The sequence below is a fragment of the Parvibaculum sp. genome (assembly GCF_039680535.1).
Taxonomy (GTDB): domain Bacteria; phylum Pseudomonadota; class Alphaproteobacteria; order Parvibaculales; family Parvibaculaceae; genus Parvibaculum.
Map to the genome: position 1 here is coordinate 54,574 of NZ_JBDKSS010000019.1, position 55,577 is coordinate 110,150.

General features: G+C 62.7%; 56 protein-coding genes (2 of these 56 only partly in view). 25 read left to right on the top strand and 31 right to left on the bottom strand.

Translation table 11 applies throughout. From position 1 onward, the window contains the following. The 3 genes from ABFC66_RS13525 to folE all read right to left on the bottom strand — a co-directional run. A protein-coding gene (locus ABFC66_RS13525) for a patatin-like phospholipase family protein (RefSeq protein WP_346741494.1) crosses the window boundary here: on the bottom strand, positions 1-1,032 show its 5' portion. Its footprint begins 18 nt before the window's first position; only the first 1,032 of its 1,050 coding nucleotides appear in the window; it begins with the start codon at positions 1,030-1,032; its stop codon lies beyond the left edge, outside the window. A gap of 110 nt (positions 1,033-1,142) precedes the next feature. Next, positions 1,143-1,583 (bottom strand): phosphoribosyl-AMP cyclohydrolase, encoded by a 441-nt coding sequence (gene hisI, locus ABFC66_RS13530; RefSeq protein WP_346741495.1) that lies wholly within the window; start codon positions 1,581-1,583, stop codon positions 1,143-1,145. A 129-nt stretch (positions 1,584-1,712) separates the two neighbouring features. Then, entirely contained in the window at positions 1,713-2,339 is a 627-nt protein-coding gene (folE, locus tag ABFC66_RS13535) for a GTP cyclohydrolase I FolE (protein WP_346741554.1), read from the bottom strand. Positions 2,340-2,734: 395 nt separating this feature from the next. Here folE and cysS point away from each other — a divergent pair, with 395 nt between their 5' ends. The 5 genes from cysS (at position 2,735) to ABFC66_RS13560 (ending at position 9,066) form a co-directional block, all read left to right on the top strand. Next, positions 2,735-4,129 carry a cysteine--tRNA ligase gene (cysS, locus tag ABFC66_RS13540; RefSeq protein WP_346741496.1) on the top strand — a complete coding sequence of 465 codons (1,395 nt, stop codon included), beginning with the start codon at positions 2,735-2,737 and terminating at the stop codon, positions 4,127-4,129. An 8-nt stretch (positions 4,130-4,137) separates the two neighbouring features. After that, a complete protein-coding gene (locus tag ABFC66_RS13545; RefSeq protein WP_346741497.1) occupies positions 4,138-4,602 on the top strand; it encodes an iron-sulfur cluster assembly scaffold protein in 465 nt (154 codons plus the stop codon). A 307-nt stretch (positions 4,603-4,909) separates the two neighbouring features. Beyond that, the gene (yidD, locus tag ABFC66_RS13550) at positions 4,910-5,215 is read left to right on the top strand and encodes a membrane protein insertion efficiency factor YidD (protein ID WP_346741498.1); all 306 of its coding nucleotides are present in this window, start codon (positions 4,910-4,912) and stop codon (positions 5,213-5,215) included. Beyond that, the gene (gene thrS / locus ABFC66_RS13555) at positions 5,212-7,197 is read left to right on the top strand and encodes a threonine--tRNA ligase (protein WP_346741499.1); all 1,986 of its coding nucleotides are present in this window, start codon (positions 5,212-5,214) and stop codon (positions 7,195-7,197) included. Before yidD ends, thrS begins: the two co-directional genes overlap by 4 nt. A 138-nt stretch (positions 7,198-7,335) precedes the next feature. Then, a complete protein-coding gene (locus ABFC66_RS13560) occupies positions 7,336-9,066 on the top strand; it encodes a hypothetical protein (protein WP_346741500.1) in 1,731 nt (576 codons plus the stop codon). Positions 9,067-9,070: 4 nt separating this feature from the next. Here ABFC66_RS13560 and ABFC66_RS13565 read toward each other — a convergent pair whose 3' ends face one another. After that, on the bottom strand, positions 9,071-9,904 hold the full coding sequence (locus tag ABFC66_RS13565) for a hypothetical protein (protein ID WP_346741501.1): 834 nt from the start codon (positions 9,902-9,904) through the stop codon (positions 9,071-9,073). Positions 9,905-10,006: 102 nt separating this feature from the next. On the opposite strand from ABFC66_RS13565, the gene ABFC66_RS13570 reads away from it, so the two are divergent. Further along, a complete protein-coding gene (locus tag ABFC66_RS13570) occupies positions 10,007-10,588 on the top strand; it encodes a nitroreductase (RefSeq protein ID WP_346741502.1) in 582 nt (193 codons plus the stop codon). A gap of 9 nt (positions 10,589-10,597) precedes the next feature. On the opposite strand, the gene ABFC66_RS13575 is transcribed toward ABFC66_RS13570, so the two are convergent. Continuing rightward, on the bottom strand, positions 10,598-10,858 hold the full coding sequence (locus ABFC66_RS13575) for a hypothetical protein (RefSeq protein WP_346741503.1): 261 nt from the start codon (positions 10,856-10,858) through the stop codon (positions 10,598-10,600). Between the two features lie 80 nt (positions 10,859-10,938). On the opposite strand from ABFC66_RS13575, the gene ABFC66_RS13580 reads away from it, so the two are divergent. After that, positions 10,939-11,694, top strand: a complete 756-nt coding sequence (locus tag ABFC66_RS13580) for an HAD family hydrolase (RefSeq protein WP_346741504.1) — start codon at positions 10,939-10,941, stop codon at positions 11,692-11,694. A gap of 2 nt (positions 11,695-11,696) precedes the next feature. Here ABFC66_RS13580 and ABFC66_RS13585 read toward each other — a convergent pair whose 3' ends face one another. The 5 genes from ABFC66_RS13585 to ABFC66_RS13605 all read right to left on the bottom strand — a co-directional run bounded on the left by ABFC66_RS13585 (position 11,697) and on the right by ABFC66_RS13605 (position 16,502). Then, on the bottom strand, positions 11,697-12,506 hold the full coding sequence (locus ABFC66_RS13585; RefSeq protein ID WP_346741505.1) for a phytanoyl-CoA dioxygenase family protein: 810 nt from the start codon (positions 12,504-12,506) through the stop codon (positions 11,697-11,699). 210 nt (positions 12,507-12,716) lie between these two features. After that, positions 12,717-14,150, bottom strand: a complete 1,434-nt coding sequence (locus tag ABFC66_RS13590; RefSeq protein WP_346741506.1) for a tetratricopeptide repeat protein — start codon at positions 14,148-14,150, stop codon at positions 12,717-12,719. A gap of 63 nt (positions 14,151-14,213) precedes the next feature. Continuing rightward, entirely contained in the window at positions 14,214-15,137 is a 924-nt protein-coding gene (locus tag ABFC66_RS13595) for an NAD(P)-dependent oxidoreductase (protein WP_346741507.1), read from the bottom strand. A 16-nt stretch (positions 15,138-15,153) separates the two neighbouring features. Beyond that, on the bottom strand, positions 15,154-16,029 hold the full coding sequence (locus ABFC66_RS13600) for a CoA ester lyase (protein WP_346741508.1): 876 nt from the start codon (positions 16,027-16,029) through the stop codon (positions 15,154-15,156). 2 nt (positions 16,030-16,031) lie between these two features. Next, on the bottom strand, positions 16,032-16,502 hold the full coding sequence (locus ABFC66_RS13605; RefSeq protein ID WP_346741509.1) for a MaoC family dehydratase: 471 nt from the start codon (positions 16,500-16,502) through the stop codon (positions 16,032-16,034). A 113-nt stretch (positions 16,503-16,615) separates the two neighbouring features. Here ABFC66_RS13605 and ABFC66_RS13610 point away from each other — a divergent pair, with 113 nt between their 5' ends. The 3 genes from ABFC66_RS13610 (at position 16,616) to ABFC66_RS13620 (ending at position 18,775) form a co-directional block, all read left to right on the top strand. Further along, positions 16,616-17,023, top strand: a complete 408-nt coding sequence (locus ABFC66_RS13610) for an HIT family protein (protein WP_346741510.1) — start codon at positions 16,616-16,618, stop codon at positions 17,021-17,023. A gap of 70 nt (positions 17,024-17,093) precedes the next feature. Further along, the gene (locus ABFC66_RS13615; RefSeq protein WP_346741511.1) at positions 17,094-17,543 is read left to right on the top strand and encodes a response regulator; all 450 of its coding nucleotides are present in this window, start codon (positions 17,094-17,096) and stop codon (positions 17,541-17,543) included. Between the two features lie 218 nt (positions 17,544-17,761). Continuing rightward, the gene (locus ABFC66_RS13620) at positions 17,762-18,775 is read left to right on the top strand and encodes a lytic transglycosylase domain-containing protein (RefSeq protein WP_346741512.1); all 1,014 of its coding nucleotides are present in this window, start codon (positions 17,762-17,764) and stop codon (positions 18,773-18,775) included. Here the strand turns inward: ABFC66_RS13620 and ABFC66_RS13625 are convergent, their stop codons facing one another. Next, the gene (locus ABFC66_RS13625; protein ID WP_346741513.1) at positions 18,776-19,975 is read right to left on the bottom strand and encodes a CaiB/BaiF CoA-transferase family protein; all 1,200 of its coding nucleotides are present in this window, start codon (positions 19,973-19,975) and stop codon (positions 18,776-18,778) included. A 161-nt stretch (positions 19,976-20,136) separates the two neighbouring features. On the opposite strand from ABFC66_RS13625, the gene ABFC66_RS13630 reads away from it, so the two are divergent. Then, the gene (locus ABFC66_RS13630) at positions 20,137-21,270 is read left to right on the top strand and encodes a DUF2336 domain-containing protein (protein WP_346741514.1); all 1,134 of its coding nucleotides are present in this window, start codon (positions 20,137-20,139) and stop codon (positions 21,268-21,270) included. A gap of 78 nt (positions 21,271-21,348) precedes the next feature. After that, complete coding sequence (gene pcaF / locus ABFC66_RS13635; RefSeq protein ID WP_346741515.1) at positions 21,349-22,563, top strand: 3-oxoadipyl-CoA thiolase; 1,215 nt, start codon at positions 21,349-21,351, stop codon at positions 22,561-22,563. 115 nt (positions 22,564-22,678) lie between these two features. Here pcaF and ABFC66_RS13640 read toward each other — a convergent pair whose 3' ends face one another. Then, the gene (locus tag ABFC66_RS13640) at positions 22,679-23,824 is read right to left on the bottom strand and encodes an EAL domain-containing protein (RefSeq protein ID WP_346741516.1); all 1,146 of its coding nucleotides are present in this window, start codon (positions 23,822-23,824) and stop codon (positions 22,679-22,681) included. A 176-nt stretch (positions 23,825-24,000) separates the two neighbouring features. On the opposite strand from ABFC66_RS13640, the gene ABFC66_RS13645 reads away from it, so the two are divergent. Next, positions 24,001-24,801 carry an NUDIX hydrolase gene (locus ABFC66_RS13645; RefSeq protein ID WP_346741517.1) on the top strand — a complete coding sequence of 267 codons (801 nt, stop codon included), beginning with the start codon at positions 24,001-24,003 and terminating at the stop codon, positions 24,799-24,801. 55 nt (positions 24,802-24,856) lie between these two features. Here the strand turns inward: ABFC66_RS13645 and ABFC66_RS13650 are convergent, their stop codons facing one another. Together ABFC66_RS13650 and ABFC66_RS13655 are read right to left on the bottom strand one after the other, a co-directional pair. Beyond that, a complete protein-coding gene (locus ABFC66_RS13650) occupies positions 24,857-25,501 on the bottom strand; it encodes a hypothetical protein (protein WP_346741518.1) in 645 nt (214 codons plus the stop codon). A 114-nt stretch (positions 25,502-25,615) separates the two neighbouring features. Next, positions 25,616-26,392: an NAD kinase gene (locus ABFC66_RS13655; protein WP_346741519.1), complete on the bottom strand. Its 777-nt coding sequence runs from the start codon at positions 26,390-26,392 to the stop codon at positions 25,616-25,618. Between the two features lie 53 nt (positions 26,393-26,445). Here ABFC66_RS13655 and cutA point away from each other — a divergent pair, with 53 nt between their 5' ends. Further along, complete coding sequence (gene cutA, locus ABFC66_RS13660; RefSeq protein WP_346741520.1) at positions 26,446-26,787, top strand: divalent-cation tolerance protein CutA; 342 nt, start codon at positions 26,446-26,448, stop codon at positions 26,785-26,787. Here cutA and moaA read toward each other — a convergent pair. Further along, positions 26,784-27,773 carry a GTP 3',8-cyclase MoaA gene (gene moaA, locus ABFC66_RS13665; RefSeq protein ID WP_346741521.1) on the bottom strand — a complete coding sequence of 330 codons (990 nt, stop codon included), beginning with the start codon at positions 27,771-27,773 and terminating at the stop codon, positions 26,784-26,786. The two genes, cutA and moaA, sit on opposite strands and share 4 nt — an antisense overlap. Positions 27,774-27,977: 204 nt before the next feature. Between moaA and glpK the strand changes: the two genes are divergently transcribed. Beyond that, positions 27,978-29,480, top strand: a complete 1,503-nt coding sequence (glpK, locus tag ABFC66_RS13670; RefSeq protein WP_346741522.1) for a glycerol kinase GlpK — start codon at positions 27,978-27,980, stop codon at positions 29,478-29,480. Positions 29,481-29,522: 42 nt separating this feature from the next. Then, positions 29,523-30,941, top strand: coding sequence for an FAD-binding oxidoreductase (locus ABFC66_RS13675; RefSeq protein WP_346741523.1), 1,419 nt, complete (start codon positions 29,523-29,525; stop codon positions 30,939-30,941). A gap of 45 nt (positions 30,942-30,986) precedes the next feature. On the opposite strand, the gene ABFC66_RS13680 is transcribed toward ABFC66_RS13675, so the two are convergent. Then, on the bottom strand, positions 30,987-31,574 hold the full coding sequence (locus tag ABFC66_RS13680; protein WP_346741524.1) for a Spy/CpxP family protein refolding chaperone: 588 nt from the start codon (positions 31,572-31,574) through the stop codon (positions 30,987-30,989). Between the two features lie 221 nt (positions 31,575-31,795). Here ABFC66_RS13680 and ABFC66_RS13685 point away from each other — a divergent pair, with 221 nt between their 5' ends. From ABFC66_RS13685 to ABFC66_RS13705, 5 genes are all read left to right on the top strand, one after another. After that, on the top strand, positions 31,796-34,180 hold the full coding sequence (locus ABFC66_RS13685) for a xanthine dehydrogenase family protein molybdopterin-binding subunit (RefSeq protein ID WP_346741525.1): 2,385 nt from the start codon (positions 31,796-31,798) through the stop codon (positions 34,178-34,180). A 134-nt stretch (positions 34,181-34,314) separates the two neighbouring features. Continuing rightward, complete coding sequence (locus ABFC66_RS13690) at positions 34,315-34,959, top strand: TetR/AcrR family transcriptional regulator (RefSeq protein ID WP_346741526.1); 645 nt, start codon at positions 34,315-34,317, stop codon at positions 34,957-34,959. A 34-nt stretch (positions 34,960-34,993) separates the two neighbouring features. Continuing rightward, positions 34,994-36,019, top strand: coding sequence for a hypothetical protein (locus tag ABFC66_RS13695; RefSeq protein WP_346741527.1), 1,026 nt, complete (start codon positions 34,994-34,996; stop codon positions 36,017-36,019). A 38-nt stretch (positions 36,020-36,057) separates the two neighbouring features. After that, positions 36,058-37,281: an LLM class flavin-dependent oxidoreductase gene (locus ABFC66_RS13700; protein WP_346741528.1), complete on the top strand. Its 1,224-nt coding sequence runs from the start codon at positions 36,058-36,060 to the stop codon at positions 37,279-37,281. A 107-nt stretch (positions 37,282-37,388) separates the two neighbouring features. Continuing rightward, a complete protein-coding gene (locus tag ABFC66_RS13705) occupies positions 37,389-37,817 on the top strand; it encodes a Rap1a/Tai family immunity protein (RefSeq protein WP_346741529.1) in 429 nt (142 codons plus the stop codon). Positions 37,818-37,886: 69 nt separating this feature from the next. Here ABFC66_RS13705 and ABFC66_RS13710 read toward each other — a convergent pair whose 3' ends face one another. From ABFC66_RS13710 to ABFC66_RS13730, 5 genes are read right to left on the bottom strand one after another with little or no spacing between them, the layout of a single operon-like run. Continuing rightward, positions 37,887-39,341 carry a nucleotidyltransferase family protein gene (locus ABFC66_RS13710; RefSeq protein ID WP_346741530.1) on the bottom strand — a complete coding sequence of 485 codons (1,455 nt, stop codon included), beginning with the start codon at positions 39,339-39,341 and terminating at the stop codon, positions 37,887-37,889. Continuing rightward, on the bottom strand, positions 39,334-40,035 hold the full coding sequence (locus tag ABFC66_RS13715; protein ID WP_346741531.1) for a glycosyltransferase family A protein: 702 nt from the start codon (positions 40,033-40,035) through the stop codon (positions 39,334-39,336). The genes ABFC66_RS13710 and ABFC66_RS13715 overlap by 8 nt, the downstream gene beginning before the upstream one ends. Then, a complete protein-coding gene (locus tag ABFC66_RS13720; protein WP_346741532.1) occupies positions 40,032-40,790 on the bottom strand; it encodes a glycosyltransferase in 759 nt (252 codons plus the stop codon). Before ABFC66_RS13720 ends, ABFC66_RS13715 begins: the two co-directional genes overlap by 4 nt. After that, entirely contained in the window at positions 40,787-41,839 is a 1,053-nt protein-coding gene (locus ABFC66_RS13725; RefSeq protein ID WP_346741533.1) for a serine kinase, read from the bottom strand. Before ABFC66_RS13725 ends, ABFC66_RS13720 begins: the two co-directional genes overlap by 4 nt. A 6-nt stretch (positions 41,840-41,845) precedes the next feature. Then, entirely contained in the window at positions 41,846-42,295 is a 450-nt protein-coding gene (locus ABFC66_RS13730; protein WP_346741534.1) for a PqqD family protein, read from the bottom strand. 255 nt (positions 42,296-42,550) lie between these two features. On the opposite strand from ABFC66_RS13730, the gene ABFC66_RS13735 reads away from it, so the two are divergent. Next, the gene (locus ABFC66_RS13735) at positions 42,551-42,955 is read left to right on the top strand and encodes a globin (protein ID WP_346741535.1); all 405 of its coding nucleotides are present in this window, start codon (positions 42,551-42,553) and stop codon (positions 42,953-42,955) included. Between the two features lie 3 nt (positions 42,956-42,958). Here ABFC66_RS13735 and ABFC66_RS13740 read toward each other — a convergent pair whose 3' ends face one another. Together ABFC66_RS13740 and ABFC66_RS13745 are read right to left on the bottom strand one after the other, a co-directional pair. Beyond that, on the bottom strand, positions 42,959-44,077 hold the full coding sequence (locus ABFC66_RS13740; protein WP_346741536.1) for a glycosyltransferase family 61 protein: 1,119 nt from the start codon (positions 44,075-44,077) through the stop codon (positions 42,959-42,961). Positions 44,078-44,126: 49 nt separating this feature from the next. Then, positions 44,127-45,092: a UDP-glucuronic acid decarboxylase family protein gene (locus ABFC66_RS13745; RefSeq protein WP_346741537.1), complete on the bottom strand. Its 966-nt coding sequence runs from the start codon at positions 45,090-45,092 to the stop codon at positions 44,127-44,129. 297 nt (positions 45,093-45,389) lie between these two features. Between ABFC66_RS13745 and ABFC66_RS13750 the strand changes: the two genes are divergently transcribed. The 3 genes from ABFC66_RS13750 to ABFC66_RS13760 all read left to right on the top strand — a co-directional run bounded on the left by ABFC66_RS13750 (position 45,390) and on the right by ABFC66_RS13760 (position 49,418). Further along, positions 45,390-46,352, top strand: coding sequence for an ABC transporter substrate-binding protein (locus ABFC66_RS13750; RefSeq protein ID WP_346741538.1), 963 nt, complete (start codon positions 45,390-45,392; stop codon positions 46,350-46,352). A 94-nt stretch (positions 46,353-46,446) separates the two neighbouring features. Then, positions 46,447-47,412, top strand: coding sequence for a 2OG-Fe(II) oxygenase family protein (locus ABFC66_RS13755; protein ID WP_346741539.1), 966 nt, complete (start codon positions 46,447-46,449; stop codon positions 47,410-47,412). A gap of 590 nt (positions 47,413-48,002) precedes the next feature. Further along, positions 48,003-49,418 (top strand): hypothetical protein, encoded by a 1,416-nt coding sequence (locus ABFC66_RS13760; protein WP_346741540.1) that lies wholly within the window; start codon positions 48,003-48,005, stop codon positions 49,416-49,418. 436 nt (positions 49,419-49,854) lie between these two features. On the opposite strand, the gene ABFC66_RS13765 is transcribed toward ABFC66_RS13760, so the two are convergent. From ABFC66_RS13765 to ABFC66_RS13800, 8 genes are all read right to left on the bottom strand, one after another. Next, positions 49,855-50,286, bottom strand: coding sequence for a holo-ACP synthase (locus ABFC66_RS13765; RefSeq protein WP_346741541.1), 432 nt, complete (start codon positions 50,284-50,286; stop codon positions 49,855-49,857). Positions 50,287-50,292: 6 nt separating this feature from the next. Continuing rightward, positions 50,293-50,652 (bottom strand): hypothetical protein, encoded by a 360-nt coding sequence (locus tag ABFC66_RS13770; protein WP_346741542.1) that lies wholly within the window; start codon positions 50,650-50,652, stop codon positions 50,293-50,295. Beyond that, positions 50,649-51,656 (bottom strand): nucleotide kinase domain-containing protein, encoded by a 1,008-nt coding sequence (locus tag ABFC66_RS13775; RefSeq protein WP_346741543.1) that lies wholly within the window; start codon positions 51,654-51,656, stop codon positions 50,649-50,651. Before ABFC66_RS13775 ends, ABFC66_RS13770 begins: the two co-directional genes overlap by 4 nt. Positions 51,657-51,797: 141 nt before the next feature. Continuing rightward, positions 51,798-52,538: a deoxycytidine triphosphate deaminase gene (locus tag ABFC66_RS13780; protein WP_346741544.1), complete on the bottom strand. Its 741-nt coding sequence runs from the start codon at positions 52,536-52,538 to the stop codon at positions 51,798-51,800. Then, positions 52,538-53,128 carry a hypothetical protein gene (locus tag ABFC66_RS13785; RefSeq protein ID WP_346741545.1) on the bottom strand — a complete coding sequence of 197 codons (591 nt, stop codon included), beginning with the start codon at positions 53,126-53,128 and terminating at the stop codon, positions 52,538-52,540. The genes ABFC66_RS13780 and ABFC66_RS13785 overlap by 1 nt, the downstream gene beginning before the upstream one ends. Before the next feature lie 24 nt (positions 53,129-53,152). After that, complete coding sequence (locus tag ABFC66_RS13790) at positions 53,153-53,956, bottom strand: hypothetical protein (RefSeq protein WP_346741546.1); 804 nt, start codon at positions 53,954-53,956, stop codon at positions 53,153-53,155. Positions 53,957-53,965: 9 nt separating this feature from the next. Continuing rightward, positions 53,966-54,601: a C1 family peptidase gene (locus tag ABFC66_RS13795; RefSeq protein WP_346741547.1), complete on the bottom strand. Its 636-nt coding sequence runs from the start codon at positions 54,599-54,601 to the stop codon at positions 53,966-53,968. Further along, positions 54,598-55,577, bottom strand: the 3' portion of a protein-coding gene (locus ABFC66_RS13800) for a protease inhibitor I42 family protein (RefSeq protein ID WP_346741548.1). 40 nt of this gene lie beyond the right edge of the window; the window shows 980 of its 1,020 coding nt (coding positions 41-1,020); the start codon falls outside the window, past its right edge — the gene reads right to left on this strand; it ends in the stop codon at positions 54,598-54,600. Before ABFC66_RS13800 ends, ABFC66_RS13795 begins: the two co-directional genes overlap by 4 nt.

The window sequence follows — 55,577 nt, forward strand, 5'->3', positions numbered from 1 at the left end:
CATCTCGCGAATGAGCGGCAGAGCTTCCTCTGCCGCTTCTTCGCCGAGGCGTATCAATTCATCCGCCTTGTCGAATTCAAGCAGCGTCAGATGGCCGATCTTCGGCGCGATGACGATGTCCGGCGGATCGGAGGCGAGCCGCGCGCGGGCGAGCCGGTCCTGAATGATGTTGAGCGAGGCGAGCATCACGCTGGCAAATCCGGGCCCTCGCTGCTTGCCGCCCATGGCGCGTTTCATCAGTTCGCGTTCGGGCGTCGGCATCTTGCCGCGCAGCCGGGCCAGCGTGCCGCGAATGCCCGCGACGAGCTTCGAGTCCGCGTCGCCCACTTCTGCGGCGGCTTCCGCCTCGGCCGCTTCCACGATCTCGTCTATCTCTTCGGCAAGGCCATAGGGCTCGGGCGTCGGCGTATGCACATAGAAGGGATTGTGGCCCTGTTCCCAATGCCGCCGCGTCGCCGGATCGAAAGGGTCGGTGTTGAGGTTGACCGCGATGACGAGCCGTGCGCCGAGTGCCCGCGTTACCGATACAGGCACCGGATTGACGATGGCGCCGTCGATCAGCCAGCGATTGTCGACGGGCACCGGCGCGAAGACGCCGGGCAGGGCATAGGAAGCGCGGATCGCCTGCACCAGATTGCCCTCGCGCAGCCAAAGCTCATGGCCGGTCGCAAGCTCCGTCGCGACGGCAACGAAGGTGCGGTCGAGCTGGTCGATGCGGGTGTCGCCGAGATGCTCGCGCATCACGGCTTCGAGTTTTGAATCGCCGATGAGGCCGGATGAGCGAAAACGGAAATCGACGAGGCCGAGCAGGCGCCTGCGCGTCAGCGAGCGGGCGAATTCTTCCAGCGGGTCGAGCTTGCCTGCGAGGTAGCAGCCGCCCACCAGCGAACCGATCGATGTACCGGACACGATGTCCGGTTCGATGCCCGCGCGGGCAAGCGCGCGCAGCACGCCGATATGCGCCCAGCCGCGCGCGACGCCGCTACCCAGTGCTATGCCGATCTTCGGGCGGATCATTTTCTGCTGCTTCATATCGTCGACGACAAATGCATCATGCGCCCCTTGCGGCGCAGGTTCAAAGGCGAGTGCAACGCGCGAGCGGGGCACCAGTCAGGCGGAAATGTGACCGAATGGAGCCGGTTTCAACCGTGCTTATGGTCGTGGAGCTTCTCGTCCTCGAAGCGCAGTTCGACCTGATCGGAAGCGCCGACCGGTATCGAGCGATAGAAGCAGGAGCGATAGCCGACATGGCATGCGCCACCGTCTCCGCCGACCTCGACCTTGAGCAGGATCGCGTCCTGATCGCAGTCGATGCGGATTTCCTTCACGGTCTGCGTCTGGCCGCTGGTCTCGCCCTTGCGCCAGAAGGCCTTGCGCGAACGGCTCCAGTACCAGGCCTCGCCGGTTCGGATCGTGCGCTCCAGCGCTTCGGCATTCATCCAGGCGAACATCAGCACGTCGCCCGTCTTCGCATCGGTGGCGATGGCGGGAATGAGTCCATGCTCGTCGAATTTCGGCGCGAGGGTGGTGCCGGTTTCGATTTCGTGTTCGCTGCCGCGCGGGGCAAATAGGGAAGTGCTCATGACGCTCTGCTCCCAAAACGTCATGCCCCGCTTCATGCGGGGCATCAGCGTTTTGCTTTGCGCTATCCTAGAGACGTTGATGGCCCGGACAAGCCGGGCCATGACGTTTTTCGGATGAAGAAATGGGGCTCAATAGCCGCGGATCATCTGCATGAACCGGGCTTCCATGCGCGGATCGTCGCGGAAGACGCCGGTGAACTGGCTGGTGATGGTCGCCACGTCCGGCTTCTTGATGCCGCGCGTCGTCATGCACTGGTGCTTCGCCTCGATGAGAATGGCGACGCCGGCGGGCTCAAGCGCGCGGTTGATCGTATCGGCGATCTGGGCCGTCATCGTTTCTTGCGTCTGGAGGCGCTTGGCGAAAATCTCGATGACGCGGGCGAGCTTCGAAATGCCGACGACCTTGGAAGTCGGCACATAGGCGACATGCGCCTTGCCGAGGATCGCGACCATGTGGTGCTCGCAATGGCTCTCGATGGCGATGTCGCGGAGCATGACCATGTCGCTATAGCCTTCGACTTCTTCGAAGGTGCGGGTCAGTTCCTTGTAGGGGTCTTCGTTGTAGCCCTCGAAGAATTCTTCATAGGCGCGCACGACGCGGCCGGGCGTGTCGATGAGCCCTTCGCGCGCCGGATTGTCGCCTGCCCAGGCGATGAGCGTGCGCACGGCGGCTTCCGCTTCCTCGCGCGAGGGCTTCTTCAGGGGGGCGGAGCGGGGATCCGTCATGGTCGAGCGCAACCCATCAACAGCATTCATGTCCATATGACCATCTCTTTAGGGGTTTCCCGACGGCACCCCCGAAACACGCGGAGGATGCTCGCCGTCAGTTCAAGTCATGACCGTCCGAAGCGGGCCGGTCATTTTGCCCATCAAGCACGAGGTCTATATGCCACGCGCCAACCCATGTTCCATCGTCTCAAGGATGCATATAGCTTTGCGGAAACGCTCTATCAAGACACGCCGACCAGCTAAAAGCGCAAATAGTGTGCGGGTAAACCCTTGGTATTCTGCGGAATGTTAAGCCTTGCCGGGCAGGATCAAGGCGATTAACAAGTGCCTATCCCTGACATGGACAGGGTTGCTTCGGAGCGGGCCGGGCGGCGAGCGCCATGCCGCATCCGAGATCAGGCATCCCGCCCAAGGCATCCGCGATGACGACTTCCCTTCGACTTACGCTTCAGAATTCACTGACCCGCCGCAAGGAGGTCTTCGAGCCCGCCGATCCGGCCCGTGTGACCATGTATGTCTGCGGACCCACGGTCTACAACTTCGCCCATATCGGCAACGCGCGCCCCGCCGTCGTCTTCGACGTGCTCGCCCGGGTGCTGCGGCGGCTCTATCCGCATGTCGTCTATGCGCGGAACATCACCGACATCGAGGACAAGATCATCGCCGCCGCCAAAGAGCAGGGCGTCGAGATCTCCGCGATCACGGACAAATACGCCAATATCTATCGCGACGACATGGGCACGCTGGGCGTGCTTCCGCCCGACATTGAGCCCAAGGCGACCGAAACCGTCCCCGGCATGATCGCCATGCTGGAAACGCTGATCGCCAATGGCCACGCCTACGCGGCGGATGGCCATGTGCTCTTCAACGTGCCGAGCTATGCAGAATACGGCCAGCTTTCCGGCCGCGACCGCGACGACATGATCGCTGGCGCGCGCGTCGAGGTGGCCCCCTACAAGAAAGACCCCGCCGACTTCGTGCTCTGGAAGCCCTCCGCGCCCGAACAGCCGGGCTGGGACAGCCCCTGGGGCCGCGGCCGTCCGGGCTGGCACATCGAATGCTCGGCCATGATCGAGAAGCATCTCGGCACCACCATCGACATTCATGGCGGCGGCATCGACCTCCAGTTCCCGCATCATGAGAACGAGATCGCCCAGTCGAACTGCGCCCATGGCAATGCGCCGCTGGCCCGCTTCTGGCTGCATAACGGCTTCGTGAACATCGAAAAGGAAAAGATGTCGAAGTCGATCGGCAATGTGCTGCTGGTCCACGACCTCATCAAGGAAGCGCCGGGTGAGGCGATCCGCCTTGCGCTGCTGAATGGCCATTACCGCCAGCCGCTCGACTGGACGGCGGATGGCCTGATGCAGTCCCGCCGCATGCTCGACCGGCTTTATGGGGCGCTCCGTTCGCTGGCCGATGTCGAGGCGCAGGCGAACGACGCCGTGCCGGAAGCCTTTCTCGAAGCGCTGCTCGACGATCTGAACACGCCCAAGGCGCTGGCCGTTCTCTTCGATCTGGCGAAACAGGCGAACACGGCGACCGACAAGGCCGAAAGGGCGCGGCTCAAGGCCGCCTTGCTCGGTTCCGGCTATCTGATCGGCCTTCTTCAGGCGGACCCTGAAAGCTGGTTTGCAGGCGCGGGGCTCGCTCCCCATATTGATGCGGAAGAGATCGAAGGCCTGATCGCCGCCCGGGCGGCTGCGCGCAAGGCCAAGGATTTCAAGGAATCGGATCGCATCCGCGACGAACTCGCCGGACGCGGCATCCTGATCGAGGACGGCCCGCAGGGAACGACCTGGCGGGTGGCAGGCTGAGAGGCCCAATGCTGAACGAAATCTACAACGCGCGAATCCTGAAGCTGGCCGGGAACATCCCGCTCACGGAGCGGCTTGCTGCGCCGGATGCGAGCGCTACGGCCGTCTCGAAGCTTTGCGGCTCCAAGGTCACGGTCGACGTGAAGATGGATGGCGACAGGGTTGCCGCCTATGGCGCCGACGTGAAGGCCTGCGCGCTGGGGCAGGCTTCTTCCTCGATCATGGCGCAGCATGTGATCGGCTCGACGGCGGCGGAACTTCACGAAATCGGCGCTGTGATGCGGCGCATGCTCAAGGAAGGCGGAGAACCCCCGCGCGAGATTTACGGCGGCAAGTGGAAGGATCTCGAGGTCCTCGAGCCTGTCCGCGACTACAAGGCGCGTCATGCTTCCACGCTGCTGATCTTCGATGCCGTCGAAGAGGCGGTGGACGCCGCCATGGCCGCGAAACGGGGCCAATCCGCCGCGCAATAGCGGCATATTGGACGATCCGGGGCAGGGGCTGTAATATTCTGTCAACCATGACGGCCTAGCCTTGCCGCCATGAAAAGGGGCGGAGCGAGGCTCTGCTCAAATGAGGACCGAAATCGTGTCTCTGCGACCGGCACAGACAGCCATCCCTGGGAGTGGGACTGCCCTGCAGCCCCTGACCCTCACTAGCACCGGCTCGGGCAGATAGCCTGAGCCGCGAAGGCCCGCGACCGCGCGCCGACTATCATTTTCCTGTAATGAACCTGCACCCGTCCGGCCGATTCCGCCGGGCAATGACCACGGTAACGACATGCGGCACGACCCCCTGTCGCTCGCAATGCGCGGTCTGATCCAGCTTTATCGCTGGTTCATCTCGCCCATGCTCGGTCCGCGCTGCCGGCACATGCCGAGCTGCTCGGAATATGCGATGGAGGCGATCGAGCTGCATGGCCCCTGGAAAGGGGGCTGGCTCGCGGCGTCGCGGATCAGCCGTTGTCACCCCTGGGGCAGCCACGGCTTCGATCCCGTGCCGCGCGCCTTGCCCCATGTGCCGTGGTATATGCCTTGGGGCTATGGACGCTGGTCGCGAAAGAATGAAGTGAGAGACGAGAAATGATCAAAGTGACGTTGCCGGATGGCTCGGTGCGCGAACTGGCGGAGCCGGTCAGCGGCCTCGGCTTTGCCGAGAGCATCGCCAAATCGCTGGCGAAGAAGGCAATCGCCGTGAAGATCGACGGCAAGGTGAAAGACCTTGCGACGGTCATCGACAAGGACGCCATCGTCGAGGTGGTCACGCCCTCGACGCCGGACGGGCTCGAAATCCTGCGCCACGACTGCGCGCATGTGATGGCCGAAGCGGTGCAGGAGCTTTTCCCCGGCACGCAGGTCACCATCGGCCCGGTGATCGAGAACGGCTTCTTCTACGACTTCGCGCGCGCCGAACCCTTCAAGGCCGAAGACCTCGAAGCCATCGAGGCGAAGATGCGCGAGATCGTCGACCGCAACGAGACGATCACGCGCGAAGTCTGGCCGCGCGACGAGGCCATTGCCTATTTCAAGAAGATCGGCGAGGCCTACAAGGCCGAGATCATCGAGAGCATTCCGGCCGGCGAGGACGTCTCGGTCTACAAACAGGGTAACTGGCTCGACCTCTGCCGCGGGCCGCATCTGCCGTCGACGGGCAAGCTCGGCAAGGCCTTCAAGCTGACGAAACTCGCGGGCGCCTATTGGCGTGGCGACAGCCGCAACGAGATGCTTCAGCGCATCTATGGCACCTGCTGGGCAACGGAAGCGGAACTCAAGGCCTATCTCCAGATGATCGAGGAGGCCGAGCGCCGCGACCATCGCAAGATCGGCCGCGAGATGGATCTCTTCCATCTGCAGGAAGAGGCGCAGGGCTCCGTCTTCTGGCATCCGAAGGGCTGGCGCATCTGGCAGGCGCTCGAACAATATGTTCGCCGCCGTATCGACGCTTCGGGTTATGTCGAGGTTCGTACGCCGCAGCTTCTCGATTCCAAGTTCTGGGAGCAGTCGGGCCACTGGGGCAAGTATCGCGAGAACATGTTCGTCGTGCCGGATGAAATTCCGTCGACGGATGACGAGGCGCCGGTCCTTTCCGGCAAGGCGAAGCTCATGGCGATCAAGCCGATGAACTGCCCGGCCCATATCCAGATCTTCAAGCAGGGCGTGAAGTCCTATCGCGACCTGCCGCTGCGCATGGCGGAGTTCGGATGCTGCCATCGCAATGAGGCGCATGGCGCGCTTCATGGCCTGATGCGCGTGCGCCAGATGACGCAGGACGACGCGCACATCTTCTGCACCGAAGACCAGATCCGCGGCGAGACTGAAGCCTTCGTGTCGCTTCTCGAAAGCGTCTATGACGATATGGGCTTCACGGACCTCAAGGTCCGCCTCGCGCTGCGCCCCGAACAGCGCGTCGGTTCCGACGATACCTGGGATCGCGCGGAAACGGCGCTGGCCGAAGCGCTCCGGGCCATCGGACGCGAATTCACGCTCGCGCCGGGCGAAGGCGCCTTCTATGGACCGAAGCTCGAATTCCATCTGAAGGATGCCATCGGCCGCTCGTGGCAGCTCGGCACGCTTCAGCTCGACTTCAACCTGCCTGAACGCCTCGACGCATCCTATATCGGCGAGGACAGCGCCAAGCATCGCCCCGTGATGCTCCACCGCGCGATCCTCGGCTCGCTCGAACGCTTCATCGGCATTCTGATCGAGCATTACGAAGGCCGCTTCCCGCTCTGGCTTGCGCCGGTGCAGGTCGTGGTCGCGACGATCACGTCGGAGGCTGACGCCTATGCCGAAGAAGCCGCGGCAGCGCTGCGCGCGGCAGGCCTGCGCGTCGAGACCGATCTTCGTAACGAGAAGATCAACTACAAGGTGCGCGAGCATTCCGTCGGAAAAGTTCCCGTGATCCTCGTTGCAGGCAAGCGCGAGGCGGAGGAGCGGACCGTCTCCCTCCGTCGCCTCGGCTCACAGGACCAGAAGGTGACGTCGCTCGACGAAGCGATCCGCGCGCTCGCAGCGGAAGCGACGCCGCCCGACCTCAGGCCGGCAAAGCTCAAGGCAGCAGCCGAGTAGGACAAGGGGGAAGCGAAAGCTTCCCCCTTTTCTGTTTCCGGCCCCGGCAGAAAATATCCCGTCCAAAGACTAAATCGATCCGTGTCGGACATGCCACAGCCCATTGTGGTTGAGTATTCCGTCGCGGGGAGTCGGGGAATGCATGGGATGAGAGTGGGCCGCTACGCCATTGCGCTGGCGCTATGCATATGGGCGGGTGCTGCATTTGCGGAGGGGCGTGTGGCCGGCACCATGTCGCCGGTCGTCAGCGCGCTCGACACACTCGATCCCAACGCGGCACCGGCGCCGGAAGGGCTGCAATGGCGTATTCTCAAGCCTGAATGGAGCGCCAGCGACGAGCGGGCCTATGGCGAATTCGTTCGTGCCATCGGGTTGAGCGAATGCCGTAGCGTCGATGAGTGCCTGAAAAGTCCGGCCAACATCTATCGCGCGAGCGACCCGGCGGGATTGAGTTTTTTCGCCGATTGCGCGGATCTTCCCTATGTCCTGCGGGCCTATTTTGCCTGGAAGAACGGCTTGCCGTTTTCCTATGTGAGCGGTGTCGCGGCGATCGGGGAGTCGAATGATCTGAGATATTCGCGCTATGGCAATTATGTATTCCAGCGCACCGATGTTTTGACGCCCTCGGATGGGCGCTGGCCCAACGCCAGCTATGTGCTCACGAACATTGCCAATCAGATTTCAAGCGCCATGTATCGCTTTGCGCCGAAGCCGCAACAAGGCGACCTGTTCGACTTCTATCCTGTCCGGATTTCGCCGGCCGCCATCCGTCCGGGGACGAACATTTACGATCCCAACGGCCATGTTGCAGTGGTCTACGATGTGGACGGCGAGGGCCGCATCCGCTTCATCGACAGCCACCCGGACAACAGCCTGACACGCGGCAGCTATGGGCACCGCTTCGTTCGCGCCTCGCCGCCGATGGGCGCTGGCTTCAAGAACTGGCGTCCGCTGAAGCTCGTCGGCGCGAGCCGGGCGGGCGATGGCTCCTATGTCGGCGGGTACATCGTCGCCGCGACGGACGGACAGTTGCCGAGTTGGTCGGATGAGCAGTTCTACGGCACCGCGCGGGGAAGCGGCTGGCAATCGGGACGCTTCGTCTACAAGGGTGAGACGCTGGATTATTACGACTATGTGCGCCGCGCCGTGGCGGGGCATGACGTGATCTACGATCCTCTCGCCGAGACGCGGAGCATGGTGCGCGGGCTTTGCGACGACCTCCATTATCGCGCCATGGCGATCGATATCGCTGTGCAGGCCGGTCTGGACGCGCAGCCGCAGCCGGTGCGCCTGCCGGACAACATCTATGGCACGTCCGGCGATTGGGAAACCTATTCGACGCCATCTCGCGATGCGCGGCTCAAGGTGTCGTTCCAGGAGTTGAAGGATCAGGTTGCAAAGTTTCTTGCCTTGCACAAGGCGCGCAGTGCACACGTCGCCTATCGGGGCACGAACCTGGCGCGCGATCTCGCCACGGCCTACCGCGAAGAGGCCGGAGCCTGCGCGGTCGTCTGGACGGCCTCCGATGGAAGCAAACGCCAGATGAGCTTCGAGGAGGCGCGAAGGAGACTCTTCGATTTCTCCTTCGATCCCTATCAATGCCCGGAACGCCGCTGGGGCGCGCAAGGCGCCGAACTCGCCACCTGCCGCGACGGTGACGTCAAACGGCGCTGGTATGAGGCGGAGCGACGCCTCCGCAATCAGACCGAACGCACCTATGATGTGAAGATGGGGTTCTCGCTCGAAGAGCTTCGTGCGGATGTGCCGGGAAGCGGGCAGGATGCGCCTCCCGATGTCGACGTCCTGAGCATGCTCGGCAGGGCAGCAGATGAAAAGTCAGCCTCCGCCATGGACGCGCTGAAACCCTGACGCCTCAGAGGCGATACCAAAGGCCGAGCGTCAACGTCGTCTGGCGCAGGCTGTTCTGCCCGGCGATGGTGCGCATGCCGCCGAGTTCGAGCGAGATGCTGTCAGTGAACTGCTGCATGATGGAGAGACCGAGTTTGCTCGCGGCAACGCGCTGAACGGTGTCTTCGGCCTGTACCTTGCCTATCGAGGTGGAGCTCTCCGCTTTCATGAGCAGCATGGTGCTCACGAGAGGCCGCGTGCCGACCGTGACGTTGAGCTTGGCTTCTCCAGGCCGTCCCCCAGGTCGATAGCGGTAGCCGCCATAGGTGTCGGTAAAGCCCTTCATGCCGAGAAGGGTGAAGTTGCGGCCCATGAAGAGGCCTATCTCGCCGTCTATGTCGCCGCGCCGGGAGCTGAAAGGATCGTCGCCGGATGTCGCGCCGTGCCGCACCGCGAGGCCTTGCAGGGCAAACCGCGTTTCTCTCCATTCGCCAAGATCGACGCGCGCGCCGAGTTCCAGGCGCGAAATGGACTGCTGGGTGAACTCGTAGCCGAAATAGTCGGTGGTGTCGCGCGTCAGCGCGAGCGAGGAGAGGAGGGTGATATTGCTCGTCAGCCCATATTCAAGATAGGGCGCGAGTTCAACCTTCCGGTAGTCGCTATGCGGCACGACCTTGCCAGTGGCGCCATATGCATCGTTGGCGCGTGTCGCGCTCAAAGGCATGATGACGAGCAGGTCGCCCTCCGCCATGGGCCAGGCGCCCGCCCATGCTGAATTATTGGCGCCCGCCGCGGCGACCAACCCCACAGAGGCGGCCAGCGCTGCGCGCAAAGCTCCGCCCGACCGTAAAAACCTCACGGAATGCCCCCTTGTTTGCCCGGCGCGATGTTGCTGCGCGGGGTTGCAGGTGTAAAGGGTGATGCATAGTTTTCCTGCAATCTCAAAGGTAAGGAATCTGACGTGCCGCGTTCCCAGGAAACCATCGACCTGCTGCTCTCCCGCCGCTCCGTAAAGCCGCTGACCATGGTCGAGCCGGGACCCGATGACGCCGATCTCGAAATCATGCTGAGGGCAGCGTCGCGCGTGCCCGATCACGGGAAGCTCGCCCCCTGGCGTTTCATCGTCTTCAAGGGCGATGCGCGGGCGAAGTTCGGGAGAATCCTGCGCGACATTTTCGCAGAGGAGGAACCTCGCGCGGATGAAGACCGGCTGAAGCTCGAAGAGCGGCGCTTTCTGCAGGCGCCTCTCGTCGTCGCCGTGATTTCGCGGATTGTGCCGAGCAAGAAGGCGCCCGAATGGGAGCAGCGCCTTTCCGCCGGTGCGGCATGCCAGAACATGCTGATCGCCGCGACGGCATTGGGCTATGTCGGCGCATGGCTGACCGAGTGGTATTCCTATAGCGACAAGGTCGCGAAGGCGCTGGGGCTCGGCGACAACGAGCGCTTCGCAGGCTTCATTTATTTCGGCAGTCCGAGCCAGCCCAAAGACGAACGAGAGCGTCCGGCTCTTTCCGACATCGTGACGGAGTGGAAGGCCGACTAGGAAGGGCGCTCAGCTGCTGCCATCCTGGCGGGTCGCGATGATCTGCCCATGACGCAGAGCGACAGTCTGCGTGGCCGGACGGGCGGGCCGATCCGAAAGCTCCATGCCGAACAGCGCATGGCGATGATCGAAGGCGTAGGCAGCATTCACGATGACGAGCAGCATGCCGGTCGCGATGCCGGCAATATGGCTCTGAATATAGGTGAGCCCCGTGATGGCTACGCCGGCGAGAAATAGAAGGAACGCGAAGGCGATCTTGACGGTCCTCATCGGCGTGTTCCTCCTGTTCGTCAGGCCGCAACATTTAACAGTATAATCCGGCCCCGCTTCAAAGCAGAAATGTGAAGGTTATGCCCGGTTCCGACATGCCCTATCCGGTTAAAGGCCCGCAACGGGGGTCGGAAATCAGGGCCGTTCTCTTCGACAAGGACGGTACGCTTTTCAGCTATCACGAGACCTGGGGGCCGATCCTGCGCGAAGCGGCGGCCATGGCCGCGGAAGGGGATGAAGGCCTTGTTCCGCGCCTGCTCGAGGCGGTGGGCTACAACGCGGCGACGGGACGGATCGGAGCGGGCACCGTGTTTGCGGCCGGCGAGACCGTGGAACTCGCGACGCTCTGGAACAAGCTCGGCGTCAAGCGGGAGGTGAGGCGGCTCGTGGAAGATCTCGACAGCCTTTTCGCGCGAGAAGCGCCGCGCCGGTCGCACCCGGTGACAGATCTGCAGGTGCTCTTTTCCACATTGCGCCAACGGGGGCTTCGCCTCGGTCTGGCGACCAATGACGGAGAAGCATCCGCGTTTGCCACCATCGCGCGGTTTGGTCTCGCCGAGCATCTCGAGTTTCATTGCGGCTACGACAGCGGCTATGGCGCGAAGCCCTTGCCCGGCATGGTCAACGCATTTTGCGCGGCAGTGGGTGTCGGGCCGGAGGCCGTCGCGGTGGTGGGGGACAACAGCCACGACCTTGACATGGGGCGCGCCGCGGGTGCCGGACTTCTGGTCGGTGTACTGACGGGTACGAGCGCGCGCGGCGACCTCGCGCCGCTTGCCGATGCGGTCATCGACAGCATTGCCGATCTGCCGATGCTGCTGGACGAGCGCGGCTGATCTCAGCCGAGATCCCAGATGGACTTGAAATCTCGAACCTCGCCCAGCAGGCGCTGCGCGGGCGTCTTCTTGTCGATATGGCCGATCAGGCTTCGATATGTGTCGAAGCCACAAAGATCCTGCAGGCGCGGCTCGAATGTGCGGACGACTTCGAGCGGCAGACCCAGTTGCTGGTTTTCCTGCTGCCGGATGAAGCCCGCGCAATAATTCATTGCGATTCCGACGCGCCGCGCGCCCGACTTGTTGGCGCCGCCGCCATGCCACAGGCTGCCATGCCAGATGAGGACCGAGCCTTTCGGCATTTCGGCGGCGATGCTGTCATAGTCCTGCCCGTAGTTGGGAGAGGCGTCGCGCTTGTGGGAACCGGGAATGATCCGCGTTGCGCCGTTCTCCTCGGTGAAGTCGGTGAGAGCCCACATGGAGTTGCAGACGAACGGCGCGTGCGGCTTCTGCACCGGCATGATCTGGTCGTCGGCATGAATGGGCTGCGCCCGTTCACCGGGATCTATCGAGATCGAGGATAGGGAAGACACGAGGCATCCTTCGTCCAGAACGCCTTCGACGATCGGTAGCACGAGCGGATGCGTCGGAATCCGCTCGAAGACCTTGCCATGCGCGAGGAGGTTATAGATGCGGACCGTATGATGGCCCTCGAAGCCGTTGCGCGCGGGCTCGACGCCGAGTTCGTATTCGAGCCGTAAGAGCGCGGCATTCAACGCAACGAGATGGTCCGGGTCGATCGCATTCTCGACGATGGTGTAGCCATCTTTCTCGATGGCTCTGAGATGCTTTTCGAGGTCTTTGTCATCCATGCAGGCTCCCTCCCCGGAGTGATGATGAAAAGGTCTCTCGAAGACAGCATAGCGCTTCAGGCCGAATGGGAAACTGTTTATGTTACCAAATGGGTTCGGCGTGAACGGACCGAAGCCGGGGGTTTCGCCTCCGACTGCCTCAAAATGAAACTCCTGACCTCTTGTGCGCTGCAATAATGCCTTTCGGAAATCATCCGCAGGCGCCGTATTTCATTTCCGCCAGCTTGTCGGCTTCACGTCGAAGGCGATGCTGATGCGCTGCACCTCGCCGCTGAAGGGCAGGGTGCGGTGGAAGAGGTAGGAAGGGAAGAAGAAGGCGTCGCCCTCGCGCGGCTCGAAGGTCAGGGTATGAGGCTCAAAATCGGCATCGAATTCCGGCGGAGGATTGCCGAATTCGATCCAGCCGTCGCGCGCTTCTCCGGTGCCCATGGTCGGCGGGAGCGCGACGTAATAAGCGCCGCTCATCCAGCCGCCGGTGTGAATATGCGAATGCTGGTGGCCGCCTTCGGATAGAAGCGTGCCCCACATGTCGAGCGTATAGGCTTCCGGCACCATGCCGAAGAACGGATGATGTTTCTCACGCCTGATCGCATCGAAGTGTCTGTCGATGGCGATGCGGAGCATTTTCTCGAATGTGAGAAACGGCTCTCGCGGATTGTCGAGCAGGAGGCCGGTCTGTCCGCCCTTGCGCGTCGCCTTGCCCGTCGGTTCCCAGACGGTGGTCGGATCTGCGCGCAACGCTTCGGCAAGTGCCTTGTTGAAGTCGGCGATGGAGGCATAGCCCTCGGGCGGCGTCAGCGTGACACGCGTAATCAGGCGCGCCATCTCGGCGCGAAAGCCGGCGGGCATCTGGCCAAGCTCCTGCGCGCGCGCAAAAGGAAACCACGCGGCGGCGCGACGCTCGGGCCCGAACTTGGAGAGCGCGCGATCGAAGATTTCCGCCGCTTCGCGTGCTTGTCCGCGACGAAGCTTCACCATGCCGAGGCTGACATAGGAAAGCCCGTCCTTCGGATCGAGCGAACTTGCCTTTTCATAGGCCGCTTCGGCGGCAGCGAGATCGCCGCGCTTCTGTTCGATATTGCCGAGATTGCCATAGGCGGCGGCGAATTTGGGTTCGATGGCGATGGACTTGCGGAAAAGCTCCGCCGCTTCGTCGAGGCGATCCTGACGGAACACGACCATGCCGAGCAGCGTGACGGTTGCAGGGTTTCCCGGTTCGATCTCAAGCGCGCGGCGAAAGGCCTGTTCCGCCGTGGCGAAATGGCCGGCGCGTTGGGCGATCTGTCCGAGCGTCAGATGAAAAAGCGGATTGCGCGGGAACGCCTCGGCGGCGCGGGCATAGTGATCCTCGGCTTCCGCCCACAAATGCTTCGCCTGCAGCAGCCGGCCGAGATTGACCCATGGCACCGGCGAGTGGGGCGCTAGCTCCAATGCGCGACGCAGAAGCGGCTCGGCCTCCGTCGTTGCGCCGCGATCGATGAGCACGGCCGCGAGCATCGACATGGTTTCGGCGTCGTCGGGTTGATCCGACAAAAGCGCGCGCGCCTTGGCTTCCGCCTGGCCTCTCTTGTTCGTCTGGATGAGGCCGAGGATTTCCTTGCGCCGCTCGATGATATTGATCGGCATTTGCGTCTGATCGCTCACGTTATGTCTCGCATTTGGCTATGGCCACAAGCTGCACGGCGCAGGGAGTGGCGTCAATCTGCGTCAGGCGGTGACGGGATTGGGGAGAGGCGCGCCCGCGAAGAAGGCGTCGAGATTGGCGATGGAAGCGTTGAGCATGGATTGCAGCGCTTCGATGCTCGCGCCGCCGATATGGGGCGTCAGCACGAGATTGGACAGCTCGCGCAGGTCGGCGCGGATATGGTCCGGTTCGCCTTCGAACACGTCGAGACCGGCGCCGGCCAGCTTGCCGGACTTGAGCGCGGAGACGAGCGCCTCTTCGTCGATGGCGGAGCCGCGCGTTATGTTGACGATATGGCCACGGGACCCGAGCGCCTCGATGAGTTCGGCGTTGACCATGTGGCGGTTGGTGTCGTCGGCGCGGTGGGCGAGCACCAGCGCGTCTGCCCAGGTCGCGAGCGCAAGCGGCGTCTCGAAATATCGGTAGGGAGAGGTCTCGCGCTTGCTGCGGCTGTAATACCCGATCTCGGTTTCGAATGCGGCGAGGCGAGACGCAATTTTCTCGCCGATGGCGCCAAGGCCGATAATGCCGATCTTGCGTCCGGTGAGGCCGGGCGAGAAGAGCAGCCGGGCGGCGGCATCGCCGCGCCAGACGCCTGCGCGCATGAGCCTGTCGCCGGTGGCGACGTGGCGGATGGAGGCGAGGAGGAGAGCGACTGCGAGATCGGCAACGGCGGCGGCATTTGCGCCCACCGTGTTCGTCACCCTGATGCCGCGCCGCGTTGCTTCCGCGACGTCGATGCCTTCATGGCCCGAACCGATGCAGGCGATGATGCGCAGCTTCGGCATCGCGTCCATTTCCTTCGCAGCGGTGACGGAAGCGCCGGCAAGGAGAATTGCTTCGGCCTCATGCCGCTGCGCCGGATCGGTGATCAGCGTGAATTTCCCGGACAACTGGTCCTGAAAGGCCTTGCCGAGCGGGACAGCAAGAAAGACGGGCGGCTTCATGGGAACCTTCCGGGCCTCAGGCGGACTGCGCCGCTTCGGCGCGCGCGATCAATGCCTGAGCCTGCTTCAGATGCGGAATGTCGAGCATGACACCGTCGAGAGCGACGACGCCGACGTCGCCTGCCTTCGCGAAGGCATCGACGATGGCGCGGGCATGGGCCACGTCTTCTTCCGAAGGCGTGAAGACGCGGTTGATGAGCGGCACCTGCGCCGGATGGATCGCCATCTTGGCAGTGAAGCCGTCGCGCACGGCCTCGCGCGCTTCGGCGATGAAGCCCGTTTCGTCGCGGAAATCCTTGTAGACGCCATCGAGCGGAATGACGCCTGCTGCGACCGCGCCTGCAAGCGTCAGCGTGCGGGCGAGGCGATAGGGCTCGGTATAGTTCCCGCCATCGTCCTTGTTGCTGCGCGCGCCGAGAGCTGTGGCGAGGTCTTCCGCGCCCCATGTCAGCGCGAAGAGGCGAGGGCTTGCGCCTGCATAGGTGCCGAGATTGAAGAGCGAGGCGGCGGTTTCCGTTGCCACGCAGAAGAGTTTCGTGGCGCCCGCCTCGATGCCCGCCTCACGTTCGATATGGTCGAGCGTGGCTGCGACCTTCCGCACGCAGTCGCCGGAAATGGTCTTGGGCACCATGATGGCGAAGGGGCGATGCGCGACGACGGCCTTCAGGTCGTCTTCCCAGAGCGGCGTGTCGAGCGCATTCATGCGGACGCAGATGCGCGGGCCAGTGGCGGATGCGCTTTTCAGATAGTCGCGCGCATTGGCTCGCGCGGCTTCCTTGTTCGACAGAGCGACCGAGTCCTCCAGATCGAGGATCAGAGCATCGGCGCCGGTGGAGGCGGCCTTGGCGAGCTTCTTGTCGCTGTCGGCCGGAATGAAAAGGAAGGAACGCATGATCAGACCTCGACCGCCTCGGCTCCGCGCGCATGCATGAAGGCCTGCCGCGTGCAGGAGGCGACTTCCTCGCCGCGCTGGTTATAGGCCTTGTGCTCGAAGGTCACGATGCCGGCATTGGGACGCGATTTGGAGCGCCGCTTGCCGAGCACACGCGTTTCGACGCGCAGCGTATCTCCCTGAAAAACGGGCTTGGGGAATACCACATCCGTCATGCCGAGATTGGCGATGGTCGTTCCATGGGTGGTGTCATGGACCGAAATGCCGATCATCAGGCCGAGTGTGAAGAGGCTGTTGACCAGCGGCCTGCCGAACTCGGTCTCGGTTGCCGCGTAATGGTGGTCGAGATGAAGCGCCGCCGGGTTCATCGTCATGGTCGAGAAGAGCACGTTGTCGGTCTCGGTCACGGTGCGCGTGATCGAATGCCTGAAAAGCTGACCGTCCTGAAAGTCGTCGAAAAGAAGTCCCGGCATCTCATCTCCCATATGACGCTGAAGGCGTGACCTTGGGGGCTCGCCTCGCTGCCCGCCTGTGGGTTAGCTTATAGCCCCGTCCGCCGGAAAAATGAAAAGCGTCAAGGCTCCGAATGACCTTCCGTCTCCACGAACAGTTGCATGCCGATACCTATACGGTGAAGGACCTCGCGCTTTGCCGGGTTCTGTTGATGAACGACCGGCGTTTCCCCTGGACCATTCTCGTGCCCCGCCGCGACGGCTTGCGCGATTTCCATGAGGTGGCGAAGGCCGACAAGGCGACTTTCCACGCCGAGATCGACCAGGTCTCGGAGGCGCTGAGGCGGCTCACCGGCGCTTACAAGATCAACGTCGCGGCGCTGGGCAACATGGTGCACCAGCTTCATGTGCATGTGATCGCCCGTTTCGAGGGGGATGCCGCCTGGCCGAAGCCGGTCTGGGGGCAGGGTGTGGCCGATCCCTATGACCCGCCGGCTGCCGGAGAGCTTATCGAAAGCTTAAGAAAAGAGCTTCACAGTTAACCTTTGGTTTAAGGTTCGCCCCCTAGTCTTGGCTCCATGGCGGCAATTTCCGCCGATCATGGAGAGAGCCGTGGCGACCTGCCTCATCGCCGATTCATCCGCGCCGGTCCGCAAGGCCGCGAAATTCCTGCTCGAAAGCCTGGGCTTCGAGGTTGCAGGTGCGCGCGATGGCGATGAAGCGCTGCGGATGGTTCGGAGCGTTGCACCGGATCTCATCCTGCTCGATGCCCGGTTGCCGCGGATCGAGACTGCCGCGCTGATCGACGAAATCAGATCGCTGCCGGAAGGTGGGCGTGCCTGCATTTTCTTTGTCGCCGATGGTGGGCCCGCTGGCGTCCGCGCCGCCATGGAGGCGGGGGCCGACGACTTCCTGATCAAGCCGTTCGACCGGGAGCTTCTGTCCTTCAAGCTCGAACAGGCCCGCGCGCGGGGCTGCTTGCGCGAGGGGAAGAGGGCCATGAGGCTCGTTCAGGACAATTCCCATTCGTGGCGCTTCCGCGTTTTCGGCAAGGCAGTCTGAGACGACGCTTCAGCGAAACGCGGCAATGGCGGCTTTCATGCCCCGGGTCTGTATCCGATCCGGGAGCAATGTCGCCTAACCCATTTCTGTATCGTGATTTTTTGGTGAGTGGCGCAGCGCTCTCGGGCAGTCGGCTCTTCTGAGCAGGCTTGAGCACCGGGATGCTGCCTGTCGCCCGCGCGCCCTGGGCTCTACCTCTGGCACGGAGCTTGCGACCCATGTCTCGTGCAACAGAGGTCTTTTCGAGCATGAGCCTGGTTCAAGCCATATCGGCACCCACCCAGATCGCCGCCGCGCTGCAGAATGCAAGCGCGCAGACGGGGGCCGACTTCAACTATTTGCTGAACACGGCCATGCGCGAGTCGAGCCTGAATTGCTCTGCTAAATCAGGCACTTCCAGCGCTTGCGGACTATTTCAGTTCACCGAGCAGACCTGGCTCGCGACGATGAAGAAGGATGGTGCGGCGCTGGGTCTGGCCCAGTATGCCGACCGGATCACGCAGGATGCGCGCGGCAAGTATGTCGTGGCCGATCCTGCCGCCCGCCGGGAAATTCTTGCCCTCCGCGACGATCCGCAGGTCTCGGCGCTGATGGCGGGAGCCTTAACCAGCGACAGCAAGGACCGGCTCGAGTCGAGCCTCGGGCGTTCGGTGAGCTCCGGCGAACTCTATGTCGCGCATTTCCTGGGGGCGGGCGGCGCGACGAAGCTCATCTCCGCCGCCGAGGACACGCCGAACGCGCGCGCCGATCTGCTGTTTCCGCAGGCTGCCGCCGCAAACCGGTCGATCTTCTACACCTCGTCGGGCGCGCCGAAGACGGTCGGGGAGGTCTATCAGAATCTGGTCTCCAAGCATCAGCAGGGCGGCGAACTCGCGCCCCGGCCGGTGCTGGCCAGTTCGGCGCAGGAAACGGCGGCGCCGGCCGGCGTCGAGCCGACATCGCTCAGCGCGGCCAATGACGATGTGGCTGAACCCTTCTATTCGGCCTCTTATTCGGCCTCCTATTCGGCCTCCTATTCGGCCTCTGCGGCGGGCGACCGCGCCGCCGCCGTTTCGGCGGCAGCGGCTTCCATTTCCCGCTCGCCGCTGAGGCTTACGCCCGGCGTTCTCGCCGTCCTCAATTCGCTCGACGCTCCCGCCCAGAACGAGCGCAAGGAGGCGAAGGACGAACGCGACGACAAGGCGAAAGTGGCCAGCCGCCTCTTGCCGCGTTCGGGCTTCGCCTATGGCTGATCAGCCGATGGTTTTGGCGTCCCTGAGCTTCGCGAGGTCGTCGTCGCTGTAGCCCGCGGCGCGCAGCACATCGAGGGTGTGCTGGCCGAGGGCAGGGGCCGCGCCCTTGGGACCGTCATCGGCGCCGGGAAAGCGAACGGGGCTCGCAGGCGCCTTGAAGGTTCCCGAGCCATCCTCCTCGGGAACGTCGACGAAGGCCCCGGCGGCGATCGCCTGCGGGTCCGCCACGACATCCTTGGGATGCATCAGCGGCGACCAGATCACGTCATGCTCGTCTAGCTTCTGCCGCCAATGGTCGAGATCGTGCTGGGCAAAGGCCGCGTCCAGAATGTCCACCAGTTCGGCGGCATTGGTGCGGCGGCCCTTGGGGTTGGCGAAACGCGGATCGGTTTCGAGTTCAGGCTGACCGATGATCTTGCAGACCGCAGTCCAGTCCACCGAACCCTGACGTGGCACGATGACAAACCACTCGCCGCTCCTGGTCTTGAAGAAGTTGCTGATCGGCTGCACGGCCTCATGGCGCGACTTGGTGGAGCCAAGTTTGCCGAATTTGAGCTGCATGGCCATGTCGGAGCCCGCCGCATAGATACCGGTACGGATGAGCGACGACTCGACGAGGCGGCCCTTGCCCGTGCGCTGGCGTTCGACCAAGGCTGCGAGAATGCCGCCGACGGTGGCCATGCTGGTCGTGTGGTCGCCGATGCCGGTGCGGAGCGTCGTCGGCTCCGTGCCCTTCACCGTTTCGAGATAGCCGAGGCCCGAGCGCGCCCAGAAGGCGGCGATGTCGAAGCCGGGCCGGTCGCGCTCCGCGCCTTCGAGGCCGTAGCCGGTGACGCTGGCATAGACGAGACGCGGATTGATGGCCGAGAGCGAGGCATAGTCGAGGCCCGAACGCTCCAACCCGCCGGGCCTGACATTGGTGAGGAAAACGTCGGCGTCCTTGACCAGTCGCTTCACCGCTTCCACGCCCTCAGGCGTCGCAGTGTTGATGGCGACGCCCTTCTTGCCGCGGTTGTCGAGGTCGAAGATCGGGCTGCCCTTGAGATGGTCCGCGCCGATACTCGCCATGGTGTAGCGCATGGGGCAGCCCGCCAGCGGTTCGATCTTGACGACCTCCGCGCCCCAGTCGGCAAGGATGCCGCCCGCGCCCGGCGCCGCGATGTAGGTCGCCATTTCTATGACTTTGATACCTTCGAGCATATCCGCTCCCTCTTTGGATTTCTTGTTGCCGGCGATCATCCATGAAACGCCGGGACTGTCAAAGGCGCGCCGGTTTCGCCGCGGGTCTGAAGGCTTCGTTAAAGACTTTGCCCTAGCCTGCGCGAAGAGTGTGCGATGCGGATTCTCTGGGGCCGGGCTCGATGATGCAGGACAGGCTGATATATGCCGACGTGGAGCGTCTGCTCTCCGAGCCGATGGACGACGTCCGGGCGACCATCGCGCGCAAGGTCGCCTCTCAGTTTCGCAACGTCGTGCTGACTCCGCGCGAGCGCGAACTGGCTCAGGAAATTCTGGGATATCTGGTGCGCGACATCGCGGCGCAGGTGCGCGGCGCGCTGGCGCAAAGCCTGTGCGATCTTGCCGATGCGCCGCACGGCATCATTCTCGCCCTCGCACGCGATATCGACGAGGTTGCGCTTCCGGTTCTCGAAAACTCAACGGTTCTGACCGACGAGGACATGGTGCATCTGATTCTCACGGGCGGCGGCGCCAAGCAGCGCGCCATCGCGGGTCGAAGGATTGTGTCGCCGGCCGTCGCCGATGCCATCGCGGAAGTGGGCAGCCGCGCGGCCGTCGAGACGCTTGTCGGCAATGAGGGCGCGGCCATCAGGCCCGCCGCGCTCAACAGGATTGTCGATCGGTATGCCGGCGACGTGGACATCATCGATCCTATGGCCCGCCGCGGCGATCTGCCGGCCTGCCTGATCGAGCGCCTCGTGACCCTCGTGTCCGATCAGTTGCGTCAGCAAATGATCGAGCGTTACGCCATCGACCCGGCCATGGCGGAGATATTCGAAGAACAGGCGCGCGAGCGTGTGCTGGTCGAACGGCTTCAGGCGATCAATCCCGACGAGGTCGGCCCTGTCGCGCTTCAGATCGCGGACCGCAAGCGGCTTTCGGCCTCTCTGCTTCTGCGCGCGCTCTGCGCGGGCGAGGTTGGTTTTGTGGAGACGGGTTTTTCGCTGCTCACCAGCGTGCCGCCGGAGCGGGCGGCGTGGCTCATTCACGATGTGGGGCCCCTTGGCTTCCGGGCCGTCTATGCACGCGCGGCGCTGCCGGAAGTTTTCTACGTCGCCTTTCGCGCGGCACTCGATGTCATTCATGAGCTTCAGGCGGACGGGCATCTTTCGGACCGGCCATATCTGCGCCATTGCATGCTCACACGCATCGGCGAGAGGTTTCCGGACATCGAGGCCGGCGATGTCGATTTCCTGATCGATCGTATTACGCGGCGCCTGAGCGGGGCGTCCCTGGGCCGGGGCTTTGCGGCCTGAAGGCCGAACAAAAACCACTTCGCGCACCCAAAAGGAAGCTGGTAGGTTGCGGCCCTTCCATCAGAAAGGGCCAGAGCCATGACGCATGCCACACGAGAAGCCTTTATCTGCGACGCGGTGAGAACGCCGATCGGCCGGTATGCCGGGGCGCTTGCTACCGTGCGTGCGGATGATCTCGGCGCAGTGCCGATCATGGCGCTGATGGAGCGCAATCCCTCGATCAACTGGAGCCGTATCGACGATGTGATCTTCGGCTGCGCCAATCAGGCGGGCGAGGACAACCGCAACGTGGCGCGCATGTCGTCGCTGCTGGCGGGCCTGCCCGATACGGTGCCGGGCTCGACGATCAATCGCCTCTGCGGCTCGGGCATGGATGCGGTCGGCACGGCAGCCCGCGCCATCAAATCCGGCGAAACCGATCTCATGATCGCGGGCGGCGTCGAGAGCATGTCGCGTGCGCCCTTCGTCATGGGCAAGGCGACGAGTGCCTATTCGCGCGATGCGCAGATCTATGACACGACCATCGGCTGGCGTTTCATCAACCCGCTGATGAACCGGCAATACGGCACACATTCGATGCCCGAGACGGCGGAGAATGTCGCGGAGGAATTCCAGATCTCGCGCGAGGATCAGGACGCGTTTTCCGTGCGGAGCCAGCAGCGCGCCGGACGCGCCATGGCATCCGGCCGCTTCGCGAAGGAGATCGTGCCGGTCACCATTTCCGGCAGGAAGGGGGAGACTGTCGTCTCGCAGGACGAGCATCCGCGTCCCGACACCACGCTTGAAGCGCTGGCGAAGTTGCCGACGCCGTTCCGTCAGGGCGGCTCGGTGACGGCGGGCAATGCCTCGGGCGTCAATGACGGTGCCTGCGCCATGATCATCGCGTCGGCCGGCGCTGTCGAAGCGCATGGCCTCACTCCTCGCGCGCGCATTCTCGGCATGGCGACGGCGGGCGTGCCGCCGCGCATCATGGGCATCGGGCCCGCGCCCGCAACGCGCAAGGTGCTGGAAAAGACCGGCCTCAATATCGGCGATATCGAAGTCATCGAGTTGAACGAGGCTTTCGCCGCGCAGGGCCTCGCGGTCATGCGCGATCTCGGCCTGCCGGACGACGCAGAACATGTGAACCCCAATGGTGGCGCCATCGCGCTTGGCCATCCGCTCGGCATGAGCGGCGCGCGCCTCGTCACGACGGCGGTGCAGGAGTTGCATGAACGCGGCGCGCGCTATGCGCTCTGCACCATGTGCATTGGCGTCGGGCAGGGCATCGCGATGATTGTGGAGCGGGTGTAAGGCTTCGCCCGAAAGCGGACCGTCATCCCGGCCTCGTGCCGGGATCCAGGAGTTGCCGGCGCTGCATTCGACGCCCCTGGACGCCGGGACAAGCCCGGGGTGACAATAAAAACGCTTACATTCCCAGTGCGCGCAGGAAGAAATTCTTCTTCTTTTTCTGCTTTGGCTTCGGCCGCTTGACGCGCATGCGGATCGGCTGGTCGACGCCGGCGATGCGGCGTCCGTTTTTCGGAAGGCGGCGCAACAGGGCGACGAGCTTGCGGTCGGGAAAGATGCAGACGACATCGATTTCGGCGATCGGCACCGGAATGTCATCCGTCCCCGGAATGGCGTAATCGAGTGCCTCGTAGTCGATGATCATCTCGACGATGGGGAGGTCGAGGCGTGCGACGGCTTCCTCCTGCTCGTCGAGCGCTTCGGTCAGGACCAACTCGTCGAGTTCGTCCTCGCGGGCGGCTTCCTGAAGATCGCGCTTGAGATCCAGCGCGAATGTCCAGCCGATAAGGTCCTTCGGCTCGCGCGGCGGGCAGATATGCGAGCCCTGCGCCGCCGTGAAGCCGAGCGCGGCCAGCGCGGAAAGGGTGGTCTCGTCCTCGACGCCGACGGCGGTTGCGTCCAGCCCCTGGGCGGCGGCGAGCGCAACGCGCTTGCCGATGAACCCGAGGCCGGACTGCTTGAGGCGGCGGGCGAACTGGATGATGGCGCCGCCTGAAATCTTGATCTCGCTGAAGTGGTCGGGAGTGAGAAGCTCCTGCGGCACGATGACGGCGCCGCCGCCATCCAGCGCCGTGCGGAAGCCGAGGCGCCGCATTTCGGCGATGGTCGCGACAGCATCCTGACCGTGCCGTGCGAAAACGGCCTCGGGCACTTCAATGGTGAATTGCGACGGGTCGAGCCCATGTTCGCCGATGATGCCGTCCAACGCGCCCGGAAGGGCCGGATCGGTGAGGTCGCTGCCCGAAATGTTGAGCGAGACCGGCCAGTTCTGGCCGCGGAGGCGCCAGGCCTCCATCGACTCGGAAGCGGCGGCGGCGACGAAACGGGTCAGCTCGCCGCTACGTCCATGGCGGTCGAAGAAGGAAAGGAAGAGGCCCGGCGGCATCAGCCCATAATCCGGATGAAGCCAGCGGACATAGGCTTCGGCGCCGAGCACGCGGCCCGTCGCAAGCTCGATCTTCGGCTGGAAGACGAGGTGCAGATGCCGCGCCTCGAAAGCGAGGTCGATGTCGCGGTTGGTCAGCCGAAAGGAACTGCTGTACATCTTGGGCCAAATTCTTTGGTCGCGGGGCAGGCGCAAGGCGCCTGCTTGAAATTTGCCCTGCGGCTGGTTTAGGCCGGCTTAACAATCCGGTGGCGCGGCAAACAGCCTTGCCAATAGATTAAGAAAAAGACGCTCAGCCAGAAAAAGCGTCAGGAAATGAAACAGGGAGTAAGTCCATGTCCAACCCGGCAAGCGACAAGCTGATTCCGGCTGCCACCATTCTCCTGCTGCGCGACAGCGCGGAGGGCCTCGAAGTCTTCATGGTGGTGCGCCATCACCAGATCGACTTCGCCTCCGGCGCGCTCGTCTTTCCGGGCGGCAAGGTCGATCCGCGCGACCGGCATGAAAATGTGCGTGGGCTCGTCGACGGTGCGGAGAATCTGGACGATTGGGAATTTGCGATGCGCGTCGCGGCGATCCGCGAGGCCTATGAGGAATGCGGCGTGCTGCTTGCCCGCGATGAGAAGACGGGCGCGCTCGTCAACGCGGCGCGGCTGACCGAACTTGAGCATCGGCGCGACGCATTGAACAAGGGTGAGATCGGCATTGGCGACATGCTGGCCGAAGAAGGTCTGCGCCTTGCCGCCGATCTGCTGACGCCTTACGCGCACTGGATCACGCCGAACATGATGCCCAAGCGCTTCGACACGCGCTTCTATCTCGCCATGGCGCCGGAAGATCATCTTGCCGTGCATGACGGATCGGAGTCGGTCGACTCGGTCTGGATCAAGCCGCTCGACGCCGTGCGCGAGGCGGAAGAAGGCAAGCGCACCATCATCTTCCCGACGCGCGTCAATGTGCAGAAGCTTGGCCGTCACGAAAATGCCGCCCATGCCATCGAAACGGCTCGGGCCGCGCGCATCGTCACCGTCGAGCCGCAGGTGACGAAGAACGAGGCCGGCGAGCCCGTGCTGCGCATTCCCATCGACGCGGGTTACGACGTCAACGACGAGCCGTTGTCACGCGTGAAGGTGTAAGCGGCTTCAGAACGGAAACTGTTCTGTCAGGGTGCGCTCGCCGAGGGCCGGGCGTCTATCGCACCGGCGTCGGTGTGTAGGTCCAGGTCCAGCCCTTGTCGACGACGATCATCGACTTGCCGTCGGACGAGACCGTCAATTGGCTGCCGGGTTCCACCGGCATGGCGAGGATCATCGTTCCGGGAACGGCGAGGTCCGCATTCTCCGTGGTCGATCTGGCCGGCACGGACTCCGACCCGCCTGTGCAGGCCACGGGCATGGCGGCGGCGGGGTAATCGCGCCGCACCGACATGGCGAGCTGGCCGCCGAGCCCTTCTTTCAACGACAGCAACGTGAAGTGCTCGTATTTGCCGTTGAGCGCGGGTGCCCGGCATCCGGCCGCGCCGTTCCGCAGGGCGCCGATCTCGGTGGGGAGATTTTTGATGATGGGCTCGCCGACGAGTTTGGCTTCGGTCTGGTCCCAGTCAAAGCTCACCTCGACCCGGTCCTTGACGGGCGCATAGCCGTTTGTCCCGGCATTGACGATCAGCGCGTCGGCGGAATAGTCGCCGGTCACCGCATAATGCACGACCGTCACCGTCGCCCATTTCTGCATGACTTCGGCGTTGATCTCAGCGGCGGCGACCGGCGCGCCGATGAAGAGCGTGGCGGTAAGGGCCATGGCAAAGGCGCTAGGAGTGCGCCATAGACGAATTTTCATGAATGTCGCTCCCCTGCGTGACAGCACCGAAGTATGTCCCGGTCCGGCCCGGACAGCGAGGGGAAAGAATGACGGACGCCGTGACGATGCGCGGCGACCGGTTCCGAGGCGCGCCTAGTGCAGGAACTGCTCGGTGAGGATGCGTTCATCAAGGCTGTGGCCCTCGTCGAACATCATCAGAAGGTCGATGGACGGATCTTCCTCGACCCTTACGTCGACCACGTCGCGGAATTCGCGGTGGTCGGCCACCGCGCTGACGGGGCGTTTCTCGGCTTCGAGGATTTCGAAGCGCACTTTCGCATGGTGCGAGAGCAGCGCACCGCGCCAGCGGCGGGGGCGGAAGGCGCTGATCGGCGTCAGCGCGAGAAGTGCCGCGTTGATGGGGATGATGGGCCCCTGCGCCGAGAGATTATAGGCTGTCGATCCGGCAGGCGTGGCGACGAGCACGCCGTCGCAGATGAGCTCCGCCATGCGGACCTTGTCATCGATGGAGATGCGGATCTTTGCGGCCTGCGCCGTTTCGCGCAAGAGCGACACTTCGTTGATCGCGAGTGCCTGATGCTCCGACCCGTTTGCGAGCGTTGCGTGGGCGCGCAGGGGATGGAGGCGGGCAATCTCGGCGGCTTCAAGCCGCTCGCGCAGATGGTCGGGCTTGTATTCGTTCATCAGGAAGCCGACGGAGCCGCGGTTCATGCCGTAGATCGGGATGCCGCGATGCATGTGCTTGTGGAGCGTCTGGAGCATGAGGCCGTCACCGCCCAGCGCGACGAAAACATCCGCCTCCGCCGGCGCGGCATTGCCGTAACGGTCGGTGAGCGTCTTCAGCGCTTCCTGGGCTTCGGGCACATCGGTTGCCACGAAGGCGATCTTGTCGAACTTCATCAGTTCCATTCCGTCGGCCGCATGGGGCACTATAGTCCCGCGCGAGGGCAGGAGATAAGCACATGAGCGGCGAGACGCAAATAGGCTCGGAATTCGTCTTTATCTACACACCCTTGCCGGATATCGGCACGGCCGAGGCCATGGCGCGGGCGCTGGTGAGGGACCGGCTTGCGGCCTGCGTGAACCTCTATCCGGGCATTGTTTCCGTTTACGAATGGAAGGGGGAGGTGGAGACGGACGGCGAGGTCGTCGCCTTCATCAAGACGCGCCGGGCGCTGGCCGAAGAGACGATCGCGGCGGCGCGAAAACTCCACCCCTATGAGGTGCCCGCCTTCCTTGTGCTGCCGATCGAAAACGGAAATGAGGATTACCTCGCCTGGGCGCGGGGGCAGGTGAAGGCCTAGCCGCCCGTCACCGACATGTGCCGCCCGACGGCGGGGCCTTTGTGCTCGCGGTCGATGACGAAGTCGTGGCCCTTGGGCTTGCGGCCGATGGCTTCGTCGATGGCGGCATTCAGGAGATCGTCGCTGCTGCTCGCGCGCGCAGCGGCACGGAGGTCAGCGGCATCCTCCTGCCCGAGGCACATGAAAAGCGTGCCCGTGCAGGTGAGGCGGACGCGGTTGCAGCTCTCGCAGAAATTATGGCTGAGCGGCGTGATGAAGCCGAGCCTTCCGCCCGTCTCGCGGATGCGGACATAGCGGGCGGGGCCGCCCGTGCGGTCGGGCAGGTCTTCGAGCGTCCAGCGTGTTTCCAGATCGGCGCGGACGCGCGACAGCGGCAGATATTGATCCGTGCGGTCCTCGTCGATCTCGCCCATGGGCATGGTTTCGATGAGCGTGATGTCGTGGCCCTGTCCATGCGCCCATTCGACGAGCGAGGGGAGTTCGGCCGCGTTGTCGTCCTTGAGCGCGACGGTGTTGATCTTGACCTTGATGCCGGCCTTGGTCGCGGCCTCGATACCTTCGAGTACCTGAGGCAAACGTCCCCAGCGCGTGATATGGGCGAAGCGCTTTGCGTCAAGCGTGTCGAGCGAGACATTGATGCGGCGGATGCCGGCGGCGGCGAGCTCCCCGGCGAAGCGCGCGAGCTGGCTGCCATTGGTGGTCAGCGTCAGTTCTTCCAGCGCGCCGGTTTCGAGGTGCCGGCCGAGCGAGCGGATGAGCGTCATCACGTCCCGGCGGACCAGCGGTTCACCGCCCGTGAGGCGAAGCTTGCGGACGCCCTTGGCGATGAAGGCCGAGCAGACGCGATCGAGCTCCTCGAGCGTCAGAAGCTCCTTCTTCGGCAGGAAGGTCATGTGCTCCGACATGCAATAGGTGCAGCGGAAGTCGCAACGATCCGTCACCGAGACGCGCAGATAGGTCACCGCCCGTCCGAACGGGTCGATCATGGGGGAGGCTTCCGGGGCCGGGGTGAGGGCACGAGGCTCGAAGGTCATAGAATAACGATAACACCTCCCCGTGGGAATTTCTCCCCCAAGTCGTGTAGGGGCAATTTTTTTGGCAGTCCGGCGCTTCGGCGGGGGCGGTTTGGGCGGTTTCAAAGGCCGGGCGCACAGGCTAGCCTTCGCTCGCCGCAAGCGGGGAGGGCGAGGATGTCGACCAGCGCACATTACATTTTGTCAATCGATCAGGGCACCACGAGCACCCGGGCGCTGCTTTTCGACCAGTCCGGCTCGCCCATGCGGGTGCGGCAGAAGGAGCTGCGCCAGATCTACCCGCAGGATGGCTGGGTGGAGCATGACGCAGGGGAAATCTGGCAGGCGACGCTCGATGTTTGCCGGGGCCTGCTGACGGCGGGCACCCATGTCGAGAATATCGCGGCCATCGGCATCACCAATCAGCGCGAGACGACCGTGCTCTGGGAGCGGGCGACGGGGAAGCCGCTCCACAACGCCATCGTCTGGCAGGACCGCCGCACGGCGGAGCTCTGCGCGAGGTTGAAGGCGGAGGGCAAGGAGCCTGCGGTTCAGGCGAAGACGGGGCTTCTGCTCGATCCCTATTTCTCCGGCACCAAGCTCGCCTGGCTGCTCGACCATGTGCCGAATGCGCGGGCGCGGGCGGAGAAGGGTGAGCTTTGCTTCGGCACCATCGACTCCTGGCTCATCTACAAGCTCACCGGAGGCAAGGTGCATGCGACCGATGCGACCAACGCTTCGCGGACGCTGCTGTTCAACATCGGCACCCAACAATGGGACGATGAAATCCTCGGCTGGCTCGGCATTCCCCGCGCGCTGCTGCCGGAGGTGAAAGATTGCTGCGCCGATTTTGGCCTGACGGAAAAATCGCTCTTCGGTGCGGAGGTTCGCGTCGCGGGCGTCGCGGGCGACCAGCAGGCGGCGACGGTGGGGCAGGCCTGCTTCGAGCCGGGGCTGATGAAATCGACTTATGGCACGGGCTGTTTCGCCGTCCTCAACACCGGCGAGCGGCAGGTGGCGAGCGCGAACCGCCTGCTGACGACCGTGGCCTATCGTCTCGGCGGTAAGACGACCTATGCGCTGGAAGGCTCGATCTTCATGGCGGGCGCCATCGTGCAATGGCTGCGCGACGAGATGCGGCTGATCTCCAGTTCGGCGGAGAGCGAGGCGCTGGCCGCCGACGCGGACCCCAATTCCTCCGTCGTGCTGGTGCCCGCCTTTACCGGCCTCGGCGCGCCTTACTGGGACCCGCATGCGCGAGCAGCGCTCTTCGGCATGACGCGGGACACGGGCGCCGCCGAAATCGTCCGGGCGGCGGTCGAATCCGTTTCCTTTCAGACGCGCGATCTCATGGAGGCGATGACCGCCGACATGAAGGCGGCGGGTCTTGAAAGTCCGCAGGCGCTCCGCGTCGATGGCGGCATGGTTGCGAACAACTGGTTCATGCAGAACCTGACGGACATTCTGGGCCGTCCGGTCGAACGTCCGGCCATCACCGAAACGACGGCGCTCGGCGCGGCCTATCTCGCGGGCATGCAGGTCGGCTTCTACGGCACGCCGCAGGATGTCGCCCGCCACTGGCAATGCGAGCGCCGCTTTGAGCCGGAAATGGTGGAGGCCGAACGATCCGCGCGCTATGGCCGCTGGGGACAGGCTGTCGGGCGGGTGCTGACGCGCTAGCCCGTGTTATAGTTCCCAAAACGACCAATCGGGAGAACGCTCATGGCCGCTTCGACGGACGACCTCATTGCGAAACTGAAGGCGGCGCTGCCGGTCGGCAGTGTGCTCGAAGGCGCAGAGGCAGCGGAGAAGGCGCAGGGCGGCTGGAGCAGGCTCGGAAGTCCGCGCGCCGTGTTGCGTCCTGCTTCGACGGAAGAGGTTTCAAAAATCCTGAAGCTCGCCCATGCGGCGGGCGAGCCTATTGTTCCGTGGGGCGGCAAGACCGGGCTCGTCGAAGGTGCAGAGGCGGAGGGGCATATCGTGCTCTCGCTCGACCGCATGAACCGCATCGAGGAAATCGACGTCGCGGGCGGCACGGCGACGGTGCAGGCGGGGTGCATCTTGCAGGCGCTTTGCGAAGCGGTGGAGACGCAGGGTGCGCTCTTTCCGCTCGATCTCGGCGCGCGCGGATCGGCCACCATCGGCGGCAACATCTCGACCAATGCGGGCGGCAATCGCGTCATCCGCTATGGCATGATGCGCGACATGGTGCTCGGCCTCGAAGCGGTGCTGGCCGACGGCACGGTGATTTCCTCGCTCAACCATCTCATCAAGAACAATGCGGGCTACGACCTGAAACAGCTCTTCATCGGCTCGGAGGGTACGCTCGGCATCGTGACACGCGCCGTGTTGCGCCTGCGTTCGAAACCCTTGTCTCAGGATACGGGCTTCGTCGCTGTGGAGAGCTTCGAACAGCTGCCGAAATTCCTGCGCCATATGGAGCGTGCGCTGGGCGGCACGCTCTCAGCCTTCGAGGTGCTGTGGGAGGATTTCTACAAGCTCGTGACGACGGAGCCGGCCAAGGGAAAGACTCTGCTGGATTACGGCCATCCCTATTACGTGCTCGTCGAGTCCATGGGCGGGGATCAGGAAGAAGACTCCGCGCGCTTTGAAAAGGCGCTGATGGCGGCGCTTGAGGACGGGCAGGTGTCCGATGCGGTGATCGCGAAAAATCAGGCCGAACGAAACCAGATGTGGGCGTTGCGCGACGATGTGGGGCAGGTTGCGCGCAACCGGCCGATCTTCACATTCGATGTGAGCCTGAAGATCGCCGACATGCAGAGCTATATCGCCGAGGTGCGCGAGGGCCTCGCGGCGAAATGGCCGGCGCATTCGCTGATGGTTTTCGGCCATCTCGGCGACGGCAACCTGCATGTCATTCCGGGAAGCGTGCCCGAGCACACGCCGGCCATACGCAAGGAGGTCGAAGCGATCGTCTATGGCGCTTTGCGCAAGCGCGGCGGCTCCGTTTCGGCGGAGCATGGCATCGGCCTTGAGAAACGGCCGTATCTCGGCTGGTCACGCTCGCCGGAAGAGGTCGCCTTGATGCGGACGCTGAAGGCGGCGCTCGACCCCAAGGGCATTCTCAATCCCGGCAAGGTGCTGGAGCCCGCGGGCTCACACGCAAAGGCGGCGGAATAGGCATGGAAGGCGAGCGGTGGGTCCATGGGCCCGCCGCTCGTCCATTCATTCGGCAGGCGGCGGCGCGTCGGGACCGTCCGGCGCTTCGTCATCCTTCATCATGCGCGAGCCGCCCTTGAGCATGCCCCGGTGCTCGGCGCGGGGGCCGTGTCCGAAGGGTGGGCGCATTTCAAAATCGCCAAACCGATTGAGGATTTCCTTCTGGTCCGCGTCGAGCGATTGATAAAGCGCTTCGAGGGCGGGTTGCGAAGCCTTCATCGAATCGAGCTTCAGCGTCAGCATTTTCTGCATGAAGGCGCGGCGTTCGACGATGGTTGGGGCGCCGTCCTTGCCGCTCGGCGGGAGCGGCCGCTCGAAGCAGGCCTGCTCGGTGGCCTTGGCATTGGCGAGAGTGGCATCGCGCCATTTGTTCCAGAGGGGAAGCTGCGCCGCGCTGGGCTTCAGCCGTGCTTCCAGATAGGCGAGACCGCCTGCAACGCGGGCCGACCGCTCTGCGCACCGGTCCTTTGCGAATTTCTGCATTTCCGCGGCGGCTGGGCGGGGTGGCTTGGTGTCTTCCGCATAGGACGGCATGGCGAAAAGCCCCACGCAGAGTAGGGCGGCAGCGCCACCCGTCAGCAGTTTGTTTCTCATTTCCGAACTCCTTCTCAGGCGACCCCCTTGAGCGATGAAACGACGCGCGGAGGGATATCCGTCGGCTTTTTTGGCGATGGCGGCGGTTTGCAGTGCGGGCGCGCTTCGTGGCAGACTGCTCGAAACCGCAACGAATCCGGATCGAGGCGCGGCGCGTGGTTCGCAGCCAGCCTCTCCGTCATCACAGAATTGAAACAGGGACGCCGGGCAGATTCGTCCAGTTGTCTGAAGCCATCCGCAATGCTCTGCAAGGTGAGGTCGTCATGGTGAAGTTCGGCGTCGGTCAACCGATGAGGCGTGTCGAGGACGAACGGCTCGTAACGGGCAAGGGCAAGTATACGGACGACCTGGCTCTGGACGGGCAGGCCCATGCCTTCATGGTGCGCTCGCCCCATGCGCATGCGCGTATTCTGTCCATCGACACGGAAGACGCGATGAACGCGCCGGGTGTGCTCGCCGTCTGGACGGGCGCGGACGCCGAGCGGGAAGGTCTCGGTATCGTCGCAAGCCCCGCCGCCGACATGCTGAAGAACAGCGACGGCACGCCGATCTTCAAGACGACGCGCCACCTCATCGCGCGGGATACGGTGCGCTACGCTGGCGACACGGTTGCGCTCATCGTCGCGGAGACGCTCAATCAGGCGCGCGACGCGGCGGACCTTCTGGTCATCGACTACGAGACATTGCCGAGCGTCGCGGATACGGCAGGGGCCCTTGCGCCCGACGCACCGGTCGTCTGGCCGGAAGCGGGATCGAACCTCGCCTATGACTGGAGCCTTGGCGACGAGGCGGCCGCCGGCGCCGCGCTGAAGCAGGCGGCTCATGTCACTCGCATCAAGCTCATCAACAATCGCATCGTCGTCAACGCGATGGAGCCGCGCGCGGCGCTGGGCGTCTATGACGCGACGCGTGATCACTACACGCTCTATAGCCCGAGCCAGGGCGTCCATTCGATGCGGAACTTCATCGCGCAGTTCTCGCTCAAGATTCCGGTTGAGAAGCTTCGCGTCGTCACCGAAGACGTCGGCGGCGGCTTCGGCATGAAGACCTTCGTCTATCCTGAATATCCGCTGGTGCTTTTCGCATCGAGGAAGCTCGGCCGTCCCGTGAAGTGGACGGGCGACCGCTCGGATGCGTTCCTCACCGACAGTCAGGGCCGCGACCATGTGACGGAAGCGTCGCTCGCGCTCGACAAGGATGGGCACATCCTCAGCATCGAGGTCGACACCATCGCCAATCTTGGCGGCTATCAGAGCCAGTTCGGGCCCTTCATTCCGTCGCTCGCGCCGCGCAACATGCAGGTCGGCGTCTACAAGGTGCCGGTGCTCTATAACCGTGTGCGTGCGGTCTACACCAACACGGTGCCGGTCGATGCCTATCGCGGCGCGGGCCGTCCGGAAGCGTCCTATCTCATCGAGCGGTTGATGGATCAGGCGGGGCGCGAAACCGGCCTCGGCCCGGTCGAGATCAGGCGGCGCAATTTCATTCCCGCAAGCGAGATGCCCTATCACGGCGGCGCGTCATTGCCTTTCGACTCGGGCGATTTCGAGCGCAATCTCAATGACGCGCTGGTGAAGGCCGATGTTGCGGGCTTCGAGGCGCGTCGCGCGGCGGCAGCGAAAGAGGGCAAGATCCGCGGGATCGGCCTGAGCTATTACGTCGAGCGCACCGCGGCGGGCATGTCGGACTATGCGCGTATCGCGATCGATGGCGAGAACGGCACGGTCCATGTCTGGACCGGCCAGCAGACGAACGGGCAAGGACACGAAACGGCATGGACGCAGTTCCTGGCCAATCGTCTCGGCCTCGACGTCGAAAAGATCAAGGTGCATCTCGGCGATAGCGACGTGCTGCCGGGCGGCGCGGGCACGGGCGGATCGAAGGCGATCTATCTCGTCACCGGCGCCATCGGCGACGCGTCGGACAAGCTGATCGAGAAGGGCCGCGAGATTGCAGCGAACGAGCTCGAAGCGGCGAAGGCCGATATCGAATATCGCGGCAGCGAGGGCGAGCCCGTCTTCGCCGTGGCAGGCACGGACCGCAAGATCGACCTCTTCGCGGTGGCGCGTCTCGCTGAGGGCCAGGCCGATGTCGGCGAGCTTTCCGGCGACGGCGAATATAACCAGAAGGGAAATACCTTCCCCAACGGCGCCCATGTCTGCGAGGTCGAAATCGATCCCGAGACGGGCGTGTACAAGATCGTGCGTTTCACGGCGGTGGACGATTTCGGCCACATCCTCAACCCGCTTCTTGTGGCGGGTCAGGTCCATGGCGGCATCGTGCAGGGTCTTGGACAGGCGATGGGCGAGCACGCCGTTTTCGACAACGAGACCGGCCAGCTCATTACCGGCTCCTTGATGGACTATTGGCTGCCTCGCGCCGATGACGTTCCCTTCTTCGACATCAGCTACAACGAGATCCCCTCGACCTCGAATGCGCTGGGTGTGAAGGGTGCGGGCGAAGCCGGCACGGTTGGCGCGCCCGCGGCTTTCATCAATGCGGTGATCGACGCGCTCAAGCCCTACGGCATCGAGAGCATCGACATGCCGGTGACGCCGCAGAAGCTCTGGGCACTGATCAACGGCGCGCGCCGCGCCGCCGAATAAGGCTGGATTAGGGTCTGGACCCTAACATTTTTGTCAGTTTGCGCCGATGTGCCGTTGACAATTTGTCACGGCGTATCGAACATCTGTCCATGATGACGGAGGAACCAAACTCCAGGACTGATAAGGCCACAGAGATGGCTGTTCTGGAGGTCGAGGAAGGGGCAGCCACCAGCACTGGCGTTGGCGGTGTACGTGGCGGCGTCTCTCGAAGAAAACAGGAAAGCCGGCGCAAGCTGCTTGCGGCAGCGCGAAAGCTCTTTGTCGAGCGCGGATACCACGAAACCCGCCCGCAGGATATTTCCCGCGAGGCAGGCGTCGGGCATGGGACGTTCTATCTCCATTTCGAGGACAAGCTGGCCTGTTTTCTCGCCTTCACGGACGAGGCAGCCATAGAGCTTGAATATTTCCTCGCGCAGCATGTCGGGCGCGTCGGGCGTCTCGAGGATTCGGTGCGCGAGATCCTGCGCGGCATTTTCGAATATTCGGTCGCGCATCCCGGCGTCATCTCGGCGGCGCTGACAGATGCGTCCGTGCTGTCCACGAGCGACATCGGCAAGAAGATGCCGATGACGCGGTGGGCGGAGGGCTGGGCGGTTCTCATCGAGAAATGGAAAGCGAGCGGCGAGGTGTCGCCAGACATCGACAGCAGGCTCGCGGGTCATCTTATCGTCGGCGCGATCAAGCAGGGCGGCGGCTACGCCGCACGTGAAAATCTCGATACGGAAAAGATCATCGACGGCATGACGATGCTTTTCGTCAGGTCGCTGAAAAAGCAATAAGGCCGCAAGAGGCCGGCACCGGGAGGAGAGGATAATGGCGCAGCTCCAGTACACATGGGACGAGCTGATGGCGTCGCACGACTATGCGCGCCCTCATGAAGAGGCAGGCTACCGGCTGCATGGAGGCTTCGACGCCAAGGGCGAATATATCTCGCCGCGCACGCTCAACCGCTGGCCTGCGGTGAAGGCGTGGGGCGCGCAGTTGACGGCGAGGGGATGGCCGCTCATCGACGCGACGGTGGAGCTTCTCAAGCGCGAGCATTATCCGAATATCGAACAGCAGAAGCTGTTGCTGGGGAACGGCTATGGCGAGACGCTATGGAACTCGCTGACCATCACCGGGCTCGTCGAGGCGCGAGGCCGCGCGCTCTGCGAATTCGAGGCGCCGGATTTTCAGCAGATCATCGTCGAGGACATTTCCAACATGTGCACGGGGCACCTGCACAAGGGGCTGCTCTATGCGCATGGCGTGGACGAGGGCGGCGATCCGAAAGATGAATCCATCGGCGCGCATGACCAGATGTGGTTCGCCGCGCGCGATCTCGTCTTCGGCAAGGACCGTTATCCGGTTCCGCAGGTACCGGACAATATTTCGCGGCCCGATAGCGGCCGTTTGATGCCGCAGATCCCGGCTGGCTTCGAACAGCTCATTCTCCTGCTGATGAACGTGTTGATGATCGAGGTTCGCGCCGAAGCGGGCTTCAGTTTCAACTGCAACCTGCTGCGCGATCCGGCGACTTTCCCGGACAAGCGCGCGGAGGCGGAGCTTGCCGCCGATATGATCGAGCGCATCCGCACGGACGAGGCGATCCACGTCGCCTATCTGCAGGCGGCGATTTCCGAGATGCGGAGCCTGACTTTCAGGACAGTCGATGGCGGCACCATCGAGGGCCGGAAGATGATCGATCCGGTCTGGGAAGGCATGGTGCAGTGGCATTCGGTGACGCAGGCCGATTTCAGCCATGCCCAGACGCATGAGAGCATTGCGCGCAGGCTCGCCGACAAGCCCGCTCTCATGGCGAAGTTCGAGACGCTCGAGGATCGTCCGCGCGCCGCCTGATCTGAGGAAAACCAAGAAAACAAAACGGGGAGGACAGAATGCGGTTCGGGATTTTCTATGAGCATCAGTTGCCGAGGCCCTGGAACGAGGGCGACGAACTGAAACTTTTTCAGGACGCGCTCGACCAGGTTGAGCTTGCAGACAAGCTTGGCATCGATCACGCATGGGAAGTCGAACATCATTTCCTTGAAGAATATTCGCATTCCTCGGCGCCGGAGGTTTTTCTCGCCGCCTGCTCGCAGCGCACGAAGAACATCCGCCTCGGCCACGGCATCACGCTGATGCCGCCGAACTACAATCACCCCGCACGTGTTGCCGAGCGCATCGCGACGCTCGATCTCGTTTCGCGCGGCCGCGTGGAATGGGGCACCGGCGAAAGCTCCGCGCTGCTCGAACTCGGCGGCTTCAACGTGCCCGTGGGCGAGAAGCGCAGCCAGTGGCGCGAGGCGGTGGAGCAATGCGCCAACATGATGGCGATGGACCCTTACCCCGGCTATGAGGGCGAATATTTCTCGATGCCCTGCCGCAATATCGTGCCGAAGCCAGTGCAGCGTCCGCATCCCCCGCTCTGGGTCGCCTGCTCGAACCGTGAGACGATCAAGCTCGCCGCGCGTCTTGGCATCGGCGCGCTCACCTTCGCCTTTGTCGATCCCTCGGAAGCGAAGCAGTGGGTCGATGATTATTACCGCATCTTCAAGGAAGAGGCTGTTCCCATCGGCCATGCCTGCAATCCGAATGTCGCCATGGTGACGGGCTTCTCGCTCAATCGGGATGCGGCGGTGGCGAAGGCGCGAGGCATGGATGGCTTCCGCTTCTTCGGCTATGCGCTTGGCCACCATTACATCTTCGGCGAGCACAAGCCGGGCCGCACGAACATCTGGGACGCTTTCGAAAAGGCGCGCCCCACATTGCCGGAAGAGGGTGGCAATCGCGGCATCGGCACGCCGGACGACATGCGCAAGCATCTGCGCGGCTTCGCGGAGGCTGGTGTCGATCAGGTCGCCTTCATCCAGCAGGGCGGTCGCAACCGGCACGAAGACATCTGCTTGTCGCTCGAGCTTTTTGCCAATGAAGTCATGCCGGAGTTCAAGGAGCATGAGGCCGAACGGCAGAAGAGGAAGGCCGAGGAGCTGGCTCCCTATATCGAGGCCGCGATGAAGCGAAAGAAATTCATGAAGCCGCTTTCGGATGATGAAATCCCGAATGTGGTGGCGCTCGGCCGGCAGATCGCGGAAACGTCGAAGGTCGTTTCCGCCGATTAGAAGCGTTGCATTATCAATGTGACAAGGCTGCGCCTCGAAAGAGGCGCAGCTCTTCATTAAGCTGGGGCGTCGATCGGAAGATCGTTTCAGGTGGAGGAAAGACTCGAATGAGAAAAACAGTTCGTTTCGTCATGCCGCTGCTCGCCGCTTTCGCTGCCGCTTCGGCCGCGTGGGCAAATCCCGGCGCCGACATCAAGACAGGCGCCGATCTTGTTGCCGCCTGTCAGGCTTCGGTGGCGAAGGACACCTCCGAAAAGGGCCAGATCTCGGCCACGGCCTGCAACCAGTTTCTGGCTGGCATGGTGGTCGCCGTCTACAACGCGACAGAAGCAGGCATGCCGACCAAGCTCCATCGCCTTGGGCCGAAGAAGGACGAGGAGGTTTGCTTCCGCCTTCCTGAGTTCCTGAAGTATGAGGAATTCGCCGCGCTCGTCATCAACTACGACAAGTCGCATCCCGGACTTGCCGAGCGTCCTGCGGCGGAACTTGCGGGCCGGAGCCTTGCCGACAAGTTTCCTTGCAAGGAAATCAAATAACACCTCGCTGAGGGGCGTTATTTGCAATAGGGACCGGGGCCCAGCGTCAGGGTTCCGGTTCGTTTGCTTCTATCGCAACGCGACGCGCGCGATGCGGAACGGCACGGGCTTCGCGCGGAGGACCTGTTCGAGATTTGCCTTTGCCGGGATTTCGCCTTCGGCGAGGGCCTCGATTGCGACGCGCGCGGGAGAGCCAGCCACACGGGGTAGCGGGACCGAAAAAGTGAGGCGCGTCTTCTGAGCCCGCTTGGACAGACGCGCTCCGAGACGGGCGATCGGCACAGCATCAACGGCGATGTCGAAGCGGAAACGCCGCGCCACCGAAGGCCGGTCGAATTCGATTTCGATGATGAGGTTGCCGGGCCCGCGTAGTTTGGCGCCGCCGAGCTCGAACTCGTGGCGCAGTCTCGGTTCGCCCGCGCTCGCCAAAAGGGGTGTAACGGTTTTTCCCGATAGGGGCAGACGCAGGCGGCGTATGCGTGGGACGACCTGGCGCTCGCGCTCGAAATGGCTCTTGGGTCTCTCAGCGATCAGGGCGGCGAGGCGCCGCAGCGGCGCGCTGGACGGCGAGTTTTGCGCAGCTGCGACGAGGCCGAGCATCTGGCGCGCGCCAATCCCGTGGCTCTCCAACTCGCGGATAACGCGCTTGGTGTTGTCGAGTGGAACGAGGCTGTCGAGATAGAGCAGGCAGGCGATGCTGGCTGCCATGGCGTCGAGCGCGGCGGCGCTGTCGACGACTTTCTCTGGCTCAAGACCATCCTGTTTCAGGAGCGCGATGAGATCGAAGGCCCAGGCGGCGCTGATCTGGCGGGAGGTGGCCGGCCGCGCCGCATGCGCGGCGGTCAGCGCGATCATGTCGGCATGCGAGGGAACCACGACAGGGCGGCCATGGAAGCGCGCCGGCGTCGCGCGCGCCCATAGCGCATCGAGCGCGGCATCGGTCAGACGGGGGGCGGGGACCGGCTGGTGATGAACGTCTATGTCGCCATGAAGCCCGCGCCGAAGGTTGAGCCCGGAGCGGAAGCGCCATGAACTCTGCGCATATTCGCGCGAGTCCCGCGAAGACCATCCCTCGGCATAGAGCAGGGTGATGGCGCGTGGGTAAAGCGGGCGCGGAACGAGAATATCGAGATCGCCACTGATGCGAGGGCCGCTGCCGCTTACTCCCGCCGCCTGCAACGCGCCGCCCTTGAGCAGCATTACGGGGATGGCATGCTCTAGCAGCGTGTCGAGTGCCGCAGCCGAGTCCCGCAACACGAGTTGCGAAGTCGTCCAGTGAGCCTTGGCGAGGCCCTGCACGCGAGGTCGGTATGGGCAGTCGGGCGCGATGGCCGGCAGGCGCGAGGCGATGGGTGCGAGGAGTTTGTGCTCCTCCCATGTCACATCGTCGAGATCGTGATGCGCCTTCCAGCGATCCCAGCATTTCGCCGCGTCGGCGGCCGGCAGCAGGGCGACCCGCAGCAGGAGATCGAGGTCGCCCTGCGGCCAGGATTGGCTCAGAAGGAAATGGGCGAGCCTATTCATCGCGCTCCGCCGGAGTGGCCTGCTGCGCGGCAGCTGCCCGCTTGCGTTCCAGCGCGCGCTTCACCGTGAGGAGGTAGCCGCGATCCTTCTCAGCGTCACGGCCATAAGAGAGGCTTCCCGGCCTGATGCGGCGCATCGCAAGCACCTCGTTCATCAGCTCGAAGGCGTGGCCGAGTTCGCGGCCACGGGCGATCCAGTCGACCATGTCGCCGCGTGCGCCGGGTGGGTCGATCACCTCGCCGATGTTCCTTGCAGCTTCTGTGCGTATCATCAGCGTAGTGCGTCCCCACACATCACTTACTGGGCCGAGTTGCGGCGAGTATGTAGGGCCCTTGAATATCTGGGCTTGCGCGACCAGCGCGGCGACCCCCGAGTTCTCGGAGAAGCGGACAAGTTGGCGCTCCGCCTTATTAGGAAGCCAGAGGTCATCGGCATCGAGAAATGCGACAAATGGCGTTGTTACAGCCGCTATGCCGGTCGTGGTTGCCCCCCCACAGCCCTGATTGGTCTGTTGGATTACCGAGATACGTGAGTCCAGCTGCGCCGCACGCAAGCCCGTATCGTCTGTGGAGCCGTCATCTACCAAAACGATCACTTCAGGTAGAACCGTCTGGGCGAGGATGGAATGAAGCGCCTCTTCGACGGTCGCCGCGGCGTTATATGCGGGAACGACCACGCTGTAGGAACTATTCATGACTGAAAGACCTCCTCTGCCGATCCACGTCGCTTGAATAGGTCGCCGATTTCCATTGATCCACCGCCCGCGCGTCGCCGATTGAGTGATTTACGCAACGCATCAACGAACCCTCGACGCTTCTGCGCTGTATCATTAGTCATATTGGTAGAATGGCGCCGGTAGAACACGGCAACAGCCGTCTCGAGGATATAGGGTGTTCGGGTCTCAAGGAGGCGCATGAAGAAGTCTGTATCCTCGCCCTGCCGCAATTCTTCGTCGAAGCTGCCCAACCGATCGAAGACCGAACGCCGAAAAAGTGCCGCCGCGAGTTGAACGCCTGCGACTGTTACGGTCCTCGACCCCTCGATAACCCTGCTCGTCTCCTCGTCGATTTCTTCGAAGAATTGTACGAGGCCGATGACGAATTCAATGTCTGCATTGTCATTGAGAACCTGGAGCTGTCGTCCGATCCTGTTTGTGGCAGAGTGATCATCCGCATCAAGAAAGGTGATGTAGCCGCTGTCGGGCGGAACTGCCGCGAGCCCCGCGTTGCGCGCGCTGGAGACGCCCCTCTGAGGACCTGCAATTAGACGGATACATGGATACGCGGCGGCGAGCTGGCCTACGATGGCCGCCGTGTCGTCGGTCGAGCCATCATCGACGACGATGATGTCGAGATCGACCCCCGGCTCGCGCAGCAGGGAGCGCAATGCGGGGGCGATGAAGCGACCGGCATTGAGTGCGGGCATGATGACGCTGATCTTGTCGGTCATGCGGGCAATCCTTCGATGAAGCGCCTGATGGCGCCCGCGATATCTTCGGCATCTTCCGATAGCAGCACTTCATGGCAGGGAAGATCGCGGCATAGCGCGGCGGCAAACTGGATGCCCCGCGCCTCGTCGTCGGGCAGCTGGAACACGCTGGACGGCGCGAAGGCGCGCATGGCGACGCCGGCGGATACTGGCCGCAGTTCCGTGCGCGGCAAACGGGCGACCCTGGGTAGAAGCAGCGCCTTGATCTTCAGCCTGTCAACAAATGGCGACTGCGGCAAGGCGTCGGCATGTATCTCATATTTGCCCTGCCAATTGATCGCGTCCAGATGCAACGAGTTGGCGGTCCCGAATGCACGGGCGACGCCGGCGGGATCCTGCTTCAGGATTCGATAAAGCGGGTGTGCCGAGACACCTTCACCCCGGGCAAGCAGGCAATAGTCGTCGCCCACCGTGGAAAGACCGCCCGCAATGCCTGCGAGCGTGGTCCCCGATTTGCCCGAGCCGCCCGCGCCGGAGAGCAGAACGCCCTTGCCGCCGAAGCCAAGCGTGGCGGCATGGCAGAGGCGCGCTCCGCGCATCGCCGCGGCCCAATGAAGGAACACCCGAAGGGGGCCGCCGGTCTCCCAGTCAGGCGTCGCGCCGGGCGTGCGGATCAACTGAACGCCGATGCGTTCGGCGGGCGAGAAAATCTGCCATACGCGCGGATCATGCAGATAGGCGCCGTGGAACCCCGCCTTTGCAAGCGCCTCGTTGAACGCCGCGCGGTCGAAAATATCCGCGCCCCAGCGGGCGGGGGGCGGCAGGCCGGTCGACTGCGCGTCGACAAGGAAGAGCGTGACCTTCGCAGCGTCTTCGCCTGCGGGTATCCGCGCAAGATTGCGGGCACATAGATCTGCATAGGCGGGATCGCTGAACCACGCCTCGATGTTGACGCCGAAAACGCTCAGCCTGCGCACGTGCAGAGACGCGCGCGGCAGATCGCTCACCTGCTGGATAAGGCCTTGCGCGAAGGCGGGGAGGCTTGCGGTGTCAATCCGGGCAGCGGGCATTGGAGTTCAGGCGTTTGGCGCCGGGTCCCGTTTTACAGGCCAGCCGATATCCTCATCGACGTCGTGGATTGGGTCGGCAAGGATGAGCTCCGCCATGTCGTCGAAGGCTTCCATGGGCGGCACATCTTCGCCGGCGAGCAGGGCCGTGGCTGCTTGTGCCGCTTCGCTTGGTGCCGAGCGTCCCTCCGAATCAGTCAGCGGACGGATGAGCCCTTTATCGATCATGCTCGCAATGAGAGCTGCGACCGCTTCTCCGAGCGAGGCGCGGGCCGTGGCGGCATGATCGATCAGGGTCTGCGGCTGATGTCCGCGCGCGAGATCACGCCAAATGTCGGCTGAAACGCCTAGAAGGCTGAAATAATGCCCATTTGCCAGGTTCAGGACGACGATCTCTCCGCCAAAATCCTCGGCTACCACGTCGGGAGTGGATACTTCGTAGGCCGTCTCAAAATGCATAAGTGAAAAGCCTCGTCTTTAACTGCGCTGCGGGCGGGCGGGAGACGCGCCGTCCGGAGAACGATAGTAGGTACTCGCGAAAATCAGTTGGCCCAGTTTGTTGCAAAATCGTCAAGGACGCCATTCCTAGATGTCGAAAATTTTCATCAGGATTGTTAAGGGGGCGTTCCATCCGCTTTTGTCCTACGGCCAATAAAGAATGTTCAAGTCATGCAGGCCACCTTATTCTGAGAAAAACACCCAAGGGAGGGGCCGATGAGCCTGGTGATGGAAAGTCTTGAAAAGGTGGGCGATCGGGTCGGGGATCCGACCCCGCTTGTCTATGAGCGCCTCTTTTCACGTAATCCCGACATGAAGGCGCTCTTCGTGCGCGACGCCAACGATCTTGTGAAGGGTGAAATGCTGGCGCAGGTCATTGAGTGCCTCGTCGATTTCACCGGCGATCGGCGCTACGCCGCCAACATGATTCCCAGCGAATTGCGAAATCACGAAAATCTCGGCGTGCCGCCGGCCGTCTTCGCCACTTTCTTCGGTACCGTCATGGAGACGTTCCGCGACATCCTCGGCGCGGATTGGACCCCGGAGATGGAGCGGGAGTGGCGGCAATTGCTTGCCGGCCTCGATGGGCTGATCGGCGACCTCGCGGCCGCGCACGCCTGATCGTCAGTCCACCTTTGCGGCATCCGCCTCGTAAGCCGCATTTTCCCATGCGATCGCTTCGTCCACTGCCTTCATGACCGCATCGATATCGGCATGGGCATTGGCGGTCTGTTGCCACGTCGCCTCTGCGCGGTTCATCGTGGCGCGGTAGAAGTAGCCGCAAAGCCGGGCGATCTGATAGAAGTGGTGGCGAAACTGCTTGGTGTCGTTGATCATTTCAACCAGCGCCATCGGCGCGCCCTTGCGGAACAGGATGTTGGTCAGGCCCGCACCGTGTGGACCGACAACGATACTCGCGCGGGAAAAGGTATCCATCTGTTCCGCGAGCGGGGTAGTGCCCGGATCGATCACCTGAAAGCCAAGCGGCTCCAGCCGCGCGATCAGCTCATCCTCATTGAGTATCTGCCGAATTGTACCGGCCTGCCCGTTCCGCGAGACATAAAGACGAAGGCGGCTCCGCGGATCGGGGGTACAGCCGAAACGCTTCGCCGGAAAACCCAGCTGGCGCTGGGAATGGCGATCGGGTCGCACGACGTAGAAGCGGCGGCCTATGATTGTTTCGTCAGGCTCCTGAATGACGAGCTGCCTGTCACCGAACAATCCCAGTGCGGCGGCTTCCTTGAAGAACTTCCGTTCAGCAATGTTCCTTGGCACGATGAGGGGAATGTCCGGTGAAAGTCCGGCGCGATCGACGACCTCAATCTTGGGTACGAACTCATAGAGGAAGTGAAAATAGCCCTCGGCCCAAAGGGTGCTCAGCACGATCGCTTCGTCGATGCGTCGCCGCTTCCGCCTATATGTTTCGCAGAGTTTCGTTGCTGGCAGGAATGTTGGATAGATGTCGTCGGTCGATCGATAGATGGGGCGGAGGCCCGAATAAATGAGCCCGGTTTCGTATTCGAGGCGGAGCCGTCCCCTGAACGCGCGCACCCAGCCATTCGTCGGCTCATGACTAAACTTTATTGGCCGTTGATCGAAGGGCGGGCAGGCATAATCCGGATGAGCGGGGCCGTATTCGGCAGTCAGTCCGAAGATGGTCTCCGCAAAGCGTTCGGCCGAGGGAAGAAGGCGAAGGTGCGCGAGCTTGCGCTGCCGCCGGAGGGTGAGTTTCATTCTGGGCATGGCAGCGCGTCTCCGGCGGCGGTGAAACGAGTCTTCGAACGGGCCAACGCTAATCCGCCGACGCCTGAGGATATGGATGTAGAAGGAGTTGCTCGAAATAGGCGATCGTCTTCGTCAGGCCCTCGCGCAGGGTGATTTTCGGCTCCCAGCCGAGATCGGCTCTCGCACGCGAAATGTCGGGCTGGCGTTGTCTCGGATCGTCGGAGGGAAGATCCTTGAAATGGATCCGGGATTTCGAGCCGGTGAGGTCGATGACCATGCGCGCCAGGTCGAGGATCGTGAACTCGACGGGATTGCCGATATTGATCGGTCCGGTCACCTCTGCCGGTGTCGCCATCATCCGGATCATGACTTCGACTATTTCGTCGACGTAGCAGAATGACCGCGACTGGCTGCCATCGCCGTAGATGGTGATGTCGTCGCCTTTCAACGCCTGCACGACGAAGTTGGACACGACGCGCCCGTCATTGGGATGCATGCGCGGCCCATATGTGTTGAAGATGCGGACCACTTTCGCCGGAAGCTGGTGCTGGCGAACATAGTCGAAGAAGAGCGTCTCGGCGCAGCGTTTGCCCTCGTCATAGCAGGCGCGAACGCCCACCGGGTTCACATTGCCCCAGTATTCCTCGCGCTGCGGATGCTCGACCGGGTCGCCATAGACTTCCGAGGTCGAGGCCTGCAAGACCTTGATCTTCAGACGCTTGGCGAGCCCCAGCATGTTGATCGCGCCCATGACGCTGGTCTTGGTCGTCTGCACGGGATCGAACTGGTAGTGAACGGGCGAGGCGGGGCAGGCGAGGTTGTAGATTTCGTCCACCTCGACATAAAGCGGGAAGGTGATGTCGTGCCGGAGGACTTCGAACGACTTCCGGTCGAGCAGATGCGTGATATTGCGCCGGGTGCCGGTGAAGAAATTGTCCACGCAGAGCACCTCATGGCCGGCGTCGAGAAGCCGCTCGCACAAGTGAGAGCCGAGAAATCCCGCTCCGCCCGTCACCAATATTCGTTTCAGCATTCCGTCCCGCCCTTGTCTCTTGCCTGGTTGTCGCCGCTTGCCTGCTTAACATACAGGCTGACTCGCTTTCCTTGCCTTTTTTGATGTCAGACATGGCGGCGTGGAGATCAAGCCGCGGTCTCCGCCTCATGGCCTGCGACCTGAAAGACCGGATTTTACTGCACGTTCTTTGTCCCACCGCATCAAGACCGTCAAGGCGGCACATGAATTGCAATTCATGTTCTTCGTATACATGTTCCGTATTTTTGCCTGCTTTGCGGGCAATTTGGTGAGGGTGAAATAGTGAGGCGTATTTCCATGACGCGGGCCGCGCGGTTCGCCGTTCCGCTGCTGATGGGGTTGGCGAGTGCTTCGGCGAGCCATGCTGCCGAGAAACTCTCCTTCGGTCTGAGCTGGTTGCCGCAGGCCGAGCATTGCGGCTTTTTCCAGGCCAAGGCCAAGGGGCTCTATGCCGAGAAGGGGCTCGACGTGGACCTTGTTCCAGGTGGTCCCGAAACCAACATGTCGCTTCTGCTGGCGACTGGACGGATCGACATGGCCATGAGCAGCACGCTCGGCCAGCTCAAGATGACCGCCGAGAAGATTCCCGCCGTGACGGTCGCCGCCTATTTCCAGAAGGATCCGCAGACGCTGGTGGTGCACCCCGATCCGAAGGTGAAAGACATCTCCGATCTGAAGGGGCGGCCGATGCTCATCGGCACCTATTCGCGGCAGGAGTTCTGGCAGTGGCTTAAAGCGAAGTACGGCTTCACCGATGAGCAGCTTCGTCCGTATACCTATAGCGCGGCGCCCTTTCTTGCGGACAAGATGGCTGTGCAGCAGGGATATGTCACCAATGACGGCTTCATGCTCAGCAAGCCGCTCGGCGCCGAACCGACGATCTTCCTGCTCGCCGATTATGGCTATCTGAATTATCAGACGACGGTGCAGACGCTGGCGAAAACCTTCGACGAAAAGCCGAAGGTGATCAAGGCATTCCTCGAAGCCTCTGCCGAGGGCTGGAAGCAGTGTCTTGCTGGCGATTACGCTGCCGCGGAAGCGGCCGTGATGAAGGACAATCCGGACCAGAGCAAGGAACTCTTCGAATATTCGATCAATGAAATCGTCAAGCGGAAGATCGTGACGGGCGGGGAAGGCCTGCCGCTCGGCGGGATGACCGACGCGCGCTGGAAGGCTTTCACTGAAACCATGGTGGCTGCGGGCGTTCTGCCCAAGGACATCGATTACAAGTCCGCATACACGCTGAAATTCGTTCAGTAGTAGGGGGCGGGGGCCCCTGTGAGCCCGGCGCGTCGACACTGCCGCGCGCGCCGGGCTTGCTCTGTCATTGCGTCATGTAACGAGGGTGACGACCATGCTTGCCGATATTCCGGTTGTGGATCTCGCGGATTTCCGATCCGGCGACCTCGAAAAGCGCAAAGGCGTTGCGGGGAGCTTCGGCAGGGCGCTGGAGGAAGTCGGGTTTGTGACTGTGACGAACCACGGCGTTCCCGATGATACGACTGGCTCTCTCTATCGGCTGACCAAGCAGTTCTTTGCGCTGCCGGAAAGCGTCAAGCGTAGCTATGTCCTTCAGTCGGACGCGAAGACGAAGGGATATATTCCAGTCGGCGACGAAGCAGTTGCGCTGACGCTGGATGCGAAGGCAGCGCCGGATCTCTGCGAGGCGCTCGTCTTCCCCAATCCGCGCATGCCCGGCAACAGGCCGGACGGTCCGGAGAAGCAATTCTGGCCTGCCGAACCGGCAGGGCTGACGCCCGCTGTGCTCGCGTATTTTGATGCGTGTACGGCGCTTTCAAACGATCTCTATCGTCTTTCTGCGCTCGCTCTCGATCTGCCGGAAGATTACTTCGTCCCCTTCTTCACCGAAGGATCGTTCGTTCTGCGGCTGGTGCAATATCCCGATCAGATCGAGCCGCCGCTCCCCGGCCAGCTGCGCTACGGCGCGCATCACGATTACGGCGGCTTCACGATCCTGCGTCAGGACGACGCGCCGGGTGGGCTGCAGGTGTTCGAGCGGTCCGGCCAGTGGCGCGACGTGCCAAACGAGCCGAGGTCATTCGTCATCAATGTCGGAGATCTGCTGGCCCGCTGGACCAATGATCGGTGGCGCTCGACGCTTCACCGTGTCGTGAATCCCGGCCGCGAGCTCTCAGGCTCGACGGAGCGACTGTCGATGGTGCTCTTTACCGGGCCAAACGCGGACGCCGAAATCCTGCCTCTGCCGACCTGCTGCACGGCCGACCATCCATCGCAATACCCGCCTGTGACAGCCGGCGCCTATATCCGCGGGAAGATCGCGGCGTCGCACCAAATCTAGAAATCCGCGCAATACCCCAAACCAACGTCGGCATCTCATGACGAATAACAGCACACGAGCGGCGCATAGCGTCGACGCACCAAGTCCGGTCATTTTCTGAGTGGGGGAAGTGGTGCCAGGGGCGGAATCGAACATTCTCGTTAAGCCCTTGATTTAAAAAGACGGACAAAGATTTTGACCTGGGAGGTGCCGTCAAATGTACCGTCACGCAGTCGACGTCCATCTCAACAACTCCACGTTATCTTTTATCACCTCAGGCGGTCGGACTCTAGTTTGTCCGCCTTGCGCATTAGCGGTCATCGACGTATCGACCGCGGTCGATGTTACGAACTTGCGTGTCAGAGGCGCCATGGTTGGCGCAAAGCTATGCGGCGCCAGCGCTACCGGCCTAGACTGTGCGGGCTCGGCTCAGGAGAGAGCGGTCGTGAAAAACCTGGCGGGGGCGGACGCGCGAGAGCCCAGGACACCACCGAAACCTCACACTAGACTCGTCTACCACAAGGATCATCAATGTGTGCTGTGACGGCTAGGTGTTACGGTCGTCTAGGCGTTTACCCAAACATTCCTTATCGTCTCCCAGAGGTCTCGTGATGTCCAAAATCGATCTGAAAGCGGGGTGGAGTCCGTCGAAATCCGCGCAGGCCGCGCAAAATTATCTGAAGAACAAGCACAATCTGCTGTCCGGGTTTGAATCGATCGATGATTTCGCTGTGAATGAGACAGCGCTTGACCCAAAGGACAAGCGTGGCATCGAACACCACCTGATCAATCTGCGCGCAACGCTGGCGCGACATCTCTGGCGCAAGGAGATATTTGTTGGGGTATCAATCCTAGACATGCTTTTGTTCGAGGCAGTTCGCGACAACATGGCAGACTACGGTCTGGAAGTGCTCGAGCGGCTTGGGAAGGCGTCCTTGTCCGCTGGCTTCATCATCTTTCCGCTGCACTCGATCGGTATAGCTCAGCCATCGATTTTTCAGCCGAAAAAAAATGTACGGTTCGTCCTATTTAAGAAGGCGGGATTCGCCGTTGTCGCCCAAGGCAATGACTACGACGTCACGATCGATGCGATCAGTGCGGCGATGAAGGGCCTAGGCATCAAGAGCGCACTTGATCTCGACATGTGGCGGCATCACCTGCAGGCGGGAAACCTGCGCTGGTTTACGCGCAACCCACTCCTCTTGGTCAAGGTTACGGCTGTGACTGGCGCCTACTACGAGAATCAATTCGTTTATATGCTAAAATTGCGATTAATTAACGCCATGCTGATGATGCTGGCATCATTCAATGCGGTCGGCAGCAAGACTAAAGATTTGCGGACGACGAGCCGAATCAACAATTGGCAGACACTAGACATCCACCACTATCTGCTGGGCGAGGCCTTCAAACCGGCCAAACCGCGCGCACGCGTGAGGATCGATGTGCGCCGGGTGCCGATGAACCTCAATCCGGTCGATCTCGCGCATTTGTCCGACGTTCCAATCACCATCGACCCGGGAGCGTTAAACCAAGCACAGAACAAGAAGCGCCTAGCCGAAATAATGAAAACGATCGATGCCGTCGAGAGCGGGTTTCGCGAACATGTGACGCTTGGGCGGAACAAACCCACGCTCAATACGCGCGTCTATCGGAAGCTGGTGTTGTCGTTGGACTGGTATCGCCGGTCGTTCAGCGCGATGGCGCGGGACAGCGAGGCTGTTGTTGCGTTGGCCGTCGCCTTTGAAACGCTGCTCTCTGATTTCTACACGCAAGGCGTGACCGCCAAGATCATCGCGCGTGTCGGAGTCTGTTTGACGGGCAACAGTGGCGCTGGAAAATACCAAAGTGCGGTGGAATCGCTCTTCGACAAGCGCGGCAAAACCATGCATTTAGGCGGGTTCGACGGAACGCCGGATCTGCTCCTAGCGCGGCGCGCATATGCGCTGTGCTTGGTCAAGATCGTCTCCCTCCTACCGCTGACAGTCAAGACGACCAATGAGCCGGTTAAAGCGCTGCTCGGGGTCTAAACGAACAGCTCTTCACAACCAGCGTCCTGTGTTGGGCGTTCCGCTAACAGCGCTTCAAACGGCCCTGCGCTGCCGTTGAAAAGCGCACCTGCGGTGGCCGCAATGGGCAGACTTCTGAATATCGAGAACGGCAAGTGGTTGCTTCCAGCACTTGATTGTCGCCCGTGCCGTATATTGGAGCTTCGGCACCGAGCAGAAGGTGGCTTAGGTGGGACGGCGGGAAGCAAAACCATGTCCACCTCAGTTGCTAATGCATCTCTCGATACACAGCATCCTTGATACAAAGGTCGATTAAAGGAGCAGAAGCGCCCGGTCTATGCCGCTTCTTACCAGGCCATAAGGTCAAGCAAGCTGTCGTGCTCTAGGATGACTCAACCAAAGCCTGTGCGTACACACTCTTGCCTGACTCGGGCGAGCACCGCAATCTCGCGAGCCTCTAAGGTAGGGCAAGATGTTCAAGTAAATGGCTGAGGTGATCGTCGCTTGTAGCGAGCACGGCTAGGGCGTTCACCCATTGGTCCGTGAGCAGAAAATGCGCATGAACGCTGTAGGACGTCGCGCTTGGGCTCAGCTGGGCCGCGCGATGCTTTGCGGCACCGGTTAGATCGACCGAGCAATGACCGCCAGCTATCGATATGACGAAGTCCTGTCGCCGAACACCTTTCGTAAAACCGGTTCCGATCGCCTTGGAGCAAGCCTCTTTAAGAGCGAAGCCGATCGCGGCGTAGGGCGCCTGTTGATCACCGGCAACGAGCCGTTCTTGCTCTTCTTCGGTGAAGACCTCGTCGAGCCAATCCTTGCCGAAGCGGACGATGGACCGTCGAATGGGCTCGATGCAGCATAGATCAACACCGAGTCCCAGAATCATCGAGGGTCACCAGAGCGCTCGCAGCGTGACGACGAGGGCGGAGAACACGAGGACCCAACTGAGAATGATTGCCCCCGCGCCGTCTGCCCGCAGCCCTATGATCTCGACCTGGGAGCGGGTGTCCAGCGCGCGGGCGCCACAGACGATGGCCGTGGCGAGTGCGGCCAGGACCGGCAATCCAAGCAGAGCGGGCGCGTGCTCGCGCAGGAGCGCGAGGTCGGTCGCCGCGTTCGCCATGTCGAGACCCGTTTTAGCTAAATACCCTGCTCCACCTAACGCCGCTAGCGCGACGGCGGCGTTGACCAAACGGCCGGCTGATCGATCGGTCGACTGGGGCGTTGTCTCGCGGGTTGAATTGTTGTTCATGCGAAGAGGCTTATCCGTTCTCCGGTCGGAAGGTGAGGGGCAGGTTGACCGGCATCCTTTGGAACCTGAAGGTTCCAGCGTGGTGGAAACATAGGTGGGGGGAGCGGATCAAGCGTGCGGCGAAAACTCTGCTTGATCCGGGTTCGGCCCGACAGCCCCTTGATCTCGGGGTGAGCGACACGGGCGTACTTAGAAATTTCGCAGAACAGATTCTGACAGTCGATCGGTTGCAATCGGCGGCCGAACAGGATCTGGAACGCGAGGCCGGCGTCGGCGAAGGCGCGCTCCTGCTGCTCGTAGACCCAATAGATTACCTCCTCGGGTGAGCGGTGGCCCGTGTGCGTGAAACATTTTGCGATCCCGTCGAGGGCGCCTGGACCGGCGATGACGAAGTCGCTCTCGTCATGATCAAGCAACGTGGAGTAGTTGAGGTCGATCGTGTATTGGAAGGCGAGGAAGGGCCCGAGCCCCGGATAGCGGAGCAGGGTTTCGAATACGGATCGCAAGCTCCGCGCCTGCCGGATGCGTTCCGGCACACGATCGTCGAGCATGCGCTTGATCAGAGCCAAGTGGTTAGCGTGCTTGCGCGCATGCCCCAGCGCTGGGGCAGGCATGATGTAAGCCGCGGAATAGAGTCGCTGGCCCTTAGCCATCAACGTGTCGAGGACACGGGTCATGTCGTCGAGATCTGTTGCGCCCCAGGTCAGCGGCCCCAGTTCGCGCTCCAATGCGAGCCAAGTGTCGATGCGGTTGAATATCTTGAAGAGCAGCGTACGAAAGAAGACCTCACGCGGCTCCTGCGACCGATCCTCGTGGTATTGAACCTCGCGAATGAGGAACTGGCTGACCCGATCGCTCGCTCGGTACGCATTTGTGAAGCGGTAGGCGGCGAGGATCGGGTCCGCGGTCCAAGGGCCGACCGGGTCCGACAATCGGCGCATATAGATTGCCTGCCGTTCGGCAGCGAACCGCCAATAGGTGTCGTAGACAGGCGTGATTTCCATAGGTCCTGCGCAAGGTGCGCGCCGAGCAGGCACCGACGCACGCTGTGCGCCGGTCGGCCTCCCTGACGCCGAACTGTGACTCGGGCGGGGAGCCTAAAGGAAATCCGCTCCGCCGTGAACGCCTAAGATCGGCTGACTGTGCTAAGGCGTGCGGTGCGCGGGCGGCGGCGTTTGGGCTGGGGTGGTTGCCTCATAGCGCTGGTCTTTGGGCAGTCCCAGGGAACAATCGCGGAGCCCCAAGGTGATCAGCGCGCCGACGACAAGTGCCGTCGCCCATTTTGTCACGGCCTGCTCGCGCTCGACTGCAGCAAGACGGTCACCAAGCTTCTTATCGTTCTCATTGATCTTAGAGAGAAGGCCGGCGAAGGACTGGAGGCCGCCAGCGATCGGCCCAGTGAGTTCGGAGGGTATGCTATCGTAGCCCTTCCGTAGCCCTACCTCCGACGGGCGGTCGAGATCGGCATACCAGATGAGAAAGCAAGGTTCCCCGCGCGCGAGGTGCACCGGACCTGGACCTGCGTTGAACACGGAAAAGATCAACCGGCCTTCGTAGTTTGGGTCAACGTGAAAGCCGGAGACGTTGACTAGTCCGCGGAACTTGTAGCCTGCACGGATAGAAATGAAGGCGATCGCCCCGACGGGCACGCGGATCGTCTCCTCCGTGAGGATGAAGCCGAACTGGCCGGCAGGGATGGTGAATCCCTGGCCCTCGACAAGGCTGGTCTTGGGCTTATTGCGGGGATCGTCGGGCTCGCCCGTCGGCGAGACATAGATTTCGGGACCGACCCGCAATCGGTAGGAGGCGTGGTCGAGGCGTTTCGGGTCATAGTCGCTGATCAGCCCGCCCAGCTCGTCGTGAAGCCGCTGCCCACCCCAGAACATCAGGCCTCTCCTCCCGCACCTTCGCGGAAGCGGTCGTCGAAGATCGATCGCGCTTCAACGATGCGGATGCGGCTTTTGTAGGCTGCCTCTATGTCGATGGCTCTGGCCCCGGCTTCGGCCAGAATGACTTTGATAAGCGCCAGATTGCAGGCCCTCATGCCCTCATGGAACGGCACCGGCTCCAGATGATCCCAAGACTCGCAGATCTTGGCGAGCTGTCCGTTGTGGCGGGCGAACTGCCGAACCAGCCAGAGTGGATCTTCCTGGGGACGCGGCAAGCTTTCGGCTAGGTTCGCCGCCACCTCTGCAAATGAGTTTGCCGCCGTTTCGTCGAGGGCCTTGCCGAGGTCTTGGTTCAGGGTATTCGCACTGGCTAGAGCGATGATGAAGGCATCGACCAAGGTCTTGGTCAGCCGGGGTTCATCTCCAGTCTCGACCGCCTCGAGGAAATAAGCGGTGTACTTGGCGTTGTGGAGCGCCATGTGCTTAATCCGCTGCGCAAGCGGCAGGATCACAACGTCCTTGTGATAGGCTTCGTCGTGCTTCAGTTGCGCCCATTGCAGGGCCAGCAGTTGATCGCGAATAGGCATTGATAGCCGTCCTCCTCAGGCGGCTTAGGCAAGCATGTTATCGTAGATCGCGCGGCATTGCGCGATCAAGGTTTTGACTTCGCGTTTAGTCCACCGTCCGCCGCAACCTTCGCCGGACCCCGTGTCGAGACGGGCGAAGGTGGAGTTGATGGTGAGACCGCCGACCGCGAGCTTAGTCTCGCGGGCTAGGAAATATTGCAGCCGGCCGAGACCCACCAGATTTCCGAGCAGCCGACGCACATAGTAGTGCGAGCGGTAGGTCGCATTGAAGCGGATGTGGCCGTCATGCACCTTGATACTGAGATGGCTCAGACAGGGGCCGCCGTAAAGGCGCTTGCGGTCAGTCACAGGATCGTAGATCGGGATATCGTCTTCGAAGGGTCGGCCCTGGCCGAGCTCGAAGGACGCCGTGTATTTGCCGTGCTTTGCAATCTTGGAGACCATGTCCTCGAGTGGATTGAAGGTCTTTCCTTCGAAGTCCTTCTGGCGAAGGATCCGGTGTGAGTAGGATCCCCAGTTACCGTCCCTGCGAGCTTTCTGGATGGAACGAAGTTTGGTTGGGTAGCCGTCAAACAAACCGCACGCGCCGTTTCGAGCATATTCATCGAGCGGGAAGATCGTTTCGGCGACCGTGTGGACGCTGAACGCGCCATGCGAGGTCAAAAAATTGTCCACTTCCTTGTAGACGAGCGCGTCCGCGGCAGAGAGGACGGTCGGCTCCGCGATATGCAGGAACACGTCAAAGTCCTGGGTCTTGGCGCAGCCGGCAAGATGCTCGACCGCGTCAAGCCACACTGCAGGAGCCGTTTGGCCTTTGATCAGTTCCATTGCGATCTCCTAGATCAGTAGCGCTGTTTCGTGGAGCTGGCGGTCGACATAGGCGCGCGGCAGCCAAGCGTAGCCGCCTTGCCCCCAACCCGGGCCCCAACTGTTGCGGATGAGCAGTGACGGCTCGCCATTGCTGTCGACGCCGTGACCCACCGCGAGCACGGCATGGCCCCCACGCTCGATATCGGGCGTGCGGTCGGGAACGCGTCCAGCCCCATCCGGTCGATAGAATGCATCGGTGATCACCAACCCGAGCACCACCGGGGTACCACCGTCAACCGCCGCCACGATGCCATCGAAGGTGAACGTGCCGGGTGTCATCGTCGTTTTGTGAAGTGGCAATGTAATTGGTGGAGGCGTCCACGGACTCCGCTGATCCGAGGTGTAAGGCCAGGCGGTTTCGACGGGTTGTCCCTCAACCGCCAGCGCGGCAGCTGCCGCCACCATGGTTGTGCCCGCATGAGGGTGTTGACCCGGGGTCTGCGCCACCGCGTGAAAGAAGAGGTACTCGACGCAGAGGTGCTCGGTTGAGAGCGTTTTGTATTCGTGGGCGGTCGAGCTCGCAAAGGCGAGGCAAGACTGCCGGCGACCTTGGTCGCGGACCGGAAGGAGGCTCGAACGGAGGTCGACCGACGGCGTGATCACGGCTGCAATCCGAGGCGACGCCGGTCGGCGCGGGAGAGGCCACCTTCCTCGGGACCTTCGAGGGCGAGCGCGAGGGCGAACGTCGGATTGGCAGGATCGTCGCCGGCCCAAGGCTGCGCCTCTCTCAAGGTCACGTGGCCGCGGCCATGCTTGGGCGGGCGGGCAATCAACGTCCGGACGGCGGGCGCGCCATAATGCAGCGGATCACGGGAGAACGCTGACTCATCGGACAGGACGGCGAAGCCGGCATCGCGAAGTGCGTCGATCTGCCATTGGTGGCCGCTGCCGGCGGCCTCCTTGAGCTCGATCCGTAGTAGGTCGTCCGGATTGCCGAACAGCCGGGCGCCATTATCCCTGGCAGTCACGCGCCATACATCGGACCATGAACTTCCTGGACGAAACTCGCCGCCAAGACGGGACTTGAGTTTGGCTACTTTCATCTTGAGGAGGGCGTCAACTTCGCCTAGGGGCAGGATCTGGTGGCTGACGAGCCCCCAGCAGGTCGCCTCGTAGCTGGCGCCCATGCGTAGCGAAAGTTGGTAGACGACGTCGGGGTTGCGGAGGTGGCCGACGACGGTCCACCCTTGGGCTCGAATATGATGCCGGTAGAGCCAGCGGGGCAGCAGGAACTCCGCGGCGAAAGCGTCGGCAGCGACCTCCTGCAGGTCACGCCCGTCAATAGGGGTCAGCGGTCCGCGGTAAAGAATCTCGCGATCGACGCTACCACGGTGTTCCAAGATGGCATGCCCCAGTTCGTGCGCGCCGGTGAACCGCTGGATGTGGAGGCCCCGCTCGGTGGTGACCATAATTCCGCGGAGCGGCGCTGGAAGGCAGAGGCCGAGAGCGGACGTGAGGCGCTTGAAGACCAGCGGGATGTCAAGCTCGCCGATCACCTCGAAAACGTCTATCAGACCGGCGCCCTCGGTGACGCGCCGCTGGAGATCGAGGTCTCTATGCAGCTGCTTGGCCGCTGCCG

Bases quoted from the DNA above. Each gene is read 5' to 3' on its own strand.
- hisI (WP_346741495.1), bottom strand. From the start codon at position 1,583: ATGAGCACTTCCCTATTTGCCCCGCGCGGCAGCGAACACGAAATCGAA.
- folE (WP_346741554.1), bottom strand. From the start codon at position 2,339: ATGAATGCTGTTGATGGGTTGCGCTCGACCATGACGGATCCCCGCTCC.
- cysS (WP_346741496.1), top strand. From the start codon at position 2,735: ATGACGACTTCCCTTCGACTTACGCTTCAGAATTCACTGACCCGCCGC.
- ABFC66_RS13545 (WP_346741497.1), top strand. From the start codon at position 4,138: ATGCTGAACGAAATCTACAACGCGCGAATCCTGAAGCTGGCCGGGAAC.
- yidD (WP_346741498.1), top strand. From the start codon at position 4,910: ATGCGGCACGACCCCCTGTCGCTCGCAATGCGCGGTCTGATCCAGCTT.
- thrS (WP_346741499.1), top strand. From the start codon at position 5,212: ATGATCAAAGTGACGTTGCCGGATGGCTCGGTGCGCGAACTGGCGGAG.
- ABFC66_RS13560 (WP_346741500.1), top strand. From the start codon at position 7,336: ATGCATGGGATGAGAGTGGGCCGCTACGCCATTGCGCTGGCGCTATGC.
- ABFC66_RS13575 (WP_346741503.1), bottom strand. From the start codon at position 10,858: ATGAGGACCGTCAAGATCGCCTTCGCGTTCCTTCTATTTCTCGCCGGC.
- ABFC66_RS13580 (WP_346741504.1), top strand. From the start codon at position 10,939: ATGCCCGGTTCCGACATGCCCTATCCGGTTAAAGGCCCGCAACGGGGG.
- ABFC66_RS13585 (WP_346741505.1), bottom strand. From the start codon at position 12,506: ATGGATGACAAAGACCTCGAAAAGCATCTCAGAGCCATCGAGAAAGAT.
- ABFC66_RS13595 (WP_346741507.1), bottom strand. From the start codon at position 15,137: ATGAAGCCGCCCGTCTTTCTTGCTGTCCCGCTCGGCAAGGCCTTTCAG.
- ABFC66_RS13600 (WP_346741508.1), bottom strand. From the start codon at position 16,029: ATGCGTTCCTTCCTTTTCATTCCGGCCGACAGCGACAAGAAGCTCGCC.
- ABFC66_RS13605 (WP_346741509.1), bottom strand. From the start codon at position 16,502: ATGCCGGGACTTCTTTTCGACGACTTTCAGGACGGTCAGCTTTTCAGG.
- ABFC66_RS13610 (WP_346741510.1), top strand. From the start codon at position 16,616: ATGACCTTCCGTCTCCACGAACAGTTGCATGCCGATACCTATACGGTG.
- ABFC66_RS13620 (WP_346741512.1), top strand. From the start codon at position 17,762: ATGTCTCGTGCAACAGAGGTCTTTTCGAGCATGAGCCTGGTTCAAGCC.
- ABFC66_RS13625 (WP_346741513.1), bottom strand. From the start codon at position 19,975: ATGCTCGAAGGTATCAAAGTCATAGAAATGGCGACCTACATCGCGGCG.
- ABFC66_RS13630 (WP_346741514.1), top strand. From the start codon at position 20,137: ATGATGCAGGACAGGCTGATATATGCCGACGTGGAGCGTCTGCTCTCC.
- pcaF (WP_346741515.1), top strand. From the start codon at position 21,349: ATGACGCATGCCACACGAGAAGCCTTTATCTGCGACGCGGTGAGAACG.
- ABFC66_RS13640 (WP_346741516.1), bottom strand. From the start codon at position 23,824: ATGTACAGCAGTTCCTTTCGGCTGACCAACCGCGACATCGACCTCGCT.
- ABFC66_RS13645 (WP_346741517.1), top strand. From the start codon at position 24,001: ATGTCCAACCCGGCAAGCGACAAGCTGATTCCGGCTGCCACCATTCTC.
- ABFC66_RS13650 (WP_346741518.1), bottom strand. From the start codon at position 25,501: ATGAAAATTCGTCTATGGCGCACTCCTAGCGCCTTTGCCATGGCCCTT.
- ABFC66_RS13655 (WP_346741519.1), bottom strand. From the start codon at position 26,392: ATGGAACTGATGAAGTTCGACAAGATCGCCTTCGTGGCAACCGATGTG.
- cutA (WP_346741520.1), top strand. From the start codon at position 26,446: ATGAGCGGCGAGACGCAAATAGGCTCGGAATTCGTCTTTATCTACACA.
- moaA (WP_346741521.1), bottom strand. From the start codon at position 27,773: ATGATCGACCCGTTCGGACGGGCGGTGACCTATCTGCGCGTCTCGGTG.
- glpK (WP_346741522.1), top strand. From the start codon at position 27,978: ATGTCGACCAGCGCACATTACATTTTGTCAATCGATCAGGGCACCACG.
- ABFC66_RS13675 (WP_346741523.1), top strand. From the start codon at position 29,523: ATGGCCGCTTCGACGGACGACCTCATTGCGAAACTGAAGGCGGCGCTG.
- ABFC66_RS13680 (WP_346741524.1), bottom strand. From the start codon at position 31,574: ATGAGAAACAAACTGCTGACGGGTGGCGCTGCCGCCCTACTCTGCGTG.
- ABFC66_RS13690 (WP_346741526.1), top strand. From the start codon at position 34,315: ATGGCTGTTCTGGAGGTCGAGGAAGGGGCAGCCACCAGCACTGGCGTT.
- ABFC66_RS13695 (WP_346741527.1), top strand. From the start codon at position 34,994: ATGGCGCAGCTCCAGTACACATGGGACGAGCTGATGGCGTCGCACGAC.
- ABFC66_RS13700 (WP_346741528.1), top strand. From the start codon at position 36,058: ATGCGGTTCGGGATTTTCTATGAGCATCAGTTGCCGAGGCCCTGGAAC.
- ABFC66_RS13705 (WP_346741529.1), top strand. From the start codon at position 37,389: ATGAGAAAAACAGTTCGTTTCGTCATGCCGCTGCTCGCCGCTTTCGCT.
- ABFC66_RS13710 (WP_346741530.1), bottom strand. From the start codon at position 39,341: ATGAATAGGCTCGCCCATTTCCTTCTGAGCCAATCCTGGCCGCAGGGC.
- ABFC66_RS13715 (WP_346741531.1), bottom strand. From the start codon at position 40,035: ATGAATAGTTCCTACAGCGTGGTCGTTCCCGCATATAACGCCGCGGCG.
- ABFC66_RS13720 (WP_346741532.1), bottom strand. From the start codon at position 40,790: ATGACCGACAAGATCAGCGTCATCATGCCCGCACTCAATGCCGGTCGC.
- ABFC66_RS13725 (WP_346741533.1), bottom strand. From the start codon at position 41,839: ATGCCCGCTGCCCGGATTGACACCGCAAGCCTCCCCGCCTTCGCGCAA.
- ABFC66_RS13730 (WP_346741534.1), bottom strand. From the start codon at position 42,295: ATGCATTTTGAGACGGCCTACGAAGTATCCACTCCCGACGTGGTAGCC.
- ABFC66_RS13735 (WP_346741535.1), top strand. From the start codon at position 42,551: ATGAGCCTGGTGATGGAAAGTCTTGAAAAGGTGGGCGATCGGGTCGGG.
- ABFC66_RS13740 (WP_346741536.1), bottom strand. From the start codon at position 44,077: ATGCCCAGAATGAAACTCACCCTCCGGCGGCAGCGCAAGCTCGCGCAC.
- ABFC66_RS13745 (WP_346741537.1), bottom strand. From the start codon at position 45,092: ATGCTGAAACGAATATTGGTGACGGGCGGAGCGGGATTTCTCGGCTCT.
- ABFC66_RS13750 (WP_346741538.1), top strand. From the start codon at position 45,390: ATGACGCGGGCCGCGCGGTTCGCCGTTCCGCTGCTGATGGGGTTGGCG.
- ABFC66_RS13755 (WP_346741539.1), top strand. From the start codon at position 46,447: ATGCTTGCCGATATTCCGGTTGTGGATCTCGCGGATTTCCGATCCGGC.
- ABFC66_RS13760 (WP_346741540.1), top strand. From the start codon at position 48,003: ATGTCCAAAATCGATCTGAAAGCGGGGTGGAGTCCGTCGAAATCCGCG.
- ABFC66_RS13765 (WP_346741541.1), bottom strand. From the start codon at position 50,286: ATGATTCTGGGACTCGGTGTTGATCTATGCTGCATCGAGCCCATTCGA.
- ABFC66_RS13770 (WP_346741542.1), bottom strand. From the start codon at position 50,652: ATGAACAACAATTCAACCCGCGAGACAACGCCCCAGTCGACCGATCGA.
- ABFC66_RS13775 (WP_346741543.1), bottom strand. From the start codon at position 51,656: ATGGAAATCACGCCTGTCTACGACACCTATTGGCGGTTCGCTGCCGAA.
- ABFC66_RS13780 (WP_346741544.1), bottom strand. From the start codon at position 52,538: ATGTTCTGGGGTGGGCAGCGGCTTCACGACGAGCTGGGCGGGCTGATC.
- ABFC66_RS13785 (WP_346741545.1), bottom strand. From the start codon at position 53,128: ATGCCTATTCGCGATCAACTGCTGGCCCTGCAATGGGCGCAACTGAAG.
- ABFC66_RS13790 (WP_346741546.1), bottom strand. From the start codon at position 53,956: ATGGAACTGATCAAAGGCCAAACGGCTCCTGCAGTGTGGCTTGACGCG.